This is a genomic window from Brasilonema sp. UFV-L1 (assembly GCF_012912105.1).
GTDB lineage: Bacteria > Cyanobacteriota > Cyanobacteriia > Cyanobacteriales > Nostocaceae > Brasilonema.
The window spans coordinates 1-45076 of the sequence record NZ_QMEA01000040.1 but is presented as its reverse complement, the minus strand read 5'-3'; the positions used below and the strand labels follow the sequence as shown (position 1 = coordinate 45076).

Annotated in this window: 40 protein-coding genes and 4 pseudogenes; 17 read left to right on the top strand and 27 right to left on the bottom strand. The window is 41.9% G+C overall.

Features of this window, described 5'->3' with window-relative positions; translation table 11 throughout:
- Positions 1 to 23: 23 nt before the first annotated feature.
- Together DP117_RS13700 and DP117_RS13695 are read right to left on the bottom strand one after the other, a co-directional pair.
- On the bottom strand, positions 24 to 1391 hold the full coding sequence (locus tag DP117_RS13700) for a pentapeptide repeat-containing protein (protein ID WP_169218851.1): 1368 nt from the start codon (positions 1389 to 1391) through the stop codon (positions 24 to 26).
- A gap of 616 nt (positions 1392 to 2007) precedes the next feature.
- Positions 2008 to 2625, bottom strand: a complete 618-nt coding sequence (locus DP117_RS13695) for a nucleotidyltransferase domain-containing protein (protein WP_169218850.1) — start codon at positions 2623 to 2625, stop codon at positions 2008 to 2010.
- A 356-nt stretch (positions 2626 to 2981) separates the two neighbouring features.
- Between DP117_RS13695 and DP117_RS13690 the strand changes: the two are divergent.
- Positions 2982 to 3409: pseudogene (locus tag DP117_RS13690) on the top strand (IS701 family transposase); the annotation flags it as partial.
- A gap of 37 nt (positions 3410 to 3446) precedes the next feature.
- Positions 3447 to 3608: pseudogene (locus tag DP117_RS13685) on the top strand (LuxR C-terminal-related transcriptional regulator); the annotation flags it as partial.
- 27 nt (positions 3609 to 3635) lie between these two features.
- Here the strand turns inward: DP117_RS13685 and aat are convergent.
- Complete coding sequence (gene aat, locus DP117_RS13680; protein WP_169218849.1) at positions 3636 to 4211, bottom strand: leucyl/phenylalanyl-tRNA--protein transferase; 576 nt, start codon at positions 4209 to 4211, stop codon at positions 3636 to 3638.
- A 99-nt stretch (positions 4212 to 4310) separates the two neighbouring features.
- On the opposite strand from aat, the gene DP117_RS13675 reads away from it, so the two are divergent.
- Positions 4311 to 4640 (top strand): hypothetical protein, encoded by a 330-nt coding sequence (locus DP117_RS13675; RefSeq protein ID WP_169218848.1) that lies wholly within the window; start codon positions 4311 to 4313, stop codon positions 4638 to 4640.
- Between the two features lie 87 nt (positions 4641 to 4727).
- Here the strand turns inward: DP117_RS13675 and rpsN are convergent, their stop codons facing one another.
- Entirely contained in the window at positions 4728 to 5030 is a 303-nt protein-coding gene (gene rpsN, locus DP117_RS13670) for a 30S ribosomal protein S14 (protein ID WP_169218847.1), read from the bottom strand.
- 396 nt (positions 5031 to 5426) lie between these two features.
- The gene (locus tag DP117_RS13665) at positions 5427 to 6389 is read right to left on the bottom strand and encodes a LysR family transcriptional regulator (protein WP_169218846.1); all 963 of its coding nucleotides are present in this window, start codon (positions 6387 to 6389) and stop codon (positions 5427 to 5429) included.
- 114 nt (positions 6390 to 6503) lie between these two features.
- Here DP117_RS13665 and DP117_RS13660 point away from each other — a divergent pair, with 114 nt between their 5' ends.
- A complete protein-coding gene (locus tag DP117_RS13660) occupies positions 6504 to 7694 on the top strand; it encodes an aldo/keto reductase (RefSeq protein WP_248277657.1) in 1191 nt (396 codons plus the stop codon).
- A gap of 65 nt (positions 7695 to 7759) precedes the next feature.
- On the opposite strand, the gene nth is transcribed toward DP117_RS13660, so the two are convergent.
- The 5 genes from nth to DP117_RS13635 all read right to left on the bottom strand — a co-directional run bounded on the left by nth (position 7760) and on the right by DP117_RS13635 (position 14327).
- The gene (gene nth / locus DP117_RS13655; protein WP_339381240.1) at positions 7760 to 8473 is read right to left on the bottom strand and encodes an endonuclease III; all 714 of its coding nucleotides are present in this window, start codon (positions 8471 to 8473) and stop codon (positions 7760 to 7762) included.
- Positions 8449 to 9552, bottom strand: coding sequence for an RIP metalloprotease RseP (gene rseP / locus DP117_RS13650; RefSeq protein WP_169218844.1), 1104 nt, complete (start codon positions 9550 to 9552; stop codon positions 8449 to 8451). The genes nth and rseP overlap by 25 nt, the downstream gene beginning before the upstream one ends.
- 196 nt (positions 9553 to 9748) lie before the next feature.
- Entirely contained in the window at positions 9749 to 11029 is a 1281-nt protein-coding gene (serS, locus tag DP117_RS13645; RefSeq protein WP_169218843.1) for a serine--tRNA ligase, read from the bottom strand.
- Between the two features lie 146 nt (positions 11030 to 11175).
- Positions 11176 to 13098: an ATP-binding protein gene (locus DP117_RS13640; RefSeq protein WP_169218842.1), complete on the bottom strand. Its 1923-nt coding sequence runs from the start codon at positions 13096 to 13098 to the stop codon at positions 11176 to 11178.
- Positions 13099 to 13754: 656 nt separating this feature from the next.
- On the bottom strand, positions 13755 to 14327 hold the full coding sequence (locus tag DP117_RS13635; RefSeq protein ID WP_211176096.1) for a DUF3611 family protein: 573 nt from the start codon (positions 14325 to 14327) through the stop codon (positions 13755 to 13757).
- A gap of 557 nt (positions 14328 to 14884) precedes the next feature.
- Between DP117_RS13635 and DP117_RS13630 the strand changes: the two genes are divergently transcribed.
- Complete coding sequence (locus DP117_RS13630) at positions 14885 to 15232, top strand: PadR family transcriptional regulator (protein ID WP_169218854.1); 348 nt, start codon at positions 14885 to 14887, stop codon at positions 15230 to 15232.
- A gap of 55 nt (positions 15233 to 15287) precedes the next feature.
- The gene (locus DP117_RS13625) at positions 15288 to 15824 is read left to right on the top strand and encodes a cofactor assembly of complex C subunit B (RefSeq protein ID WP_169218841.1); all 537 of its coding nucleotides are present in this window, start codon (positions 15288 to 15290) and stop codon (positions 15822 to 15824) included.
- Between the two features lie 70 nt (positions 15825 to 15894).
- Here DP117_RS13625 and DP117_RS13620 read toward each other — a convergent pair whose 3' ends face one another.
- From DP117_RS13620 to DP117_RS13575, 10 genes are all read right to left on the bottom strand, one after another.
- On the bottom strand, positions 15895 to 17343 hold the full coding sequence (locus DP117_RS13620) for an ABC transporter substrate-binding protein (RefSeq protein ID WP_169218840.1): 1449 nt from the start codon (positions 17341 to 17343) through the stop codon (positions 15895 to 15897).
- Positions 17344 to 17361: 18 nt separating this feature from the next.
- The gene (locus DP117_RS13615; protein WP_169218839.1) at positions 17362 to 18960 is read right to left on the bottom strand and encodes an AAA-like domain-containing protein; all 1599 of its coding nucleotides are present in this window, start codon (positions 18958 to 18960) and stop codon (positions 17362 to 17364) included.
- Between the two features lie 273 nt (positions 18961 to 19233).
- A complete protein-coding gene (locus DP117_RS13610; RefSeq protein ID WP_169218838.1) occupies positions 19234 to 20646 on the bottom strand; it encodes an AAA-like domain-containing protein in 1413 nt (470 codons plus the stop codon).
- Between the two features lie 101 nt (positions 20647 to 20747).
- A complete protein-coding gene (locus tag DP117_RS13605; protein ID WP_169218837.1) occupies positions 20748 to 21047 on the bottom strand; it encodes a putative quinol monooxygenase in 300 nt (99 codons plus the stop codon).
- A 54-nt stretch (positions 21048 to 21101) separates the two neighbouring features.
- The gene (gene mtnB, locus DP117_RS13600) at positions 21102 to 21752 is read right to left on the bottom strand and encodes a methylthioribulose 1-phosphate dehydratase (protein WP_169218836.1); all 651 of its coding nucleotides are present in this window, start codon (positions 21750 to 21752) and stop codon (positions 21102 to 21104) included.
- A 23-nt stretch (positions 21753 to 21775) separates the two neighbouring features.
- A complete protein-coding gene (locus DP117_RS13595) occupies positions 21776 to 22333 on the bottom strand; it encodes a cupin domain-containing protein (protein ID WP_169218835.1) in 558 nt (185 codons plus the stop codon).
- 280 nt (positions 22334 to 22613) lie between these two features.
- Positions 22614 to 23447, bottom strand: coding sequence for a phosphate ABC transporter ATP-binding protein PstB (gene pstB, locus DP117_RS13590; protein ID WP_169218834.1), 834 nt, complete (start codon positions 23445 to 23447; stop codon positions 22614 to 22616).
- A gap of 60 nt (positions 23448 to 23507) precedes the next feature.
- The gene (pstA, locus tag DP117_RS13585; protein WP_169218833.1) at positions 23508 to 24410 is read right to left on the bottom strand and encodes a phosphate ABC transporter permease PstA; all 903 of its coding nucleotides are present in this window, start codon (positions 24408 to 24410) and stop codon (positions 23508 to 23510) included.
- 5 nt (positions 24411 to 24415) lie between these two features.
- Positions 24416 to 25354: a phosphate ABC transporter permease subunit PstC gene (gene pstC / locus DP117_RS13580; RefSeq protein ID WP_169218832.1), complete on the bottom strand. Its 939-nt coding sequence runs from the start codon at positions 25352 to 25354 to the stop codon at positions 24416 to 24418.
- An 80-nt stretch (positions 25355 to 25434) separates the two neighbouring features.
- Positions 25435 to 26424: a PstS family phosphate ABC transporter substrate-binding protein gene (locus DP117_RS13575; RefSeq protein WP_169218831.1), complete on the bottom strand. Its 990-nt coding sequence runs from the start codon at positions 26422 to 26424 to the stop codon at positions 25435 to 25437.
- A 1004-nt stretch (positions 26425 to 27428) separates the two neighbouring features.
- Between DP117_RS13575 and DP117_RS13570 the strand changes: the two genes are divergently transcribed.
- On the top strand, positions 27429 to 27665 hold the full coding sequence (locus DP117_RS13570; RefSeq protein ID WP_169218830.1) for a hypothetical protein: 237 nt from the start codon (positions 27429 to 27431) through the stop codon (positions 27663 to 27665).
- Positions 27666 to 27698: 33 nt separating this feature from the next.
- Here DP117_RS13570 and cutA read toward each other — a convergent pair whose 3' ends face one another.
- Both cutA and ssuE read right to left on the bottom strand, forming a co-directional pair.
- Positions 27699 to 28004, bottom strand: a complete 306-nt coding sequence (gene cutA / locus DP117_RS13565; protein ID WP_169218829.1) for a divalent-cation tolerance protein CutA — start codon at positions 28002 to 28004, stop codon at positions 27699 to 27701.
- 166 nt (positions 28005 to 28170) lie between these two features.
- Positions 28171 to 28737 (bottom strand): NADPH-dependent FMN reductase, encoded by a 567-nt coding sequence (gene ssuE / locus DP117_RS13560; protein ID WP_169218828.1) that lies wholly within the window; start codon positions 28735 to 28737, stop codon positions 28171 to 28173.
- A gap of 312 nt (positions 28738 to 29049) precedes the next feature.
- Here ssuE and miaE point away from each other — a divergent pair, with 312 nt between their 5' ends.
- Positions 29050 to 29649 carry a tRNA isopentenyl-2-thiomethyl-A-37 hydroxylase MiaE gene (gene miaE, locus DP117_RS13555; RefSeq protein ID WP_169218827.1) on the top strand — a complete coding sequence of 200 codons (600 nt, stop codon included), beginning with the start codon at positions 29050 to 29052 and terminating at the stop codon, positions 29647 to 29649.
- Positions 29650 to 29666: 17 nt separating this feature from the next.
- Positions 29667 to 30185: pseudogene (locus DP117_RS13550) on the top strand (GNAT family N-acetyltransferase).
- 24 nt (positions 30186 to 30209) lie between these two features.
- Here the strand turns inward: DP117_RS13550 and DP117_RS13545 are convergent.
- Positions 30210 to 32555, bottom strand: a complete 2346-nt coding sequence (locus tag DP117_RS13545) for a cytochrome c peroxidase (protein ID WP_169218853.1) — start codon at positions 32553 to 32555, stop codon at positions 30210 to 30212.
- 255 nt (positions 32556 to 32810) lie between these two features.
- Between DP117_RS13545 and DP117_RS13540 the strand changes: the two genes are divergently transcribed.
- Entirely contained in the window at positions 32811 to 33479 is a 669-nt protein-coding gene (locus DP117_RS13540) for a ComF family protein (RefSeq protein WP_169218826.1), read from the top strand.
- 988 nt (positions 33480 to 34467) lie between these two features.
- Entirely contained in the window at positions 34468 to 34929 is a 462-nt protein-coding gene (locus tag DP117_RS13535; protein WP_169218825.1) for a PPC domain-containing protein, read from the top strand.
- 53 nt (positions 34930 to 34982) lie between these two features.
- On the opposite strand, the gene cobS is transcribed toward DP117_RS13535, so the two are convergent.
- Positions 34983 to 35771, bottom strand: a complete 789-nt coding sequence (gene cobS, locus DP117_RS13530; RefSeq protein WP_169218824.1) for an adenosylcobinamide-GDP ribazoletransferase — start codon at positions 35769 to 35771, stop codon at positions 34983 to 34985.
- Positions 35772 to 36643: 872 nt separating this feature from the next.
- On the opposite strand from cobS, the gene DP117_RS13525 reads away from it, so the two are divergent.
- From DP117_RS13525 to DP117_RS13500, 5 genes and pseudogenes are all read left to right on the top strand, one after another.
- Positions 36644 to 36937, top strand: a complete 294-nt coding sequence (locus DP117_RS13525) for a reverse transcriptase N-terminal domain-containing protein (protein ID WP_248277656.1) — start codon at positions 36644 to 36646, stop codon at positions 36935 to 36937.
- Between the two features lie 37 nt (positions 36938 to 36974).
- Positions 36975 to 37064: pseudogene (locus DP117_RS36210) on the top strand (IS607 family transposase); the annotation flags it as partial.
- A 70-nt stretch (positions 37065 to 37134) separates the two neighbouring features.
- The gene (locus DP117_RS13515; RefSeq protein ID WP_169218852.1) at positions 37135 to 38139 is read left to right on the top strand and encodes an RNA-guided endonuclease TnpB family protein; all 1005 of its coding nucleotides are present in this window, start codon (positions 37135 to 37137) and stop codon (positions 38137 to 38139) included.
- A gap of 119 nt (positions 38140 to 38258) precedes the next feature.
- Positions 38259 to 38480 carry a transposase gene (locus DP117_RS13505; protein ID WP_169218822.1) on the top strand — a complete coding sequence of 74 codons (222 nt, stop codon included), beginning with the start codon at positions 38259 to 38261 and terminating at the stop codon, positions 38478 to 38480.
- Between the two features lie 202 nt (positions 38481 to 38682).
- Positions 38683 to 39084 carry a transposase gene (locus tag DP117_RS13500; RefSeq protein WP_211176091.1) on the top strand — a complete coding sequence of 134 codons (402 nt, stop codon included), beginning with the start codon at positions 38683 to 38685 and terminating at the stop codon, positions 39082 to 39084.
- Positions 39085 to 39501: 417 nt separating this feature from the next.
- Here the strand turns inward: DP117_RS13500 and DP117_RS13495 are convergent, their stop codons facing one another.
- Positions 39502 to 40455 (bottom strand): DMT family transporter, encoded by a 954-nt coding sequence (locus DP117_RS13495; protein ID WP_169218821.1) that lies wholly within the window; start codon positions 40453 to 40455, stop codon positions 39502 to 39504.
- A gap of 501 nt (positions 40456 to 40956) precedes the next feature.
- On the opposite strand from DP117_RS13495, the gene DP117_RS13490 reads away from it, so the two are divergent.
- On the top strand, positions 40957 to 42057 hold the full coding sequence (locus tag DP117_RS13490; protein ID WP_169218820.1) for an amidinotransferase: 1101 nt from the start codon (positions 40957 to 40959) through the stop codon (positions 42055 to 42057).
- Positions 42058 to 42539: 482 nt separating this feature from the next.
- Here DP117_RS13490 and DP117_RS13485 read toward each other — a convergent pair whose 3' ends face one another.
- Together DP117_RS13485 and DP117_RS13480 are read right to left on the bottom strand one after the other, a co-directional pair.
- Positions 42540 to 44060, bottom strand: a complete 1521-nt coding sequence (locus tag DP117_RS13485; RefSeq protein ID WP_169218819.1) for a hypothetical protein — start codon at positions 44058 to 44060, stop codon at positions 42540 to 42542.
- A gap of 153 nt (positions 44061 to 44213) precedes the next feature.
- Positions 44214 to 44579 carry a hypothetical protein gene (locus tag DP117_RS13480; RefSeq protein WP_169218818.1) on the bottom strand — a complete coding sequence of 122 codons (366 nt, stop codon included), beginning with the start codon at positions 44577 to 44579 and terminating at the stop codon, positions 44214 to 44216.
- Between the last annotated feature and the right edge of the window lie 497 nt (positions 44580 to 45076).

The window sequence follows — 45076 nt, the reverse complement described above, 5'->3', positions numbered from 1 at the left end:
CCGTGGGGCTTACGGCGAAGAAGCTAAATTTTTGAGGATTTTGACAATGGGTTCATCAACTGAGTAAATTCCCCATCTACAAATGTCTCTCCCCAGTTGGCAGGTAAGCGATGAGGGTTAGGATTATCTTTTGTGGGTACACACAGAAAAATGTACTCACACTGCACTCCATCTAGTTTAGTTTCTGATGTCATGCCCCAGTCTCCAATGTATGCGCCTGTCAGAATTGCACCTCTAAAATCAGTTCTATCTAATTGTGCTCTTGTCAGGTTAACTCTGGAAAGATCAGCATTTTGTAAATTAGATTCATTCAACACAGTTGCAACTAGGCTAGCATCTTTTAGATTTGCTCCTTGCAAATTCAGACCTTGCAAGTTCCAACCATCAAAATTTTGGCTTTGTAACTCTTTTGTCACCAGTAACTGTCTTATCTTTTCATCCTCAAGATAGGTTGTCCTAATATCCGCAAGATTCAGATTTTTCGCCTGAAACCAACAGGTACGCGCCAAGATGGATTTCTTGAAAGTAGTATTTTTCAGCGTCGCCTGCGTAAAATCCGCATCTGTTAAATCACTTCCTTGAAAACGTGTGCCGTGTTGTGTCACCAAACCAAGAGCAATACTGCGAATCCAGCTTTGCTTTTCATCTTCATACAAGGCACGGCAACTAACGTCAGCAGACAGAACTAAAGTTAATATTGCTACTATCGTTGCTGGTATTCCTGCTACCATACCACCTATCTTTGCCGCTGCTACTGCCACTGCGCCAGCGACAGCCCCTGCAATTGACACCGTGAGTGCTACTGCCAATAACCCAGCTATAAATCCTGATACGACTGCTGTCCCAGATATCACCAATAGCCCTGTTGCAGCCACTACGACTGCCACAGCCCCTGTGACAACTACTGTCACGACTGTTGCCAATTCCATAACCCGTGTTTCAGTGCCTGTCCCGACCCATGCCACAGACACTATGCCAGCCCATACAACTGCTGCAAGCCCAGCCCCTACGACTGCTACTGCCAAAAACCCACAGGCTGAGGCTACTCCTCGGCGCACAGAAATCAGAAAAAAAACTAACAATACGATTGAGCTGATGACACCAACATAGATATTTTGACGGTTACCATCAACTAAAATAAATCCTAGCAGAGAGCCACTAATAGCCGATAACAATCCTGATACTGCTGATATCAGTAATGCAAATATGACTAAGGCAAATGCCCAACGATGTTGTAGTCCTGCTTTCGCATGGCTGAAATTTGCTCCTCTAAGGATCGCACCCGTAAAGTCAGCACCTCGAATATCTGAATAAGAAAAGTCTGCACCTGTGAAGTCCTGCCCTTTAAAGGATTTGCCTCTGAGCTTAGCACAGCGGTAGTTTTGAGCCACGTTTAATGACAATAAAATGAGGGTACTTTTAACTACTAGTTGTAGGATATCAGTTTTTGGCAGGTTTTAGCTAGTTCCAAAAGAAGTGCTTATGCGATATAAATGTTGTTTGATGTCAATTGCTTGATTTGATGATACCTGAGTGACCCTGGATTTCTCCTACAGGCTCAAACCTTCCGCCCAAGTGTTTGGAAAGAAACTCCTCTGCGATCGCATAAAAGTGCAAACGATTTTCTGGTCGTGCAAACCCCTTGGGAAAATCTATTTAGCAACATTATTGATAGGTGTTTGCTCGGTCAGTCAAATACTGGCACAAAACAATGCACCTAAAATCCATTCGTTCTCTTCAACATACGCTACGAGCACCCCTACCGTTTTATCCAATACCAGGGTGGTTTCATACTTTCATACGAAGGAAGAATAATCTGAACATCTTAAACTTTGATTCGCTCGTTACGATATATCAACAGGCAACGAATGTATAAATAAGAGTTTAGAATTTTTCTCTCACTGTATGAAACCACCCTGCTACCGTTTTATCCAATACCGAGCTAATTGCATCATAATCCCTCTGCTCTGAACAGTCATTGTTTGTTGAATGAACAACAATTATTTTCTAGGTATTTGTGACATATTCAGACAACTTACCAAGGTCGTCAAATCTAATACCGCGCTCGTAAACTTGTGAAAAAAGATGATAACCAATAGAGTCATGTTCTCTTAGCCATATCAAGCTTTTCTTTGGTCCTAAATACCATTGTCTGCGTAAATCGAAGTATATCTGTAATAAATCAACAGCAAGCCAATAGCGCCGATATAAAGACTCAACGTCTGAAGTCTTCGCTCGCTCCAGCATTTTGTCAACCCACAGCTTTGTGTGCTGTCTTTCAGAAGAAGAAAGTGGCTTTCGACCTTGCTCAATGCGCTGCTGTAACTGTTTCAAAAAAGCTTCTCCATGCCCTTGTGAATCGTAGAGACAGTAGCCATCTGAAACCCGCAATAACTCGTCACTAGAGGCTGACATTGCATCGGAACCATACACCCATGCATCAAGATAAAATCCTTCAAATTCACGCGCATCCTGAATTGGTGTAGCACCTTCTACAAAGCAAACAACATCAATATCACTTGAAGGAGTACAATCCTCTCTAGCACGCGAACCATAAAGAATGATGGTATGTGGCTTGTATTTTTCCTGCAAATCTATAACGACTCTTGATAAAAGATCGTCCATTTTTTGATTCACCTAGTTGGAACTTGGTAAATCTTACCACTGATTTGGACTTTGGACAAAAATCACAAAATTCGCGTAACATCTGATGCTGGAGCGCGAATTATTTCTTAACATTGGAAGATTCGATAAATTCTAGGACTTACGCATTGATAGAATGGTAAAATAATGCGTTGACTTAGATCTTGCACCTCTTAGTAGAAAACCGTACAAGTGAAAAATATCTGCGAGAAAGCTACATGATTTTTATTGGCTTTTTTGCCTAAATAAAAGACTTTTGGTTTAACACTGAGTGATGAAAAAAACATCAATTTTTCTTAGTGCAAGATATGAGTTGAGAAACAAGTGTAGTCAAAAAACAGGTAAGTACTATAGAGATTCCTGATGAAGGACTAATAACTCATCTGAGAGAATTTGGATTTATAAAGTTGTAAAGGTGCGACTTTAAAAAAGAAGACTCTAGGCACTATATATTGTATCTACCAGATGAAGAAGCCAAAAAGCAAATAACCAGAAGTACCTTCGTTACAATTCATGATACTCATTGGGGAATTGAAAGTTTTCACAGGGCTATTAAACAAGTATGTGGTATTTGTCGATTCATGGTGAGAGATAGCTATGCGATGAAAACACACATCCGCATGTTCACTCCAAGCATTTATTCGCTTGGAGTTAATGCGCTCTAAAAACATAATTTCGCTCTTGGTATGAATTGCGAAGGAATCTATTCACTTTAGTTGTGCGTGAGTACATTGTGGACAATCTCAACAATGCTTGTGCTGCTTAGATACATATATATAGCTTTTTGTCAATGCGTAAGTCCTAAACTCTTAGGTTCAGGGAAAAGTAATCAAGAAATTGCAGCAGTTCTCCATTTGACTGAAGGAACCGTGAAAAACCACCTGACCAATATCTTCTGTCAACTTGGCCTGCGTGACCGCACCCAAGCCGCCCTCTGGGCATACCGAAATTTACTATCTTTTTAGACTGTGCTTGTTTGCTTTACTACTAAACTAAAGTAGAGAACAACGACGTTGCAAAGCTTTCTCAAATAACACCATGTACTCATCATCACTCACCCCATAAGCACCAAACCTCTCCAAATGGGGATTCATCATTTGAGCATCAAACATTACAAATCGCCTTTGGCGCAACAGTTCCACTAACTTCACCATCGCCACCTTTGAACCTTCCGGGATGCGGTAAAACATCGACTCCCCAATAAAAGCACCCCCAATCACAATTCCTAAAATTCCTCCAGCGAGTTCATCCCCTTGCCAAGTTTCAAAACTATACGCCCAACCCGTTTGATAAAGTTCCCAATAAATCTGTTTTAACTCTGGTGAAATCCAAGTTAATTCTCGGTTAGCACACCCAGCCACAACAGCTTGAAAATCGCGGTTAATCGCAACGCTAAAACGCTCTTGATTGAGAACACGTCGCAGGGACTTGGGGTAGCGAAATCGTGTATCTAAAGGAATGAGAGTGCGATCGCGACTCGCATACCAACCCAAGACATGATTCTCATCAGCCATGAGAAAATAACCTTGAGCATAGCCTTGAATAATGGTAGCAACATCGTATTTCATACAAATAAGCAATAAACATACCTTGTAGTAGGCGCTTAAACACCCACTACAAACGTATTTTCTGGCAACTTGAGGTCTTTAATATAAAAACAAAAGAAAATGACAGAACCAATTCCACCCATCACTCTACCACCACCTCAAAATCCCATTCTTGAGGGAGAATGGTTACAGCAACGCTTGCATCAGTGGCTAGATGAAGAATTTATCCCAGAAGCAATCAATCAGACAATTGCCAATAGAGCTGCACAAATATTTGTCCGTCAACGGATGGAAGGAGAAAACGACTTAGGTTCTCTGGTTATTGCTATTGTTACAGAAATGCAGTCGTTTGATTTTTCCAAAAGTTTCTACGGAGAGTTTGCTATTGCTAACGCTGTTAGTGACTTACTTCTAGAAAGTTTGGGAATTGATAAGTGTTGTGGACAATAGATAATTTTTCTCATTTGTCTTTGTCATTAGTCTTTTGTACTTTGTTATGTGCTTAATGACTAATGACTCATGACTAATGACTAATAACTACCAACTAGACTTAACCACTCCGGGTAAAAGACCTTCGTGTGCCCATTCCCGCAGGACATTGCGAGATAGTCCAAAGTCGCGGTAAACTCCTCTGGAACGACCTGTTACCCAGCAGCGGTTACGGTGACGGCTAGGAGCGCTATTGCGGGGTAGCTGTTGAATTTGGCGGTGAACTTCCAGTTTATCGAGAGGAGATTCTGCTTGTCTGAATTCTTCCAGCAATGCTTCTCGCTTGTCAGCGTATTTAGCCGCTAATTTGGCGCGTTTTTTCTCGCGCTCAATCATGCTCTTTTTTGCCATAATGTTGGTGATTTATTTTAAGACAGCATTTTCTATTCTATAGAATTGCCAGTCCACTGACCAAAGTCTACATGCTCTGAGGGTGTGATCTGAATTGACCTTTGTCCCCCTTATCTATTTCTTTCTATTGACAAAGTAGCGAAAAAGTGCGTTAGCAAGAGAAAGAAAGGAAAGACGTGAACGCTATCTTTATATTTAGAACGATAAGCCGGAGGCTTAACGTTACACGTATCGCGTGGAGCGCAGACGCAACGCGGTGGCTGGAAGTTCATAACCGATTGAACGACAACGCGCTAAAAGCAGTAACCAGTACGGATGAAACCAGCAATTTCAGACATTTCTACTTATTGCATAGTTTTAAGTAGATTTAGTTTACCCCTGCGTATCGCTAATCCACTACTTCTCAAGCGCTCTGTTAGTTGACAATGCCGTTGTTCTGAGCACCTTGAGAAATTCATGCACCACTGGTGAAGATTCTGTCTGTCGCCGCGCTAGAGCCAGTTTCAACGTGGGAAAGTCTCCGATTAAAGGTCGATAAACCACTCCTTTGGCACTCAGATTTTGCATATCAGCGAGAACAAACGTAATGCCAACTCCAGCCGCCGCCAAACCTAAGCGAGTCTGAGCGAGTTCAGCCTCCTGCACGATGTTGGGAAAAAATCCGGCTTGCTCACAACATTTGATGAAGTCAGCATAAAAAACGGGTGCAAGCGATCGCGGGTAAACAATTAGTGGTTCGTTAGCTAAAGACTGAAGTGGTATTTGTCTGTGCCTTGCAAGCGGATGGGATGTAGACAGTGCAACAATGTAAATCTCTTTATATAACGGATACACACACAGAGTTGGTTCACGGATGGGAAGATAAACAAACCCAACATCAATTTGGTAAGTGCGTAAGGCTTCAACATGAGCTTCCGTTCCACCACTTGTCAGGACTAAATCGACTTGTGGGTAACACTCTCGATATGTTTTTAAAATACTTAGCGCAAGGCAAAACAGCGTTGCTTCAGTCAAGCCAAGCCTGACTCTCCCAATTTGTCCGTTAGCAACTTGTTTGGTAATTTGTATGCCTTCGTCTACTTCATGCAGAACCCGGTGTGCTGTTTCCAGAAATTTCTGTCCGGCGGGAGTTAGCTTACAAGAGTGTTTTGTACGTTCAAACAGTTGAATTTCTAAGCTGTTCTCTAACGCATGAATTTGTTTGCTTAATGCAGGTTGACTCAGGTGCAGTGACTGCGCTGCCCGACCAAAGTGCAGTTCGGAAGCAACCGTGATGAAATATTTGAGTTGGCGTAACTCCATGTGATCTGTTTGGTAATAACTATAAGTTATTAAGTCATACCCAACATGAAATAACAATCATCTAGCTTGCTTGTAATATGGGATTTAGAATCCGTTTAAAAGAATTAAACGTGAATCTAACATGCTAATTTGTTTGTTGAGCATCCAAAAAATCAATCCGAAACGCAGTGTTTGACATTTGAGAAAGATCAAACGAATCATTCAACCTATCCTGCTTGCGAAGGATTGATAAGTTCTAGTTTTTGTCTACGTTTAATCATTCGTAACAGAGCACTTATGAAACGTGATCAAAGTGATGCTATGCATAATGCTTCCCACTCAGCAATTTCCCGTCGCACTGCAATCAAGGTGATGGGACTTGGTGCCGTAACCACTGTCTTTACATCTTGTGCTCTTAATGGCAAACAAGCAACGAGTCAAACGGTGAATTTTAACCCAAATAAATTATCCCAATTGATTACAAAAGTCATCCCTCGCACGAAGGAGAGGGTGCCTGCGATTGGGATGGGAACCTTTATGACGTTTGATATTTTGCCTGGACAGCCGCGCGATCGCTTGCAGGAAGTGATGCGTCGTTTCAGAGATGGAGGTGGGCGTGTGATCGACACCTCACCACTCTATGGAATGTCAGAGATCATCGTCGGCGATGAAGCAACGACACTCGGTATCACTAATGACCTCTTTATTACTAATAAAATCTGGGCGACTGGTGAGTATCTAAGTGACAAGAGTCAGGCGCGACGCCAGTTTGAGCAATCGAAGGAGCGATTGTGGCGCGATCGCATTGACGTGATGCAAGTTCACAGCCTGGTAAATGTAGACATCATCTTGCCTATACTGCGGGAATGGAAGAAAGAGGGTAGAATCAGCTATTTAGGAGTAACGCATCACGAGTTGCCATATTTTGAACCGTTAGCAAGGTGGGTTGAAAACGGCGATCTGGACTTCGTTCAAGTCCACTATTCAATCCAAGAACGCCTAGCCGAAAAGAGAATTCTTCCTACGGCGGCGGATCGGGGAACAGCAGTTTTGGTCAACATGCCCTTTGAGAAGGCGCGCCTCTTCGAGGTGGTTAAGGGGCAACCCCTCCCCGATTTCGCCCGCGAGATTGGGTGTGAGAATTGGGCACAGTTTTTCCTCAAGTTCGTCATTTCGCATCCTGCTGTAACCTGTGCTATTCCAGCAACCAGCAACCCTGATCATGTTAGTGAGAATATGAGTGCGATGAGAGGAGCACTTCCTGATGTCCAAATGCGTACCCGGATGGTAAAGCATATGGAAACCCTTCCCGCATTCGACAAACTTGCCCAGATGCGTCCCTATCCAGGTAAAAAGTTCACTGGGGCTGTTCGCTTGTCTTAGTTGTCTCACTACGCGACAAAAAATGATGAGAGATGAGTAGGAATTAGCTGAGTGTTTCCAGCATCCTACACTTCCTCTACTTTCGGCTTTACGGTTACCTGTGGCACGTTGAAAGCAGATGGACACAAGTCAGCAAGTTTACAAGCATCACAAGCAGGCGATCGCGCCTTACAAACAGCACGACCATGATAAATCAGCCGAATAGACCAATTTTCCCAATCTGGTTGAGGTAACAAACCCATCAAATCTCGTTCAATACGGATGGGATCTGTGTGTTCAGTTAACCCCAAACGCTCACTCAAACGCTTGACGTGAGTATCAACCGTCACCCCAACATGAATTCCATAAGCATGAGCAAGCACGACATTCGCTGTCTTTCGCGCCACACCAGGAAGCAGCAACAACTGTTCCATCCGCTTGGGAACATGACCACCAAACTGATTGACAATCATCTGACAAGCAGCTTGAATATTCTTTGCCTTGTTGCGATAGAATCCTGTGGAACGCACCAAATTTTCTAACTCTGTCAAATCAGCATTTGCCAGACTTGCTGCATCCGGAAATTTACTAAATAAAGCTGGTGTTACTTGATTCACTCGCTCATCTGTACACTGAGCCGAGAGAATCGTAGCCACCAGCAACTGTACAGGAGTTGAGTAGTTTAAAGAACAAGTTGCATTTGGATAAAGACGCTTCAGGCGAACTAGAATTTCTAGCGCCCGTTGCTTCTTAGATGATCGTTTGCGGATACTAATCACTGGAATAATTTTTGCACCCACTCCAATTGGGTCGTTTCTTTGACGATCAGGAAAATTCCTAGTCCTAAAAGTATCATCAAACCAGTTTGCATAACACCTTCTTGAATGCGATTAGGCAAAGGTTTACCGCGCAAACCTTCAATCAGCAGAAAAGCAAGTTGTCCTCCATCTAAAGCTGGTAAAGGCAAAATATTGATAAAAGCTAAGTTAATGCTGATAAGAGCTGCAAAAAAGAACAAACTACCTGCATCATTCTGAGCAATGTTAGCACCTATTTCCACAATTTTCACTGGACCAGCAACTTGGCTAGCTGTTTCACCGAAGTTGGTAACCAATTGCCCAAAACCTTGAACAATCATCGAGAAAATCCGCTGAAATTGTGTCGCGCCAATGCTTAACGCTTCTACTGGGTTTGTCACACGACGACGCACGACTTTTCGATTAGGAGAAAGTCGGACACCGATGCTACCCTCACCCTTAGCATTAGCTTCAGGAGTCAGATTCACAGACAGTTGTTGCTCACCACGAGCAATTGTCAGCTCAATCTCCTTGCCTAAATGATTTTTGATGATTTCGGTGAACGCTTTTAAGTCTTCTGGGGAAGTCCCAAAAGTTGTGTTATTTGCAGCTAAAATAACATCTCCAGGCTGAATACCTGCTTTAGCCGCGACAGAAACTGGTTGTGAAACCAACTCTGGGATGAGAATGCCCTTTTGAATTGGTTGCGGTACGTCTATCCCTACAACACCTACCTGTGTCACAAGGAGGAAGTAGGCAAATATTAAATTTGCTATCACTCCTGCACTGATGACAATTGCTCGATCTAAAATAGGGCGGTTACGTAGAAGATTTGGGTCTTCAGGTGGAATGTTGCTATCTGGGTCATCGTCAGGAAAACCGACGAACCCACCCAGAGGAAAGGCTCGGATAGCGTATTCAGTTTGTGGTCCTTGATACTTCCAAATAATCGGACCAAAACCCAAGGAAAAACGATTGACGTAAATCCCTTGAGATCTTGCTGCAATGAAATGTCCAAACTCGTGTACCAAGATCAAAACAGCCAAGACTGCGATCGCTGCTAAAGCCGCAAAAACTGACATAGATAAAGAACTAATGAACTTATTGGGCAATACCTCTTTTCATTTTAAAGTGTGTATTCGGTCTACCATTGGTCTGAACGACTTATTTTCTGGGTTTTTCGGTAATCTCTACAGGGATTTCAACGAAATGATTCAGTCGTTAGTTATCAGTTGTTTTTGGGACAACCAATAACTAACTATCTCTAAACTCTTCAAATTACAGTACTTCGCGTCCCATGTAAGGTTGTAGTTCTTCTGGTATCCTTACTATGCCATCGTCTTGTTGATAGTTTTCTAAAATCGCTGCCATTGTACGTCCCACAGCTAGCCCTGAACCATTGAGAGTATGCACAAACTGGGTTCCCTTTTTTCCACTTTCTTTAAAGCGAATCTGTCCCCGTCGTGCTTGATAATCCAAAAAATTAGAACAACTGGAAATTTCCCGATACTTTCCAGAAGAAGGAAGCCAAACCTCAATATCGTAGGTTTTTGCCGAGTGAAATCCTAAATCTCCAGTACATAATTCTATAACTCGGTAAGGCAGTTCCAACGCTTGTAAAATGGCTTCTGCATTCCCCAGTAATTTTTCTAATTCCTCACTAGAAGTGCTGGGATGGACAAATTTTACCAGTTCAACTTTGTTGAATTGATGCAGTCGAATCAGTCCCCGCATATCGCGTCCATAACTCCCGGCTTCCCGACGAAAACAGGGAGTATACGCGCAGTGGTAAACAGGCAAATCTTCAAAATTGAGAGTTTCACCACGGTAGAGGTTGGTTACAGGAACTTCCGCCGTCGGTGCAAGCCACAAATCATCCGCTGCACATTTAAAGCTTTCTTCCGCAAACTTGGGCAATTGACCCGTCGCTGTCATAGACTCAGTATTAATCAAAAATGGAGGAATAACTTCCACATACCCTGCTGCTATCTGGCGATCAAGCATAAATTGAATTAAGGCTCTTTCTAGCTTTGCACCAGCACCCATAAGAGTCACAAACCGACTTTGTGCAACTTTAACCGCTCGCTCAACGTTAAGAATACCTAACTTTTCGCCAATTTCCCAGTGAGGAATAATGTTTGAATTTTGGGGAATTTTGTCATCACCCCAACGACGGATTTCTACGTTTTCTTCCTCACTTTTACCAACAGGTGTAGAATCGCTTGGCAAGTTAGGAAGTGTGAGTAAAAATTCTTCGATTTTGGCTGATAAGTCTTTTTCTTGAGGTTCAAGCGTTCCAATTTCACCTTTGACAGAACTACCTTCATCACGTAACGCTTGAATTTCTGGTCCTTTGGGGTTGCAACCCGCTTTTATTTTTTCAGGAATTAATTTAGCAATTTCGTTACTGCGTGCTTGCAGTTGATTTCGCTTCGCTTCCAATTCACGTTGCTGTTTATCCAACTCTAAAAGGGGCTGAATGTCGTAGCGATCGCCACGAGTCTTCAATCGTTCCTGAACCAATTGGGGGTTTTCCCTAATTAACCTAATATCTAGCACAGATTTATCCTAGTTTTTGGCGTAGTATTTTTTTAACAGTTAACACTTTAGTTAACACTTCAAAATAAATATAGTACTTCCGGGAGGTGACAACTGCAAAAGCAGGCATTGTGGGAGAAAGCAAGTGACGTGAAGGTTAAAATGCATTAGAGTACGGAGGAATTTAAATTTGGCTGTCGAATCGGCATCTTAATGATGAATTTCGCACCCTGTCCCGGTGCTGAAAGGCAAGTCAATTCTCCACCATGCTTCTCAACAATGTCGTAGCTAATTGACATTCCTAAACCTGTACCAGCACCAACAGATTTGGTTGTAAAAAACGGCTCAAATAATTTAGAAAGAACTTCCTCAGTCATACCTGGTCCATTATCAGTAATGGCGACAATGATATACTCAGAGTCTAAGACTGCGGTTTGAATCCGAATACAAGGGTTAGGATCACAAATGGGCTGTGCTTCAACGGCTGACTCCTGAGCACTTCTGAGAGCATCAATTGCATTAGTTAAAATATTCATGAACACTTGGTTAATCTGTCCGGCATTACATTCCACATTCGGCAGGTTACCATACTCTTTGATAACTTGAATGCCAGTGTTAAGGTATCCCGGTGTCGCTTTCAAACGGTTTTGTAGAAGCAGTAGGGTATTATCAAGACCTTCATGAATGTCCATCGCTGTTATTTCGCCTTGGTCTAGTCGCGAGAAGTTGCGTAACAATAAGACAATCTGACGGATGCGATCAGCTCCCATAATCATTGATGATATGAGTTTGGGTAGATCTTCCTGAAGGAAATTGAAGTCAGTTGTCGTCAGCGCAGCTTGAATTTCACTGACTGGATGAGGATAGTATTTCTGGTAAAGTTGAACTAACTTGAGTAAGTCGTTTGCATATTCACTAGCGTAGGCAAGATTGCCGTAGATAAAGTTAAGCGGATTGTTGATTTCATGAGCAACTCCTGCTACTAACTGACCTAGACTGACCATTTTTTCGTTCTGCACTAGTTGACTGTGGGTACGTTGCAACTTTTCTAAAGCTTGCTCTAGTTGTAAAGCTCTTTCCCGTTCTTGCTGAGTTAGTCTCTGTAGAGCCGACTCAGTTTGCTGACGTTCCAGTTCTGTTGCAGCGCGAGTCGCAAAAATAGACACAAACAATTCAACATTATGCAGATCATCCAACGGTTTTTGGTCCATCACCGCTAGTAATCCTAAACAACGACCAACGCTATCACATAATGGAGCTGCCAGATAGCTCTCTATTTCCAATTGCATAAGAAAGGTATTGCCCGGAAATTGGAATTGGATATCCTGGGGATAGCAGCAAAGTTGTCGTTTTTGAACAATGTCTTTACAAGGGGAGTTATCTAAGGAATAGTTAAAGTTGCTGACTATTTTGTTGTCAACGCAGAAAGCGAGGGTGCTGGCTTGCTGTTGGTCATTTTGGTTTAACTCGCTAATCAAAGCACAGTGTACACCAAGCGCTTTGGTCATATGTTGTACCAAAGAGTAAAAAAACGCTTCGCCAATTGTTGTTGAAATGCCTTTGGTGACTTCCAACAACGCCGCATTTTGTCGAGCAATTTGGCTCGCCATAAGCCGCTGATCTAATTGAGCCATCACTTGGCGGCTTAGGGTTTGTAGAACTTCAATTTGCTGCTGAGTGAGTAGACGTGGTACAAAATCAAGGACACATAGTGTTCCGATCACATAACCTTTGCTGGTAATGAGTGGTACACCTGTATAAAAACGAACATTAGGTGGAGAGACAACAACTGGATTTGTAGCAAACTTTGCATCTGCTAAGGTATCAGGGATTATTAATACATCACTTTTTTGAACAACAAACGGACAGAAACCAGCCTCAAGCGGTGCTGTAGTTACTTTCATACCTACCATTGATTTGAACCACTGTCGGTTTGCGTCTACCAAGGTTATCAACGCCACCGGAGTTTGACAAATTTGCGCTGCTAATTGAGTCAAATCATCAAAGTCTGGTTCAGCAGGAGTATCAAGAACTTCATACTGGTAAAGTTCTTTGAGTCGTGCCGTTTCTTGCTCTAAAAGAGCTTGCATTTTTTTTAGTTTTTTTTTAGTTGTCTCCTCATTAATTTAAAGTATAGGATTAACCGTTCACAGGTGATTATTGGTGGCTTGAAAACACCATTACAGATCGTCCTCAACAGGCACAAAAGTGCGCACTAAATTAGTACACAGTGGGAGACATTGTGCAGTTTTTCAGTTGAAAGTCTTCAGCCCTCTATCATAAGTGGTAAGTTTGAGAAGGTAGTCGCACTATTCGATTTCAAATTTGAAACCTGATACCCGATAACTGATAACTGTTTTAATCATCTGCCTTGCTTCCACCAACAGTCTGTTGACTTGTTTGTGAATGCTTAACTAGACTATTATGAGTTGTCTGATTGAAATTATACTGCTTTCTCAGTAAAAGTTGCTGCTCTTCATTATTGACATCTCTTTGCAAGTTGCAGCCACAAATACACTTATGTGTCCGAGTTGAAAGAGATTTTTTCACAATCGTACCCTATGCCTGCGGCACGGCACTCAGGCGATCAGGGACGCTGCGTATCATAGGCGACTAAAGCGTTAGCGTTGCATACGCAGCGTCCTAGTCTCTTAGAATGCTCATTACGTTGCCTACTGACCTTAAGGTGCTTCCGAGCATATCTCTGTCTTGCTTTGCGTCGATAATGAGCAATTTAGGAATAACGCTAAGACTGGGGTTTGGAAATCCGGTAAAATAGCCAAATTGACGCGACAAGCCCTGCAAAATGAGCGCTCACCGTATTAGTGTTTGCCTGCACAACAAAAATATCCAAAGATTGGATAATCCGGCTAGGGTCAACTTGGGTGTAAACTCCACCACCACCAACTTGTGGTAAAGTCAAAGATTTTGTGAGTAGAGTCCCGACAATTGTTTGCGCCCCTAAAAGAGTCAGCAGCATTCCCACCAAATGCACCATAATCCCAAAGCGTACAACTTGAATAGTTTCAACCTTGCGCGGGCGGTTGTTGGGATTTGAAGATTCTAGTCGTAACCCAAGTCTGGTGTAACGGAAAGCTAAATAGATCCCTATTCCCAAGGCGATAAGCCCAGCAACTGCAAAAAAAGCGCCAAGTCCGGTTCCAGGATTACTGCTTGTATTACCAGTTCTCTGACTAAAGACTGCAAACAGCAAAATGACTCCAGAAACAACACCTAGCACTAGCTGAATCCAAAAGCTCACCCATCCCGTAAGGCGAAATACTTGGGCAATTGCCCGAAGTGTAGACGAATCTGACATACTGATCACCATTTGTGCCGAGGGCTTGATAAATTTACCATCATACTTAGCAAATGTGTAATGGGTATTTTTAGTCAAGAAATTCCGTACTTAACACTTTTTTGAGTGTGTCCACTATTCATAAAGCTTGAAATTAAATATGAGATTTTGCCGAATCTTTACGCAAAAATTCTAGGATAATTACTGTCTAGCAAAGTTTTGATTAAGTTTTACATAAATACCGCATTTTCCCTTTAAAATTGCTTAGACGGTATTTTATGCTTAAGCAGTCCTCATGCCCTTGGCATTACTTGACACTAAAGATTGCGGCATAGCCGTTGTTAAATCGCTCCTCAACATAATGTCAGAAGCTTGGGTAGGGATGCAAAAATTTGCATCCCTAAAGTTGGTGCATCAGTTTCACGATAAATAAGCGTGAAGAAATCTGTCTCATGTTATTTTTGCCCTTTGGTGATCCAGCCTAAGTCGTGCTATATACTTAATCTTTTAAGTGGTATTTTTTACTAATTAAAAGATTGTCAGCTAAACCTTTAGGCATTTTTAGTCATTCATTAACCATGAAACTTGAGGATATATATCACTTCTTTGAAAATCCTCCGCCAACTTACCTTTGTCAGGAACTCGCTGTTTGTTATATATTGTATATTTTATTACAAGGCGAATCCTATGGAACGGAGTTGATCCAACGACTGGAAACAGAATATCCAACCTATCGGCTTTCAGATACCGTGCTTTACAGTGCGATTAAATTTCTCGAAGACCAGAAGGCAATTACTGGGTATTGGAAAAAACTGGAAGGACGCGGACGTCCTAGACGAATGTACCAAGTCTCTCCAGAATGGCAATTTCAAGCACAGGACTTAGCTCGTTTGTGGCAACAGTACATAAGCGGGAGAATAAGTTAACGAATAATTGATAATGAATAAATCACCTCCTGTAAAACGCTCATAATATCAGTCTATGGATACTGCTACTGTACCATCCACCTTGCTTCTCACTTTTTTATTATCGGTCGGGCTATTTTTCTTTATTCGTGCCTCTACCAAAGACCGTACAGAAACTACGCAACTAGTTTCAGAACAAGACGAAGCGACTTTAATGTCTCAATTGAAGGAGTATTTTCAAACACGGTTTTACCGAGTAGCAGCGGTAGATCCGAAACAAAACCAAGTGACCTTTGAAGGCATTGTTAGACCTAGCTGGTTTTTAGCTGTGTTTTTAACACTCTTAGCGGCTGTTGGTCTTCTGTGTCTATCACTGGTTTTGTCCATACTTTTTCCGAATCTAAGTACTGTTTTTCTTGGGATGGTGCTGTTCTCACCTGTAAGTGGTATTTTTTATTGGAAAAAAGCTGGTAAGCTTGAAAAAGTGTCGCTGAAGGTGGAAGCAGCACAAAGCGACCAACACTCTTCAAGTCAAATAACAGTAACTGCGCATCGAGATGAGCTCATTGAGTTACGCAAAGCGTTAAGGTTAAAAATTTGGGAAAAAACATAGTAAATTGCGGTCGTTAATTCATGGATTCTTACCTTGGTAAGTCCTATTTAGATACTTCGGTTTTTTGCACTTACTTCCATTGCTCAAAAATTTGCTTGATGTGGGCGATCGCCTCATCAGCCGCTTGTTGAGGATAAATCTTATTTACAACTACTTTATTAAGAGCCTTGCCCCAAATATTCTCCTTTACAACTATGCTGTAAGCTGGGTTTTGGGCGGTATAAAATAGGCGTGTTTGTCCCAAAGTGATTGGCTTACTAACAGCCCAGATGTGAGGATCTTTGGGATTTGTCCAAAAGGGATCTTTCCAGACTAATTTATGTACTGGCGAAAAACGTCCTCCAGCAACTTTGAGATAATTTCCTGTGATTTCTGGTTGGATGAAATATGCGAGAAACTTCTTAGCTAACTTCTGATTTTTGGAGTCAGCTAACACAACTGCTTGCTTAACCAGGGCTAAGTAATGCATCGGCTTACCGTTGGGTTTATTGGGATACCCTATTGTGCCAAGCTTATTATGGTAAGTATCAAAATTCTGACGCACAGCACCAGGAATCGAGAGGGAGTTGTTGGGAGTCATAACGACAAAGCGGTTGAGCAATTGGCGATTATTGTCTGGATTGAGCCAATTGACAGCCTCTGGTGGGACATAGCCTTGACGGTAAAATTTAGTGTACCAGTCTATGCAGTCAATAATTCCTTGGCGTACTTTGGGGTTATCGACGCGCAGTTGACCTTGGGAATCTAAAAGCTGAACTTCATAGGCTTCTAAAATTTGCTCAAAAATCTCATAGGTATCTACAGCTCCAATTGACATAGGAAAGCCAATGCCATAAATCTTCTGATTCTGCTGAGTCCAGAGACTATCCTGCACTTGTTTCCAGAACTCCCAAAAAGCATCCCAATCTTTAGGAATATCCTTTTCACTCTTACCTGCTAGCTTGAGTAAATCCCGCCAGTAAAAAATATGAGGTATACCTTGATGAATCGGAATAGCATAATAGCTTCGTTGTTTCTCTAAGTTGTTATAAAAATAAACACTTTTTAAGATAGTTTCGGGATAAAGATGCTTGATAGGTTCAATAACATCAGAAACATTCGCCAGTTTGCCTTCCCAAGCCAGACGCGGACTCAGTAACCTATCACCATTGTCATTCATCACTATATCAGGCGGATTGCCAGCCTGAATTGCCCTGAGAGCTTTCTGTGAGAGTTCATCGCTAGTATACAAAGAAAGCTTAACTTTGTTGCCGGTTTGTTGTTCCCAACGGTTCACAACTTGCTGTAGCGCTTCATCTTCTTCCAATGTATAGCCTTTGTCCCACCAAATCTTTAACACTGTATTTTTAGTAGAAGAATCATTGACTGGGGATAAAGTTGTTTTGGAGTCGCCACAAGCAACAACTATTAAGCTAACGAGTAATCCTATAAATGCATAGCAAAGACTCAACTTTAAGCGATAACTGGTTCGCCTTGACACTACAGTGTTGTACTTAGCTGCTAGATAGAACTTATCCATAGTTATCCATATATTGCGTCAAAAAAAGAAGCAATTGCTTTGAGTTTGCTCAGCAGCTTTGCGGTACAAGAAAAAAGTTGTGACTCCCAAACTCAGAGTCATCACTAATGCTAAACTGACTGCACCTAATAATAATCTTTGGAGTCTGGCAACTTTTTGTTCTTGAATCAGTCGGGCTTCCACTTCTTTTTTACGTTCCACCTCCAACCTTGTCTCAACTTCGTGCCGATCAAATTCTTGACTTGCTGCTAAAAACTGATAATCTAAAGTGCTTAGGTTTTTACCAATAGACCAAGCTTGCGCTTCATGCAAAGCTTGTCCACGTAGTAACTGTGAAGAGTCACGACACTCTGAGGTTATCCAAGCATCTAATGCTTGGGCGTAGGGTCGTAATTTTGCTAATTGTTTTTCTATCCATGCTTGGTTAAAAATCTCTTGATAAATGCGGTTTTTTACTTTCAGTTGTCCTTGCTGCTTATCTACCAACCCAGATAACAGCAATTCGATTTGCTCTCTAGAGTCATCTGTTGATACCTCAACTCCTTGTAAGATTTTTTGATAGAGTTGCAGTAACCCACCAGCATGTTGCTCGTTTCGCAGTAGGCGATTGCGCGCAGCGCAGCGGCAAAGCCGATCGCGAATAGTTTTTAAATGCTCTGGCTCATCATTCGCTTCCCAATTTTCAATCACATGGGTTTGCACCAACTTTTCTAAAACGAACGGTGGAAATTGGTAATAAAAACTGATGAGATGATAATTAACAATAGGTAAATGGTAATCTAATTTGTAACGCTCATTAGTTTCCTGGTTTCCAAACTCCTGTAAATTTTTGCTCTCGGAGTTTCTTTCCTGCACTACAAGACGACACAGTTTTTGAGTGAGAAACGGCTGACCACTTGTCCATGCCAAAATTTCCTTAAGGACTGCCATTGGATTAGCTACTTTACCTTCTAACCCTGCAGCAAGTGGCTGAATTTCTGATAAATTAAAACCTTGTAAATCAATAGATTTACCAATATTAAATGGGGTAGAAGTTGGATCACTAATTAAATCTGAGGGCGTTGCCACTCCAAATAGTGCCCAAGTCAGACGATTGTATTCTGGATTTTCTGCACGTTGATTATAACAAGATCGAATCAGAGCAAAAAAATTACCTACTGAAAAATTCAAGCTGAGAACACTATCAATCTCATCCACAAAAATAAATATTTTTTCGCTCTGAATTCGGACTAATAAAATATCTTCAATAAACTGACTCAATCTCTGGAGTGGAGATAAATCTTCTCGCTCACTCCACCAATTTTTGATATTAACTTCTCCAAAAATATTGAAACTTCTCAATAAATCAACAACTATCCCTTTATACCACTGAGTAGGGTTCATATTTGAGCTAGCAATGCGAGTCATATCAATAGAAGCACAGCTAAAACCTGCTTGTTCTAATCGATATTTTGTGCGTAAACGTAAGCTAGACTTGCCCATTTGCCGGGAGCTAAACACAAAACAAAACTCTCCCCTGAGCAAAGCATTATAAAGTTCAACATCTGCTTGGCGCTCCACATAGCAAGGAGCATCGGTTTTGAGACTTCCGCCAACTTGATATTCGTACTTGCTCATAAACTGTCACTATAAAAGAAGTACATATTGCTAAAGGCTAAACGATTTACGCTTCACTGATTTTCTGCCAATACGGTTACTATTAGGGTAAAAAACCTAAAACTATACAGGTTGAACCCTTGGAACGAAACTCAATATCTACCTTGGTTTTCTTGGATGGCGCTGTGCTTAACCCAAGCTACAATTTTTCTTAACACCAACCGTATTGAATTTTGTTCTAGTTTGAATTTTGAATTTTGAATTTTGAATTTTGAATTTTAAAAATTTTACCTCTTAGCCCAATTGTTCACGGAAATAGAGTCGATATAATTCACAACTCGATATTGCCTGATTCCCTTCAAGCTTCACCAAACCCATGCTTTCTAATTTATAAGCAGTAATTGCTTCTAATTGCACACTTGCGGAAGTGGTGACAACCCGTTTGAGTGCTTCTGCCAGTTTGGGGTGTTCTTGAAGATTTGCTAAGTGACGCCGCAGGTAATTGCTATAAATTCCAGCAATGGTGGGAGCCTCTTGCAAGAGCTGGTCTAGGGTAACATCCCCACGTCCCAAGTGATAAAGTGCGAGACGCACCAGGTAGGGATGACCGCCTATCATAGAAATGAGAGGAGTTAATTGTTTAGCACCCAACTCGCCTTTTGCCCAATCCAAGCCATGACGCACTGCTAAATCCTGCACCTGCTCTAAATTAAATTCTGGTAATCGAATCGACAGCCCAACATTAAAAGGAGATTGATTGATATCTAACGGAATATAAGCTTCAGTTGCATGGACAACAATTAATCGAAGTTTTTGCCATATTTCGAGTACGTCGGCTGCTTCCTCATACCAAGAGCGAAGTAATGGTAAAAAGTCTCTTGAGATATCTGGATACTCGAAAATCCGATTGACTTCATCCAAAGCCAAGACGACTGGAGAGGCAATTTGCTGGAGTAAGTACTCTTGGAAATACAATGTACAGCTGACTTTAGAGCCAATATCCTCATCCCAAAAATCATCTAGCCTTGGCTCTATGTTCAACTGGCGACTGACGTTAGCACAAAACCACCTTAAAAATTTGTCCAAACTTGTAAAAACTTGACTATCTGCCAATTGAAAACTGATCTGTACAGTGTGTAAGTCTCCGGTTTGTCTGGCATAAGTCAGGATTCGGTACATTAGAGAGGTTTTCCCCATCTGCCGAGGTGCTCTAATCCGGATCAGGCTTCCTGGTTTACTGATCTCAGTATAAGTCTGTTCTTCAATTGGGGTGCGCTCAATGTAGAAAAAAGAATTGAGTGGTACGGGACCACCAGGAGTTTCTATAAAGTCAGGATTAGGAAGTGGAGATTCTCGAATTTCCTGGATCCTCGCCACTTGAGGAAACCCTCCATTCCCCCTATTTTCTGAGGAAACCCCAAGTTCCTGCTTTCTAGCTGACTGCTGGTCAAGCTTTGCACGTTCTGCTCGCCGCCTGAGAACTGACCGAAAATTACTTTTTGTCACCTCTTCCTCTAAGGCTTGTGAAAGTAACTTCCACAACTTAGAACCCACATCCTTGACATAGTTGGCGTCATAACCAGCGCCTTCTGCCATCTCTTGGTAAGTTTGCCCTTCCCAAGCTTTGCGAAATACGACCTCCTGTAGATTATTTAAGCGTTGTTCGAGAAATGTATCTAGAATTGCTATTGCTTCTTCAACATTCATTTATAAAAAAAATGATAAAGTCTATTTTTAATATGACTTTATCTGACTTTTTCATACTTTTTTAACTTATTCACTTAAATTTAATAGTGCAATGACTCCGGCTAAGCCAAAAGACTATAGCGGCGGAGATCAGGTTCTGCAGCAAGCAAACCTGGTAGCTTAGCTGCTGCTTCCTGGATATGGGCTGTCGTAAAATGAGCATCCAAAGCATCGTTAGAAACCCATTCCTCTATAAAAGTGAAGTCTGTTGGGTCAGACTGATTTTGTAGCAACTCAAACTTGATAGAGCCTGCTTCTTGTCGAGTTGGCTCTATAATTGCTAGCAGCACAGCTTTCACGGCTTCTACTTTTTCAGGTAAAGCAATAATCCGGGCAACAACGCGAATAGTTTGGTTAGTCATTGGTTATGCAAGTGAATTGTTAATTGCTGTTTGTTATTTGCTAGTAGTTAGTTGTCAAGAATTAGCTTCTTCAACTTCCAAAACACCGACTCCTTTCGCTGCAACCATATAGCGGAAAATATATTCCACTAACTCAATGTAATTACGGGCAGTTCTGGAAGAAGGTGCCCAAACGGTAACACCGTGGTCGCGGATCAGTAAAGCTGGTAGTTGTGGGGGAGTCGTTGTAAAACGCTGTTTAATCTCATCTGCAATGCAGGAAACCTGCAAATGGTTGGCAAAGATAGGCATAGCACAATCGGGGTTCTCTTCCCAAACTCCCAAACCTTTGAGCATCTCCAACGGTGGTAGGGGCAAGGTATCGTCTTTGACAAAGCGAGAAACTAAATTTGCTTCTACTGAGTGAACATGATAGCAGCTTGTTGCTTCAGGAAATAGAGCATAAAGAACCTGATGAATAGCAGTTTCAGCTGAAGGCTTCAAATCAGTCGAGGGTTTCTCTACCTTGCCATTTGGATAGACACGTACAAAATCACCAAGTTCTAATTCTCCTTTAGAACGACCACTAGCTGTAATCCAGAAGCTACCATCAGGTAAACGAGCGGAGAGATTTCCCGCAGTTCCCACCATCCATCCTTGATGGTAAAATTGACGGGCAGCTGAGATTAGTTCAACACGAGAGTCAATGAGCTTTGAACTATTCATTCTTTCTGTTGATTAACCTTCTGCTATATCTGAGTGACAGCCTGACGAGTACGAATTTCTGTACCTGTATACTCAGGAGTCCAGCCTTCAGTTCCAGTGAAATAGCGTACTGCTTTAATTCGCCGCGCTGGAGTTAGATAAAACCAGTGTTCGGTTCCCGCAGGTACGTTAATGTACTCTTGGGGCTGTACTGTCAGTTCTACTTGGCTACCATCAGGTCGTACAAAACCAAAAATCCCTTCTCCATCAACAATGTAGCGTACTTCGTCTTCTGAGTGGGTATGAATTTTGTCAAACTTTGTCAGTATTGCATCAAGGTTAGGCATTCCTGGATGCAGGACAATTAAATCGCGGGTTTGATAGCCTGCTGTTTGTTGCAGTTGCTCAAAATATCGATCCAGAGATTTTAAGATTTGTTCTTTTTCATCCTCGTTGAGGCTATCTTGTGCAAGTAGTTGATGCAACTCGTGAGAGTCTCCCACAGCCCAGTGATTCAGTTGGATGTTTAGGGGTGCTAGTTCACGGGAAATATTTTGTAAATCAGTGTATCGTGTCCCGTCTTGCAATTGTAGAATCGCCATATATCACCTCACGCAAAGATATATATTCTACGGTATCTATTTTGTTCAAACTCAGGACTTACGCAAAATAATGAAAAAATAAACCGCAAAGGACGCATTAGCGTAGCGTGCCCGCAGGGCATAGAGCACGAAGTTAAGAGAGTTTAAAAGGGTTTTTGCGTAAGTCCTAAAACTAATAAAACTTTCAGCACGATGTAGAAAACCTAACCAAGCTCTACACCATGCTGATAAAGTAGTCCATATATATATGGAGACTGGATATATCGGATTTCTAGACGATTTAACCGAAGCGTCCGCTGATATACTCTGCAGCTTCTTGAGTGGTAGGATTGTTAAATATTTGCTCGGTAGGACTGAATTCGACCAATCTTCCCCTACGTTTACCATGATCGTCTATTTCGGTGTTGAAGAAAGCTGTCCAGTCTGCAACCCGCGAAGCTTGCTGCATGTTGTGGGTAACCATGATAATGGTGTATTGTTCTTTGAGTTGCAGGCAAAGTTCTTCAACTTGACGAGTGGAAATGGGGTCTAATGCAGAACAAGGTTCATCCATTAAGAGGACATCTGGCTTCATGGCGATCGCCCTTGCAATGCAAAGACGTTGCTGTTGTCCTCCAGAGAGTGCTGTACCTTTATCTTTGAGTTTGTCTTTCACTTCATCCCAAAGAACTGCTTGACGTAAAGATTGCTCTACTAAATCATCTATATTACCTTTATAACCATTTGTCCGTGGTGCAAAGGCAATATTTTCGTAAATTGACTTAGGAAAAGGATTTGGTCTTTGGAAAACCATTCCTACTTGACGCCGCAATTTCACCGAATTAATTTTAGAGTCATAAATATTTCTATTTCGGTATTGTAGCCGACCTTCAACTCTAGCTCCTGGGATTAAATCGTTCATACGATTAAAGCATCGCAGCAAGGTACTTTTTCCACATCCTGAAGGTCCAATAAAAGCTATAATTTTCTTCTCAGGAATTCCCATGTAGACATCCTGAAGTGCCATCAAGCCACTGTAGTAAACCTTAACACCTTCGACATTAAAAACAGGATTGCTGCTATATTTGCTTTGGGTTGTGCTAGCAAAGTTGGAATTGGGATTGTTGTAGGTCATTCTTTGTGTTTCCTATATGTGATTGATTGCAAGTTTTTGTTGAGATGTTGGGGAACTTGTTTATCTCATTCGCGAGTATCGTTGGCGAATGTAAATCGCCGTGCCATTGAGAGCTAAAATTAAGAGCATTAAGACAATAATTGTTGCTGCTGCTGCATTGGAAAAACCTGGTTCAGGGCGAGTGATATAAGTGTAAATTTGGATAGGCAATGCCATAAATCGTTGAAACAAACCAGGGTTGAATGTTAAGAAACTAACAGCACCAACCACAATCAGACACGCTGCATCACCAATTGCACGAGAGACGGAAATAATCACTCCTGTGAGAATACCTGGAACAGCATAAGGTATGACATGATGACGAATTGTTTGCCACTTAGTTATGCCTAAACCGTAGGAAGCATTTTTGAGAGAATCTGGAACTGATCGAATCGCCTCTCTAGATGTCACAATGATGACTGGTAAGGATAACAAAGATAAAGTTAACGCTCCAGAAAGTAAAGCAGGACCAAAGCCTAAAAGGTAATTGAAAACTCCTAAACCTAGCAATCCATAAACAATAGAAGGGACTCCAGCTAGATTGCTAATATTAATCTCAATGAGGGCAGTCCACCAGGTTTTTGGTGCATATTCTTCGAGATACAAAGCTGCTCCTACACCAATTGGAACTGAAACTAAAATGGTGATAATTCCCAATAGCAGACTACTCAGTAGTGCAGGAAGAATACCACCTTTATCAGGAAAACGCGAAGGAGTTTCAGTCAAAAAGCCAGGTGTCAAAAACCTAACTAATCCGTCTCCACAAATATCAAAAACCAGGAGTGCTAGAACAAATAAACCAATGAGCAATCCAAACAAAAAGATGATTTCAAAGACTTTACCTATTTTTTCTCTATTGTCTATATTTTCGGTAAACTCTTCATCTGGTAGGTGAAAACCATTTGGAGAAATTGATGTAGTCATGCCTGTTATTCGTATTTTTCTTTAAACCGATTAGAAATCCAGTAACTGACAATATTTAAAGCCAAAGTTAAGAGAAATAAAACAGCACCTACTGCATATAAAGTTTTATAGTTGAGACTACCACGAGGACTATCTCCACCTGAAATCTGAGCCATGTATGCTGTCATTGTTTCTACTGACTGTGTGAGATCAACAGTCATTTTTGGCTGTTGTCCAGCGGCGATGACGACAGTCATTGTTTCACCAACAGCTCGAGAAATTCCTAAAAGAATTGAAGCAATAATTCCAGAAAGAGCAGCAGGAAGAACGACTCGGAATATAGCTTCGAGTTTCGTTAATCCTAATGCATATGCTCCTTCTCGTAAAGAACGCGGAACAGCTTGTATTGCGTCTAAGCTAATCGAACCAACTGTGGGAGTAATCATAACTCCCATCATTAACCCAGCACTCAAGGCATTAAAAATTTCCAGTGGAAGGATATTCCGCAGGGAAGGTGTGACAAATAAAAGCGCAAAGTAACCGTAAACGACTGTAGGTACTCCTGCTAGTAATTCCACTGCTGGACGTAAAATTGCTGCGATTTTGGGTTTCGCATATTCACTTAAGTAGATAGCAGAACATAAACCCAGAGGAACGGCAACAAACATGGCGATCGCCGTAGTCAGTAAAGTACCATTTATGAGGGGCCAAATTCCAAAATGTCGCTCTGCAAATAAAGGTGTCCACTGAGTATCGAGAAAGAACTTCGCAAACGAAACCTCTTGGAAAAATTCAAACGCCACTTGGAAGATAATAGCGACAATTCCAACAGTGGTGAGGACAGAAACCAAACCGCAACAAAATAAAATCGCTGCGATAATTTTGTCTTGAACATCTTCAGACGCTTTCTTGTCTAACGAAAGCTCGTCGTGAGAAAATCCTTGTTGGTAATTTGCTCCCCGCATAAGTCAGTTATTAGTGAAGTGAAGTGAATAGTTATCAGTCAATGATCATGAGTCAATGCTCATCGCTCAGAAACTCTTAATTAAAGATACTTTGTAATTGATTGCCCTGGTTTCGCGTCTTTAAACTTGGAACCTGTTTTCTTAACAATAAACTTTTGTTTTGTCTTGCCATAAGCAGCATCTGTTAGTTCAATATAACCAGACTCACGAACCCACTTCTTGGAATTGTCTAGATAGAAATTAACGAACTCCCTGACTGCTGGTTTACTATCTAAAGCTGGTTTGCTGACATAGATGAACAGAGGACGAGACAAAGGAGTGTAGATGTTTTGAGCAACTTTTGAGGGAGGATCTGGTATTTCACAATTTCCTTGAAGATTTTGCACAGCAACTAAGTGTAACTTATCTTTATTAGCTAAATAGTAAGAAATACCGACATAACCTAGTGCTGTCTCTTCACCTGCAACTCCTTGAACAAGAACATTCTGGTTGTGACTAGGAGTGTAATCTGTACGGCTCGCTTTGGCTTTCTTATTTATGGCTTGCGTGAAATAGTCAAATGTTCCAGTATCGGAAGCAGGGGCATAAAGCTTTAGTGGCTTGTTAGGAAATCTGGAATTAACCTGATTCCAACTTATGACTTTATTAGCTGATTTCGGACTCCAAATCTTATTCAGTTCTTTAAGAGATAAACAGGTTGCAAAGTTATTGTTATGATTTGATATAACAGCAATTCCATCAAGAGCGATCGGCAATTCTATAAATTCAATTTTCCTCTTCTTGCAAGCTTGAATTTCTTCTTTCTTTATAGCCCGTGAAGCACCAGCAATATCAATTTGACCAGAACAAAACTTACTCATACCACCACCTGTACCGCTGGAGGCAACACTAATTTGGGCATCTCGTGTGATTTTTCTATATTCTTCTGCAACTGCTTGATGCAGAGGATATCCTACAGCTCCACCATCAATACTCACCTGATTCTTTTTTTCTTCAGCACTGCTGCAAGAAGTCATACCCCAGGCAAGAACTAATAATAATGTTCCAAAAACTTGATGACGAAGTTGCATTTTGACAAAAACCCAGTACTTTTAAATACACCCAGAACTGCTCTAACTTTTTCAGTAGGCTTTTTCAGTAGGATTAATCAATCTAGCACAAGACTTGTAAAACAATTACTTTGATTTAATTTTATCATCTCCATATTTTATTTTTTTCATAAAATATATTTATTGAATACACAAGATTTCTAGAGCGTCATAATATTTAAATTACTCAGCAGAGTATGCAACAAATGGTAACAATCTGACAATAGTCTTTCTGCCAATAATTGTTACTATTAGTGAGCAGTAAATATCTTAGTTTATGAAAATCATAAAAGCGAAATCATGAAAGCATTTTCGTTATCAGTACTTAATAGAAATACCATGTATGTCTCCTTTGTCACAAATTAAACGGTATTTTGATGTTTTTACCGTACTTCTTATTCTATAAGAGAGAATACCATAGTTTTGGTATTAAAAAATATAACTTTTGTTATATTTTGATGACACACAACTAACTTGATGTAGCAAAGCTCTTTACTCTTTTGCAGTTGTACGCAAAAGCTCTCATGTCACTACAAACGCATTGCTTATCTTTTTCGTCCGTATTTTTAAAATCAGTAGTAGTTATATATGTTTTGTATTCTTTTAATATACAATTTTTAATATTTTGTAATTTTCTGTGATTGATAATTTGAAGATAAACATCTTTGTTCGTTTTTAATTATCTTTGAATTTTGATAGCGAAGCGTACACGTAGGGCAGAAATTTGTGTCTCCTTTTGGAGGAATTGCGAATTGCGCATGTGGCGTGTCCTCAAAACATAGGGCATACTTTTAATTTGAGTGTAGGAGAGTCAAATTTTGGCGTTCTGACTGTCCCGTCTGGGTGGTTTTAAAAACCCTTATTCTGTCATACTTCGTGTGTCAGTTCTATTTTCTCGTTCACGAGAATAGATGTAAATAAATAATTATTTCACTGAAGATGAGTAGTTAGTTAAGATAAATCAGTTAAACTGTCGTTAAAAAAGAATGAAAGACAAAGAAGAATTTCTTTATCCTCGTAGCCAATACTACGGTCAGAGCAAGCCAGAAAACTTGATATTTAATGCGCATTTGCAAAAATTTGCACAACAAGTTTTTTATATCGTTAACCTTCAGACTGCTGGTCAACTCACTTCAGAAGAAGCATATCAACAAATAGAAGCTCTGTGGGAAGATCTGAAACTTTCCAAAAAGCAGTTAAAAATAGGTGAAACTTCTTTCTAGTTATAGCATAAATATTCACAACACTTTTAGCGATTATAGAGGCACTTCTGCATTTAACCAATCTAGAAATCCTTGATTAACATTTGTGGGAGAAATCTCAGCCATGAAGTTAGTATAAGAAATATTTTGAACAATCACTTGTTCCACTTGTGAGCGATAACCATCTTGAGTTTTGATAATCAATACAATTTCGGGTTCTTCAGTGATTTCTCCTTTCCAGCTGTATACACAGGTAATGGGAAACCAATTGACACAGACTGCTAACTTTTTCTCCAGCAATTCCCGACCAATTTTACGAGCTTCTTCTGGAGTGTTTAGAGTGACATAGTAGATTTTCATGACTTTACTTTATCTTAACTCAGGTTAAATACTCATGATTATTGTATGTCGAGAAGGACACTTGCATGATATTAAGATATTTGTGATGATCACAACAAGAAAGTAGCAGATAAATGTCAGGAGTCATCTACCTGCTACTAGCAAGTGGAAGGAAAGCGGCGACAGATTAATTTTTGTGAGCCAATTCTTTGACACCTGGTTGCAAACTCTTCACAGATTCTGCAAACTCATTGAGAGCTTCTTTCAATCTTTGGTCAATTTCCTCATCAAATTTCACAGTGCCATCTTGTTGTATTTGCAGTTGTTTGTCTATTGCATAAACACCGCCCAAGATGAACCGTGCCTTTAACTCAGATAACACAGGTTTGAGGGCATAATCAATTGCCAACAAATGAGCGAGTGTCCCACCAGTAGCAATAGGTAAAACAACTTTACCTGACAAAGCTCTCTGAGGTAGCAAGTCTAAAAACGCTTTGAGAACTCCTGTATAAGCTGCCTTGTAAACTGGAGTCGCAATAATAATACCATCTGCTCTTTCTATGAGTGCTTTAGGCTGTTCTAAGGCAGGGCTATCGTAACGTCCATAGGCTAAAACCTCAGCAGGGACATCGCGAACCGAGATAATATCTGTTTGGAAGCCCTCTTGTTGCAAAATTTGATTGGAGTATTCCAGAAGAGTGTAGGTTCTGGAAGGATGAGATGGACTGCCAGCAATTGCTAAGATATGAGCCATATTTTTTGAATCTCTTTGCGTTCAAAAGTACTGATCGCTAAGTTTTGGCAAGCCAGTGCTCTTTGGAGGGAAACCCTCCGTACGCGAATGGCGTTGCTGAGTATATACTACGAATGAAATCCCATGAATTGAGCAACTTTTTTGCTTGAGTACGTTCTAAAAGATTTTTTCTTTAAACTACGGTTAGTTTATCAAATAACTGTACTCTTGTGAAGACTCATGAAGATAAGCCTGCAAAAGCGCTTAGTCATTCCCTGATGAATGTTCACGAATCATTTAGGATTGCTATAGAGTGTTTTGTGTCTTTTAACCGTGCTTTCATCTGAGTTACCAATTATCAACGCCCTCAAAACACCCACGAGTTTTGCTTGGGTGGAACAAGCAACATCTAACCTAGACGTTATTCTTCTCGATCACTCCCAGTGCGAACGCAAAGCCGCAGGAGTCGCTGTGAACATGATATTTCGCTATCCTTCCAATGTTAAAATGATTCGGGAGCTAACCAAAATAGCCCGTGAAGAACTAGAACATTTTGAATTGGTTAATCAATGGCTGGAACGCCGAAATATCCCCCTACGTCCTCTACAGCCACCTCCTTATGGTGCTGGTTTGAAAGCACAAATTCGTCCCAAAGAACCTGAACGATTTCTGGATTCTCTGCTAGTGAGTGGTTTAATTGAAGCTCGTAGCCACGAACGCTTGGGATTATTAGCGGCTTACTGTCCTGAGCCAGAATTAGCGAAGTTTTATCACAGTTTAATGGCATCTGAGGCGCGACACTATGGTACTTACTGGGTTCTTAGTGATACTTACTTTGACCGTGAAATTGTCAGGAAACGGCTAGAGGAGTTAGCGGTTGTCGAAAGTGAATTACTCGCAAATCTGCATCCAGAACCTCGCATTCATAGTTAGATATTTCTATTATCTAAATGAAAAATTACTATAAGGATTTTCTCATTCGTGACTGGGAAGAAGGCGATAGCTAGCCCCTTAGGGGGCGCTGCGCAAACGCTGCTGCTGAAGTGATTCGGTCTGTGTTATCAAAATATGGTCTAGGTTGGGAGCCAGACGGTGCAGATCGAGATGTGCTGCAAGTAGAAGAATGCTACTTAGCAGTTGGGGGAGAGTTTTGGGTTATTGAATACCAAAACCAAGTTGTCGGTACTGGAGCATACTACCCCATCAAGCGAGGGGAAAACGCTGTAGAAATAAGCAAAATGTATCTTTTGCCTAGTGTAAGGGGTTTCGGATTGGGGAAATATTTGCTACTTCAGTTAGAAGCAGCGATTGCATCCCGTGGTTTTCAGCAAATTTGGATTGAAACCGCCAGTGTTTTAACCGAAGCTGTCAAGCTGTACGAAAGCAACGGGTATCAAAAAGCAACAGGTGTAGAAACAGCTCGTTGTGACAGAGTATATTTAAAAAAGCCTGGTTTTCCAGGCTTTTGAGAAGTTAGGAACTACGTCAGTTCCTCAAGAGGTTGCCAAGAAGTTCGGCAGAGGATTGCCACCGTTTTGACCAACAGCTGGAATTTCTAACAGAGAATCCGTAGCTTGCGTGATACCGTCATTAGTTTTGACGTTGGAGTCGATGGTGACCGAATTTTGGTTTCCTGGATGTCCGTTAGGAACGAACAGTTGCGGGTGGTCGAAGGGCGCTTTTTGATAGCGGACTCGCTCATCAGTCAGCGCTTTCAAAAAGGCAACCAGCGCCTGTTTATCCTCTGATGACAGGTTCAGCACTCGCAAACCGCCAAAGTCTCCTCCCCGGCTGTAAAAATCAACCACTTGCTCTAGAGTCGCCTGACCACCGTTATGGAAGTAGGGGGCAGTGAGTTCCACATTCCGGAGTCCGGGTGTTTTGAAGGCTCCGTCTGCAACCACCGTTTCACTAGAAGTCAGAGCTGGATTGAGCGTAGGGGGGTCTTCGCCGAGGAGATCTTTAAATTTGCCCTGCTGAGCTAGCCGTACCTCGGAGAGCGGATTGCCCAGCGGATTTCCTGAGTCGTCTTTATCACTCCTATCAAGACCACCCAAACCGAGGTCTTCGTTGTTGGGTCTGACACCAATCCTGAAGAAACCAGTGTCTTCGGCAAGCCCACCGGCTTGCGCAGGCGCACGTGAGATTCGTCCCGTTTGAGCGACATTACTCACTGAAGCGGCGGTCAATTCCGATCCTGCGTGGCAGCCAATACACCCACCTTTGTTCCGATCCTGGAAAATGTCCCACCCCTGCTGTTGCTGGGAAGTCAAAGCGCTAGTGTTACCGGCTAAAAACTTGTCAAATGGTGTATCATCAGACACTAATGTTGATTCGTAAGCCTGAACTGCCAGCCCGAAGAACAGTGAGAAGTTATACTCCATCTGCGTGTATTCGATAGTGCTCAAGCTACGCTTCGGCTTGCGTAGGAAGGTTCGATCGCCAGTAGTTGGATCAACTCGAATGATTATATTAGATTGCCACCACTCAGGTTTGAAGGCGTCCCGGATCAATGCTTCGTAGGACTTTTTCAGACCAAGTTTTGGCGAATTACGCGACGATCTGCTTAAAGAACCTAAAACACTGTCATCATAAGCCACAATCTGCTTCGCAAGGGGCTGTAGGGCAAGTAGCTTCTTACCGAGCTTCCTACCGATCCTTCGCAAAGGCGTAGGACTTGATGTCGAAGGTTGTTGCCTTGAGGAATCAGCGGTGTCGGTAGTGCTTTGGCTGTTTTGGGACGCTTGCGAATCAGAGTTATTGTCAACTCTCTGACCTTGGGTGTTAGTAACACTAACCGTATCGTTTGCTTCAGACTCCTGAGCAATCAACGGTGCGAAAGTGTCGTTTTCAAACGCCGTCTCCAAGGCATTGAGCGGTGGTCCCACCGCCTGTGAAGCTAGAGACGAATTATTGAGACTGACTCGCACATCTTCCAGCCGCCTTGAACTGGTTGCTTTCAAAATAAAAGCATTCTTGTCTCTCAACCCCAAGGGATTCACCCCGTTGAAGGTGTTCTGAGCTAGTCCGTCCCAAAAGTTACGAAAGTTGAACACGGCGTTGATCACCGACGGTGAATGGCGAGGCGTCACTTGACGTACGTTCGTGCCATTGACATTGAAGACATCATCCTTCAAAGGCGTCACTTTGTCTTTGTCACTGCCAGGATTGACGTCAACAAATTCTGACCTAAAGACCCCTTGAGAGCCAGTGACGTCATTACTGTCGGACAGAACGCTCGATGATCTATTATTTGGATCTGCCAGTTTATGGAATGGGTAATCTGTTGCTGTCAACTGGTAGTTAGGACGGCCTCCCGTATTGAATGTTGTATCTATTTGATCTGGGTCAATCCGACCTGGGTTAATCTGGTTTTTGGATCTGTTGTCTGCTCCCGCATGAAAGTGACAACTGGCACAGGACTGGATACCATCGCTTCCAAGCTGCATATCCCAGAAAAGAGATTTTCCTAGGGCGATCGCACTTACCTTGTCTTTAATGAAATCCCCGACATTATCTGGTTGCGGAACCTTTACCTGACTTAGCCCAGACAGCCCACTCACTTGCGCCGATACACTGTGTCCGGCGATGATTGCAGCGGTCAAAAGCGTGGCGATCGCCGCGCCTCTTTTCATACTCCTAAACCATTTGGATGCTAGGTGGGTGAATTTACTTAGCATCTGAGCTGCCCAGATGGCAGTAATTTGTATTCTTTGTGAGAGCCTTGATAGCAGATGGATAAAAAGGGAAGCAGAAGAACTTTCCCTTCTCCTACTTGCCTGAGTTGTCTCCTCTAACTCAGGCAACTCGCTATGGCTACTTTTTCTAGCATTGCTCATTGTTTTTCTGTTTTTCTGGTTTTTTGCCAAAATTTGAGTCAATTTATGCTAGATTCTGTTGCAACAACATGTGCTGCTTTAAACAGGGTTTCTAGAACCATTATCAAGCCATATGAAACAAAGTATGGCTCTAGTTACTTCTCAAGCTCAGTACAGCGATTTTACGCAAGGTACCAATTATTTCTTACAAATCTTTACATTTAGACATTCTGAGCCAAAGTATTAGTCAAAGTAAAAGGTAGTTATTAACCCTAGATGAAAAACTGGACTCAAAATTTTAAAGACTTACTCAACCTTTTTCTACAATCCAACTGCCCTCTTTGTCAGCGTCCGACTTCCCAGGACTTGTGTCAAAACTGTAATAGACAGTTGCAAAAATGTCACCTAAAAGACCCCACATATCTGTGGAAAGACCCCTTACCAGTGTTTGCTTGGGGGGCGTATGGGGGGATTCTTAAACGGGCGATCGCTGCAATGAAATACGAAAATCAACCCCAAATTGCCCGTTCTTTGGGTCGATCATTAGGAGAAGCATGGCTATTACATTCACCTATGTCCGATAAAGTTGTGGTTGTTCCGATTCCACTCCACCCTAACAAGCAAAAAGAGCGTGGATATAACCAAGCTGCATTGATAGCAGAAAGTTTCTGCGAAACGACTGGATTAAAATTAAAACAGAATGGTTTGGCAAGAGTGCGAGCAACTGAAGCACAACATTCTTTGTCAGCCTCAAAGCGAGCAAAAAATCTAGCTGAAGCTTTTGATATAGGAAAAGATTTTCGTCGCTGCCCAGAAATTCCAGTGCTTTTAGTCGATGACATTTATACGACAGGTGCCACTGCTATGTCTGCTATGCAAACACTCAATCAAGCTGGTATGAAAGTTGTGGGGTTAGCAGCAACTGCTCATACATTGAAAGGGTAGTGTTGTCAAGCCTACACTTGTCCAGAGGTATGGTGCTGAAAATTGAAGAAGAATCATTCAAAAGAATCCAGGAGGAGCATAGACGTGCTTCTGCTGTTGACTCCTGCGTTCTTTTGGTAGATTGTTTTGAATTTTGAATTCAAAATTGTTATCCCACGCCCTGTCACTAATTGACGTACTCCCCGGCATAAATGCACGGGGATTCTTAAAAGATGTTACGAATCGGACTAAAGTCGCGCTTCTTCACCTTTGTTCCTGTCTCTTAGGCTCTTAACTAGATCCTCAACCCGTGTCTCACATCCCCGCCAGACCCTCCGGGTTCGCCAGTCGCCTGACGCCACATTCTTCAACGGGGGGAACCCCCGCACAGAAGTGGCACATGAGGGAAACCCTCCCGCAGCGCTGGTCTCACCGCCTCCACAGGCAACTTATTTACCCTCCACCGAAGCGTCCCTCCCCAGAGCTTTCCACAAGGCGAACCAATTAAACAATTGGCTACGTTTCTGCCCTCGGAGTCCAGTTATGGATATCCTGCATAGGTCGTCACCCCTACCTGTGCGCTTAATTAATATTGTCGCAGATTTTTCTTTTTTGTTGCCAAATACCTGAAAGAGAAACGGCGGACTAAAGTCCTCCGTGTCGAGTTTCATCCGACGCAAAGTCAGCGAAAAATTCGGGCAACCTTTGTAATGTTTATCTGTCTTTCAAGTCGGGTACTCGTTGTAATAAGGAGCCAGTGCGTTGCCAAGAGTTGTTTGAGCGGAGGTTTCCTCCGATCAAAGCTATGCCCTACGGGCACGCTGCGCTATCGGGGGGTTCCCCCCGTTGTAGCACCTGGCGTGTTGCCCGAATTTTTTACGTGTAAGACCCCCGCCCCTCCTTAAAAGGCAGGGGTTCTCACTCTCCCGCTATGCCTTGATAGGCAAATTCTACTTAATAAAACTATAATTAACCAGATGACTCTGTTTTTGTGGAAATAATCTTTGGGATGATCAATAAGGGTCTGGCTGTGGGATTGAAACAAGTTACAATCATTCCTGCCACGTTACTAGCAATTGCTATCAGTACAACAGCAGCATTTGCTCAAGCTAATAAATTTTATAATCCAATGCCTATACCTGTTGGTAATGAACTGACTGATACACTCTCTGACAAAGACATTCCCACAGGTCAAGGCGGATTTGCCCGTGATTACATGGTGAAGTTAAATAAGGGCGATAATCTGGTAATTGATCTAGTCTCTGAGAGTTTTGACTGTATGATCACACTGCTGGCACCCAATGGAACAACACTGGCAGAAAATGATGATGGTCCTGATGGTACCAGCAATTCCCTACTTTTTACCCGCGTAGCAGAAACAGGTCATTATGTCATTCGCGTCCGGTCTTTTGGAGAAACTGGAATTGGAACTTTTAAACTGAAGGTGACACGGCTACAACCAGCTAAATAAAATTATGAGTTGTAAATTATTGCAAATTTTTCAACCACAAAACTTTTTGATAGTTATAATTCATACTTTTCTAAAGCAGTGAGCATACAAAGAAATAAAGCTTCAGTCCACTCAACAACTGCGCCGTAGGTATCTCCTGTATGTCCACCTAATTTATAGTGAAACCAGGCACCAGTTAGAGTGGCGATCGCACTTCCAGCAAGTATCGTTGCTAAAGCAGTCAATAAACGCTGTTTATCGAACACGACTTGTAAAGTACTTAAACCTATCATCAATAACAATCCTGGTAACAAATCTTCATAAGAACAAATGGCTTGTTTGTGAAATGCGCCTTTACCAGTTGCTTTTAGGTAAGGATACCGAAAAATTGCTACTTGTTGACCCCAGCGTCCCCACCCACAAGCAGCCATCAAAATCAACCAACGGTTTTTCCCTAAATCTGTCAAAGCTGCTGTTTTCATTAACACTAAAACTATTGCTACCATTGCGCCAAATGCACCTGTCGCACTATCTGCCATAACCTCCAGTCGGCGTTTTGGATCACCTACTGCTAAGCCATCCGCAGTATCCATTGCTCCATCTAAATGCAATCCACCAGTCATCGCAATCCAAAGACATACCACCAGAACGCTACGAGTCAGTGTCGGCACACCCAAAGAAATCATGCCAGTATCAAATAGCCCTAAAATTCCCCCAATGATTAACCCTACCTGTGGAGCGAGCCGGGATACCCTCCTAAAGTATAACCCCTTGACATACGGCAGCGGTATAATAGTATAGAATGTCACAGATGATCCTACGTCCAACAGTAGTTGTTTCCACCACTGGTCATGGTTAGTCATGTTTATCGCATTTAGCAAAGAGTTGTTGTACTTTCTTCTTTATACAGTTATCAGTTATCAGTTTCATCACTTGAGTAACTGTCCCTCCATCATACGTAGGCAGGACTGTGTACTGTTTTACTCAATTTTTGCCAAGTTAATTCAATTACGTATAGGCATTGAGCCGAGATACGTGTAAGTGCGATTCGTTCTGGAGAAACCCATAACCTGGGGGGATTCCAGGCATTGATAGAGTAACCAATCCAGATTGAGTCCGCACTTTAATCCTCTATCGATGACAACTTGATATCCATGTAGGTGAAGTGAGTAACCTAGAAAACTAAACCCTACCGCCCTGGTGCGGGGTTGAAAGCACATAAACTACCAATAATGGTAGCCCCTACGGAGGCGACCGACTATCAAATTCGTAAAGCGGGGATGAAAGCGGTTAATGGTGGTAATTGCTGAAAGCGCCAACCGCAAGCAAGAGTTCATGGGGAGAGTAAGCGAAATGTCGCCCTCGCCATCGTCATATCTCACCAAGGGATATAAGCTTGTGTTTCGGACACACCAAGGGAGCGGAAATAACCGATAGGGTAAGGACTGTTAGGTTCTTGCAACCGAAACAGCGCACTTCCTAGACCCCCGGTGGATAGGCATCCCCGCGCATACTCAAAACAATGGATATCAGGAACGAAGTAACCCAAATTATAGCTCCTATGGCGGTCGATACATAGGTAGGCGGTCAGGCTAAAAGCTCTATTTGGGAGGGATGGGTTAAGAAGCAAACGCCCAAACCGAAGTAACGGTTAAAGCCCCAAAAGGGATGGAGTAATGTCCGGGATAAGCAGACGTAACCCGCAATGTGGATAGAGCTAGGGGTGTAAGTAGTAATGAATACGCCTAAGTCAGATTTCATCGAGAATACTGAGGGATGGAGAAGTATTAATTGGCGCAAAGTCGAGAAATACGTCTTTAAGTTGCAAAAACGCATCTACGCCGCTTCACGTTGTGGTGATCTCAAGCGAGTCCGTAAACTTCAGCAAACATTAATGAGGTCATGGTCGAATAGGTTACTAGCGGTTAGAAGGGTAACACAAGACAATACTGGTAAAAAGACACTTCAAAAATGGGGAGGGTTCCAAGCCCCACGATTCATCATGGGGACTAGACGAGTTATCGTATAAACCCTCCCCATTTTTGATACGTGTAAGACCCCGTGACCAAGAGTTAACAGAAGATTTGATGTCAATCATTCACTGCTTTAGTTGCAGGCTGTACGGACTACGTCGCTATAAAAAAGAGATAAAAAAGATGGTTTATGAATCCGGAAAACCGTTGCCTTAGCTATGTATAATCTACTATATTACTAAGGAGAAATCCCATGTTCGCCGTCAAGCGTAGGTTAAAGCTGAATAACAAAGAAAAGACCTTCTTTAATGGTTGTGCTGGTTATTCTCGCTTTGTCTACAACTACCGACTGGGATTATTCACCGAGTATCGTCGAGATGGCGGCACTGGGGGTAATACAAAAGTATTAGATACTATCAAGAAAGTATTCACCAACCACACCAAGAAGACCCATAAATATCGCTGGTGTAATGACTACTCATCTCGTATCTACTCCAATGCGTTTATTGCCTTGAAAAAGGCATTTATTAACTGGCGTGAAGGTAGAGCACAAGCTCCTAAATTCAAGAAACGCAAAGATGGTAAGTCATTCACCGTTGATGCTTGTAATGGCAAAGTATTGCTTGAAGCCGGTAACAAAATCAAGATACCTACTCTTGGCACATTTCGGCTCCATGAACCATTAGATTGTAGTTATGTGTCCCAAACATTCACCCTAAGCGAACAAGCAGGTGAATGGTATGTATCTTTTGCGCTTTGTGCTGAAAAATTACCCATTCCAAGTCATAATAAGTGGGAAAGATGTGGCGTAGATTTGGGTGTTAAATGCTTTGCTACGGTTCATACCCATGAGTTGGGTGACAATGTATATGAATCGCCACAACCTTACAAGAAAGCGAAAACCAAGCTTAGACGACTTCAGTGGCGCAATAAAAACAAGGTATTGGGAAGCAAGTGGATTGATGATCCAAACTTAGGCAAGCGCAAAAAAATATATATCGTGCCGTCTAATAACGCCAAGAAATATTTCAAGCGACTTGCTAGAACTCATGGCAGAATTTCTAACGTTAGAAACGATTTTTTGCACAAAAGCTCAACTGAACTTGCTACATGTCACAGCGTTATTCGCTTAGAAGACTTGAACGTCAAAGGGATGATCCAGTTTGGCAAGTTATCATCTGCTATTACTGATCAAGGCTTTGGGGAATTTCGACGTCAACTGGTCTACAAAGCGGCGTTGGGCTGGTGGTCGAGTTGAGTTGGTTGATAGGTTTTATCCATCATCAAAGAAGTGTTCTAGCTGCGGTTTCGTGAACCTATCCCACTAATGCCGAAATATGATAATCTACTTCTCGTATGAGAAGGGTGTGTCTGTGTATGGCTGGGCGTTTTGAAGGATTGACTGACCTAGAATGGAAACTATTTGAGGATATATTTCCCGAAGAACCATCCAAACGTGGAAAAGGAATGCCTCATGCTCCATATCGTTATGTATTAAATAGTCTGTTGTACATCCTGATTACAGGGTGTCGATGGTGTGACTTACCACATGGGGGTACATGGGCATCAAAAAGTTCATCTCGACGCATTGTCCCCTAGAAATTGAGCCAGCCTTATAACAACGAGTACCCGACGGAAGCCGACAGATCAACAAACCAAGGCTGGCTCAATTTCTTACGTGTTAGACCCCGTAACCGATGGTTAAAGCGATGGCGCTCAGATGGAACATTTGAATATATACAAGGGCGTGTATTAGCGATCGCTGATGAGAGGGGGCTGATAAACTGGGACTTTGGGGCTGTTGACGGCTCTTTTTCCCCCTGGAAAGGGAGGAGGTGAAGAAGTTAAGTATGGGGGCAAAGGTAAAGGTGTTCTTATTCACACCCTTACTGAAGGTAATGGAATGCCTTTGGCTAACTCCACAACCCCAGCCAATGGTAATGAGAGAGAACAAGTATTACCTCTGCTTGATAAAGTAAAACTTAAAACTTTGAAACCTGGCAGACCGCGTAAAAAACTCAAGGTACTGGCTGCTGATAAAGGTTACGACTCAAAGGAAAAACGTGCTGCTCTACGTAAGCGGGGTATTCGACCCCAAATACCAAAACGGGTATGGAAAACCAAGAAAAATAGAGGTAGACCAATTAAAATCTCCGTTCCAAGATTTCAACAGGAACGTTGTTTTGCGCTGTGTTCAACGTAAATACCGTCGTCTAGCCGTTCGTTGGGAACGTCAAAAAGTATATTTTGATGCATTCATTGACCTTGCTACTATTCATATCTGGATTCAAAGGATCTTATTAGTGGGATAGGTTCACAGATGGTGAAAAACTGGTATCTGGAATCAAATCTTAGAAAAACTACAGGCGATCGCCTATGTCCTGCCGCAGGAGATAGGCGATCGCCAATTAGACTCCCCGTATAATTTAGTTTGAAATTCTTCTTTTTAAAGAAAGAAAACTTATATTTCTTGAAAGAGGTTCAAAAACTGCAATGATAAGGAATGTGCTTCCACCCTTACCTTCGATGAGTAAGTATGGGAATGGCTAACGCCACGCAAGCCAACACAACTCAAATAGGACTGCTATAGTATAGGTTTTATTTCACTATGAATTTTTATTTAATGTTTGACACCTTCACCAGTTTGAGCGAGATAAATGCCCAATAAAACAATAAAAAAAGCTATCCAGTTGAGCCAATTTAACTTTTCTTGAAAGACGACCCAAGCAAGCACAGCCGCAATGATAGGTTGTAGTAACATGAACAGAGAAACAAATCCTGATGAAAATTGTTTCAGTTGATAGATAAAAATGATAGAAGCAATCACTTGGCAAAGAATACTTAGACAAATGATATTTACCCATCCCAACAGTGAAGTTGGAAAAACTTGATTTTCAAAAAAGAGTACAAATGGGAGGAGTAGGAGACTTGAAAGGATACAATACCACAGTGATAGGGTCAATGCTGAAAATTGAGATCGGAGTTTTTCCGTAATCAAGAAGTAACCAGCATAGACGACAGCAGAGAATAAAGCCCAGGCATCACCTACAAGGTTTTCGGGAGAAACTTGTAAATCTTGAATTCCAATAGCGATCGCCCCACCCAAAGCAACAGTCATCCCCATGATAAACTTCAGATCAAAGCGTTGACCTAAAAATAGCCACCCTCCAAGAACAGCAAAAACTGATGGTAAGTTATGGAGTAGATTAGAATTGGCAACAGTGGTTCGAGTCAAAGAGAAAGCCCAAGTTACTAAACACGCTTCTCCAAAAATAACCGCGGTTAGTAGAATAGCTAGAGTGCTAATAGTAATTGGCTTTGACTCTTTTGGCGATGACAAATCGCTCTTATGTCTGTCCAATAATACTTTTACTCCTTGCCAGAATAAGAAGACGATACCCGCTATTAATTCACGATTAAAAACTGTTGCATTAGCTCCAAGCTCGTTTTCACTCAATCTCGTAAAAATTGGATCTAAAGATACGAGCAATACTGCTATCAATAACAAAACCAAATCCAGAATTATTGGAGTGGTTTTTACTTGATGTTGTGAATTTTCAAGAACATTAGTCATTCTTTTTTTATCTGTTTATTATCAATCATGATATGGCTGGGCAAATATAATATTGCTCAGCAACACCTGGGCCGGAACAGTACTACACTAGCTAAGTCAACCTGCTCGAACTAATGGGAAATTAGAGTTTTTAAACCTACATAGGTGGTTCTTATCGCTGTACCCTTAAACTAGCGACTAAAAGTCGCTAGTACAAGCATGAAGTTCCACTTATGAAACATCTTCAAAAGAAGCATTTTCATCTTGGAGAATGACTGAGCAAAATTATTTTGACAAAAGGATGAAATTAATTGTATGCCTTTATTGTGTGTTTCACAATATTACAATATAAAGCAGTCGTAAATCATGCGTGAGAAATAAAAAAGCTAAAAAGGCTGTACAAGCATGCTTTGAGACTCTATAAATTTTCACAGTTCATATAGTAGGATTGCTATATCTGATCAGTTCCCTTGAATAGTCTCTCAAAAGGAACTAGTACTTTGTTCTTAAATTTACCTAATCATGGAGCAGAATCATAGTTCACAATTAACAGAACCAGCAACACCTGTTGTCAACTCATTCAATGAATGGGATCCTCTAGAGGAAGTGATTGTTGGTCGATTGGATGGTGCAGTAGTACCACCTTGGCATGTAACAATCAAGGCAACAATGCCAAGGCGTTATTGGGATTTTTTTCGGTGCAAAGGTGGTCAGCTATTCCCAGAAGAGCAAGTAAAAGCAGGAGAAAAAGACCTTGAAGAACTCGTTCACATTTTGGAATCAGAAGGTGTAACAGTTCGTCGTCCTGATGCTATCAATTATACTCGCCCTTATGCAACCCCAGACTGGGAAAGTCCAAGTGGTCTCTACGGAGCAATGCCAAGAGATGTGATGATGGTAATTGGGGATAAGCTGATCGAAGCTCCAATGCCTTGGCGATCTAGATACTTTGAAATTAATGCCTATCGCTCACTGATCAAAGAGTATTTTCATCAGGGTGCTCAATGGATTCCTGCACCCAAACCCCAACTGTGCGATGAACTATACAACTATCAATATGAAGAAGCAGGTGAGGATGAAGAATTCAATTCTTCACTGACTGAATTTGAACCAGTATTTGATGCGGCTGAGTTTACCAAATGTGGTAGAGATATCTTTGTGCAACAAAGTCAAGTTACCAATCGTTTTGGCATAGAGTGGGTACGCAGATGTTTGGGAAATGAGTACAAAATCCATGAACTCAAGTTTAAGGATCAATCAGCAATGCACATTGATGCAACGTTTGTGCCTCTAGCTCCTGGTAAACTCTTAATACATCCAAAAAAAGTGGAAAAAGTTCCGGAAATGTTTAAAAGTTGGGATGTGCGAAAAGCTCCTGAATCCTGTATTCCTGACAGTCATCCTCTTTATATGAGTTCTAAGGGAGTAGGCATGAATCTTTTGACGCTCGATGAGAACAGAGTCATCGTTGAAAAGCAAGACGAAGCAATGATTAAACTGATGAAAGATTTGGAATTTGAGCCAATTACTTGCAATTTTCGTAACTTTAATACCTTTGGCGGTTCTTTTCATTGTGCAACGCTAGATGTGAGAAGAAGAGGAACACTTCAATCGTATTTTTGATCTTCCATTTTGGAGAAAGTGGCACAGAGGAGTTTAGTCTCTATGCCAAATTTTGCTCCCATTTTAAATCTGTACTTGTTGCAGCTACTATAAATATTCTCAATAAAAATCTGACGCAGTGATTGAAATCACTCGAAATGCGGCGGTTTTTAGCTACACCTTTACTAAGTATTGGTTGCCTAATTTCATCAATAGTTACATTTTGGGATTGAATTGGTCGCGCCACTTCGATTACTTCTTGAGCATCGGTTAGCCGCGAATCTTCAGTTTTTTTTTGTAACTCCGACTCAAGCCTATCTAAAGCGTTGAAAATGGTTTCTAACGCTATTGAACAAAACCACTAAATTCTAACCTGTCACAGATGGTGATTATGTGGTCAATTTGCAGCACAACCGCAGCCTTTGGAGGCTGCGATTAATCTTCCACCGGAAATCTTTGAAATTTAGATGCAGCAAGGGTTTTCAGACCCGGAATGCTGGTTTTTACACGTATCTCGGCTCAATGCCAGAAGGAGCAACCACCTCTAACATTCCAAACCGTGCAGGACCTGCGGAACCGTCGGGATTTTTGAGGAGGAGCGATCGGTTGCCAAGGGGTGCATCTGGTGCCGCAGTAATGGTTAGGGTAAAAGTTTGGGAATCTTTTTGAAAACCCGTTATTTGCGCGGTGACGCCAGGTGCATCCACAAACTCAATTGTGGCATTCTCTTTGCTATTCACAGCCTTGAGGGCAACATTCTCAATCGTCGTTCCTTGCTTGATTCTCATATTCAAATTGGAACGCTCGCCGACTGTGAGTAACTCTGATTCCCGCAGGACGGCAGGATAAGGCAAATTATTGCTGGCGACACGCCCATAAGACTTAGGAGGGGTCTGTTGGGGGATACCTTCACCGATGACGGCTATTTGAAGGGTTTCTGCGATTTGAGCGCCGTACTCGATTGGGAATCCACCAATCGAGATGTCGCTGACCGTAAAGCCTAGTTCTGGTGGTACTTCGTAAACGGCATGAAGAATCAAATCGTAAGCTTCTCCAGCTTGGCGCTTGCGACCGCGAATTACTTTCCAATAGTCGGACGGCTTGGCATCGTCGGGCGCGTCGAAGGGGAGCTCGTAAGTGCCGAAATTGGGTTCTTGGATATAAAGCCCTATAGGGTTTTTGAGAGTCACTCTCACGCCGGAACGCACTAAATCGTTAACCCTTGCACTAATGAAGGGATCGCTATTGCGGTTGCCAGTGGCATGCAGACCCCAGTTAACGAGTTGGCTCGCATCAGTGATGGGATGTCCTTGTTCGTCCTGTCGCAGTATCGTGGACTGCGCTCCTAAGAACATGGCACCATACTGGTAGTTGAAATTGCCAATCAAATGAGCTAAACCATTGGTTGACTTATCATTCCACTTATTGAGTTCGTTGTAAGCTGGTCGTCCGGTCTGAGGATCGATTATCGGATTACGGCTACTGTCCCGCAGATACAAATCCTCTAGTTTGACTTGCTCGCTAACGAGTTGTTTGTAGAGGCGCAACACGATATGAGGAGCGACATCCCACAGGGCATACCAGTACTCTCGGGTTTCGCTGGTTAATGAAACTTTCGTAATTTTCCCCTCGGCATTGCGGGTAACGCTCCACTCGGCGTACTCATCCTGCCAACCGCGAGGACCTGGGGGGTAGTAGTTGGGATCTGGCACTCCATTATCAGCATATTCCCAATGCTTGCGCCGACCCGCCTCAGGCTTCTCGAACTTAATGCGGTTGGGATAAGCTGTCCAGGTGATGGGAACTGTTGCCGCTTCCTTGGGAACCTCGGTTGTTCGAGGATTGTAATAATCGGTGAGGGTGGGTTGATTCGTGAAATTCCAAGGCTCATTTTGTAGGAGTCGCTCGGTCATACGATTGACGTCTTCGTTCCAGCGCGATCGCAGCAGTTGTTCAAGTTGTTCTTCGCCAGGTTGAAAATCATTCTGAAACCCTGGCAGATCGAATCTAAAGTTGTTAGCCATTTGCTTGTTCTCAATTTTACTGTGGGAGTTTGGGAGTTTAGCCGCTAAACTCAGTGGCAGCTAAACTCAATTGTATTTCGATATACAAGAGATTCGTTAGATTTTAGAAAAAATACTATGCAGATCTTATTCCCGTAAAAAGCCGTGGGAGTATCAAAGCTGAATTTTAATAGGCTCTTGCCCGTCCACAAAACTGTACTCAATTTCTTTTGTGTTTACCCGCATGTAACTTTTTGTGGGCAATTTCAATTGCGATTCTTCAAGGTTTAGCTCTTGCACAATCTCTGCAAGTAAACCTTTTGGTGAATCATCTACTTCTAACAAGACTTCTTCATTGTCAATAATCTTGTTTAATTCATCGGACAACTTTTGCTCAAAGGCGTTAATTTGTGGATCGTTTAGAAGAAGATTTTGATTCTGTAGCATTTTGTCCAAATGCGTGTCGCCAGTGCGATGTTCTGGCGCTTCTCTTAACGCATCCGCCCAAATTTTCGCTGCGGTTGTTGCTGCAATTCTCATAATTTTTTGTCTTGTTTTTAACTGTTTCTGTGTAAATGATTTCGCCTGTCCACTGACAAAAGCTTGTAGGTATTGGGCTTCGCATTGCTCGACACCTACCTACAAGCTCGAACGATTGCTCGCTTAATTTCTAGTGGGACTTAAACATTTTTGAGTGAAAAACAAGCCTCAAACCCATGCAGGGTAAGGGAAATACACCAAATGCTCAAAAATGGCGCAAACCCAGATCTATCAACAAACCAAGTAAAAGCATGTCAAAGTCTCTCTGTATTTAGATTTGAGCCTTTTTTCTGGGTGTTTTTTGTCTAAGTCCCGCTAGAGCGCTGGTCTAGTAATCATGATACCGGATTAGCAAGACAAAATGAGTAAATACAAGAGTTGCAAAGCTGGTAGTTAAGTTAAGTTTTAAGCTAATGTACTTTTAATTTGCATAATCGAAGGTGGACAAGATGATCATTCCACAAGGGTTGGAAGCTGTAACTTGATTTCTGTACACA

What these genes read in the sequence shown, in the direction of transcription:
- pstC (WP_169218832.1), bottom strand. Translation starts at nt 25,354, where the DNA reads ATGCGGGGAGCAAATTACCAACAAGGATTTTCTCACGACGAGCTTTCG.
- DP117_RS13575 (WP_169218831.1), bottom strand. Translation starts at nt 26,424, where the DNA reads ATGCAACTTCGTCATCAAGTTTTTGGAACATTATTATTAGTTCTTGCC.
- DP117_RS13610 (WP_169218838.1), bottom strand. Translation starts at nt 20,646, where the DNA reads ATGAATGTTGAAGAAGCAATAGCAATTCTAGATACATTTCTCGAACAA.
- rseP (WP_169218844.1), bottom strand. Translation starts at nt 9,552, where the DNA reads ATGTCAGTTTTTGCGGCTTTAGCAGCGATCGCAGTCTTGGCTGTTTTG.
- DP117_RS13495 (WP_169218821.1), bottom strand. Translation starts at nt 40,455, where the DNA reads ATGACTAATGTTCTTGAAAATTCACAACATCAAGTAAAAACCACTCCA.
- DP117_RS13535 (WP_169218825.1), top strand. Translation starts at nt 34,468, where the DNA reads ATGATCAATAAGGGTCTGGCTGTGGGATTGAAACAAGTTACAATCATT.
- DP117_RS13630 (WP_169218854.1), top strand. Translation starts at nt 14,885, where the DNA reads ATGAAACTTGAGGATATATATCACTTCTTTGAAAATCCTCCGCCAACT.
- DP117_RS13540 (WP_169218826.1), top strand. Translation starts at nt 32,811, where the DNA reads ATGAAAAACTGGACTCAAAATTTTAAAGACTTACTCAACCTTTTTCTA.
- aat (WP_169218849.1), bottom strand. Translation starts at nt 4,211, where the DNA reads ATGAAATACGATGTTGCTACCATTATTCAAGGCTATGCTCAAGGTTAT.
- DP117_RS13525 (WP_248277656.1), top strand. Translation starts at nt 36,644, where the DNA reads ATGAATACGCCTAAGTCAGATTTCATCGAGAATACTGAGGGATGGAGA.
- DP117_RS13675 (WP_169218848.1), top strand. Translation starts at nt 4,311, where the DNA reads ATGACAGAACCAATTCCACCCATCACTCTACCACCACCTCAAAATCCC.
- DP117_RS13485 (WP_169218819.1), bottom strand. Translation starts at nt 44,060, where the DNA reads ATGGCTAACAACTTTAGATTCGATCTGCCAGGGTTTCAGAATGATTTT.
- DP117_RS13640 (WP_169218842.1), bottom strand. Translation starts at nt 13,098, where the DNA reads ATGCAAGCTCTTTTAGAGCAAGAAACGGCACGACTCAAAGAACTTTAC.
- DP117_RS13620 (WP_169218840.1), bottom strand. Translation starts at nt 17,343, where the DNA reads ATGGATAAGTTCTATCTAGCAGCTAAGTACAACACTGTAGTGTCAAGG.
- ssuE (WP_169218828.1), bottom strand. Translation starts at nt 28,737, where the DNA reads ATGGCTCATATCTTAGCAATTGCTGGCAGTCCATCTCATCCTTCCAGA.
- cobS (WP_169218824.1), bottom strand. Translation starts at nt 35,771, where the DNA reads ATGACTAACCATGACCAGTGGTGGAAACAACTACTGTTGGACGTAGGA.
- DP117_RS13635 (WP_211176096.1), bottom strand. Translation starts at nt 14,327, where the DNA reads ATGTCAGATTCGTCTACACTTCGGGCAATTGCCCAAGTATTTCGCCTT.
- DP117_RS13695 (WP_169218850.1), bottom strand. Translation starts at nt 2,625, where the DNA reads ATGGACGATCTTTTATCAAGAGTCGTTATAGATTTGCAGGAAAAATAC.
- pstB (WP_169218834.1), bottom strand. Translation starts at nt 23,447, where the DNA reads ATGACCTACAACAATCCCAATTCCAACTTTGCTAGCACAACCCAAAGC.
- DP117_RS13615 (WP_169218839.1), bottom strand. Translation starts at nt 18,960, where the DNA reads ATGAGCAAGTACGAATATCAAGTTGGCGGAAGTCTCAAAACCGATGCT.
- mtnB (WP_169218836.1), bottom strand. Translation starts at nt 21,752, where the DNA reads ATGAATAGTTCAAAGCTCATTGACTCTCGTGTTGAACTAATCTCAGCT.
- DP117_RS13595 (WP_169218835.1), bottom strand. Translation starts at nt 22,333, where the DNA reads ATGGCGATTCTACAATTGCAAGACGGGACACGATACACTGATTTACAA.
- DP117_RS13570 (WP_169218830.1), top strand. Translation starts at nt 27,429, where the DNA reads ATGAAAGACAAAGAAGAATTTCTTTATCCTCGTAGCCAATACTACGGT.
- cutA (WP_169218829.1), bottom strand. Translation starts at nt 28,004, where the DNA reads ATGAAAATCTACTATGTCACTCTAAACACTCCAGAAGAAGCTCGTAAA.
- DP117_RS13545 (WP_169218853.1), bottom strand. Translation starts at nt 32,555, where the DNA reads ATGAGCAATGCTAGAAAAAGTAGCCATAGCGAGTTGCCTGAGTTAGAG.
- DP117_RS13505 (WP_169218822.1), top strand. Translation starts at nt 38,259, where the DNA reads ATGGCTGGGCGTTTTGAAGGATTGACTGACCTAGAATGGAAACTATTT.
- DP117_RS13515 (WP_169218852.1), top strand. Translation starts at nt 37,135, where the DNA reads ATGTTCGCCGTCAAGCGTAGGTTAAAGCTGAATAACAAAGAAAAGACC.
- DP117_RS13625 (WP_169218841.1), top strand. Translation starts at nt 15,288, where the DNA reads ATGGATACTGCTACTGTACCATCCACCTTGCTTCTCACTTTTTTATTA.
- pstA (WP_169218833.1), bottom strand. Translation starts at nt 24,410, where the DNA reads ATGACTACATCAATTTCTCCAAATGGTTTTCACCTACCAGATGAAGAG.
- DP117_RS13490 (WP_169218820.1), top strand. Translation starts at nt 40,957, where the DNA reads ATGGAGCAGAATCATAGTTCACAATTAACAGAACCAGCAACACCTGTT.
- rpsN (WP_169218847.1), bottom strand. Translation starts at nt 5,030, where the DNA reads ATGGCAAAAAAGAGCATGATTGAGCGCGAGAAAAAACGCGCCAAATTA.
- DP117_RS13480 (WP_169218818.1), bottom strand. Translation starts at nt 44,579, where the DNA reads ATGAGAATTGCAGCAACAACCGCAGCGAAAATTTGGGCGGATGCGTTA.
- DP117_RS13605 (WP_169218837.1), bottom strand. Translation starts at nt 21,047, where the DNA reads ATGACTAACCAAACTATTCGCGTTGTTGCCCGGATTATTGCTTTACCT.